Origin of the sequence: Microbacterium sp. UBA3394 (assembly GCF_002358725.1) — a bacterium.
Taxonomy (GTDB): Bacteria; Actinomycetota; Actinomycetes; order Actinomycetales; family Microbacteriaceae; genus Microbacterium; species Microbacterium luteum.
This window is the reverse complement of the sequence record NZ_DEPK01000116.1, coordinates 1-52,836: the sequence shown is the minus strand read 5'-3', so window position 1 is coordinate 52,836 and position 52,836 is coordinate 1. Positions and strand designations below refer to the sequence as shown.

Genomic DNA, 52,836 nt, shown 5'->3' with positions numbered 1-52,836 from the left:
GACGGCGATAGGATCGCTGCAGCGAATGGGTCGGCCGGACGGTCGCGTTGCGCGCGTCGCACCGAGGAACGTCCGGGCTCCACAGGGCAGGGCGGTGGGTAACACCCACCCGGAGCGATCCGCGAGACAGTGCCACAGAGAGCAGACCGCCGGGCGTGCCCGGTAAGGGTGAAAGGGCGGTGTAAGAGACCACCGGGGTCGTGGTGACACGACCCGCACGGCAAACCTCGCCCGGAGCAAGGCCAGACAGGGGATGATGACGCGGCCCGCCGAGTCCCCGGGTAGGCCGCTGGAGCGTCACGGCAACGTGACGCCGAGAGAGATGACCGTCGATGGGGCGCGAGCCCCGGAACAGAACCCGGCGTACAGGCCGGCCCATTCGCCTCAGCTCACCGCGAGCGACGCCGCACCGATGATGCCGGCGTTGTTGCGGTGCACAGCGGGAACGATCGGCGTCCTGATGTCCAGCAGCGGCAGGAACTGCTCGGAGTGCTTGGAGACGCCGCCGCCGACGACGAAGAGATCGGGGCTGAAGAGGAACTCGATGTGGCTGTAGTACCACTGCAGCCGCGCCGCCCACTTCTTCCACGACAGCTCGTCCCGTTCCATCGCCGAGTACGCCGCATAGGCCTCGGCGTCCTTGCCGTGCTTGGCGCGGTGCACGTGTCCGAGCTCGCTGTTGGGGATCAGCACGCCGTCGTAGATCATCGCCGACCCGATCCCGGTTCCGAGCGTGGTGAGGATGGTGAGTCCGTCGACGCCCTTCGCCGCTCCGTAGCGCACCTCGGCGATCCCGGCGACGTCGGCGTCGTTGGCGAAGTGGATGTCGCGCCCGAGCCCCTTCTCGAAGAACGCCTCGGCTTCGAACCCGATCCATTCGTCCGACACGTTCGCGGCCGACAGCGTGCGACCGGACTTCACGATGGCGGGGAAGGCGACACCGAGGGGGAGGGCCTCGTCCGAGACGCCGAGCTCGTCGAGGACGACGGTGACCGCATCGAGCACGTCTTGGGGTTTGGCGCCCTTGGGCGTGGACACCTTCACCCGATCGCTGAGGAGTTCGCCGCGCTCGAGGTCGACGATGCCGCCCTTGATGCCTGTGCCGCCGATGTCGACGCCGATCGCCCGGGTGCTGTTCGCTGCCATGTCTTCACCCTATCCAGGCCCGGACCCCGCTTCACTAGGATCGGGACAGGGGTGTCACCGAGGCGCTCGCGAACCGGAGGAGGCGGCCATGTCCGGCGGCGAAGAGAAGTTCTGGTACAACCTGACGACCGGGCAGGTCGAGCGGGGCCACGTCTCGCCGGCGGTCGACCGCGCCGGCCCGTTCGACACGGCCGAGGATGCCGCGCGGGCGCCGGAGCTGCTGAAGGAGCGCTCGCGCGCCTGGGCCGAGGACGAAGCCCGCGACGACGCCTGGGGCGCGACCGGAACCGGCGCCGACGACAAGTAGTCTGGCAGTCAGCCAACCGACGTCCAGCGGAGGGAAAGTCATGGACAAGCAGCGCGATTTCGTCCTGCGCACGATCGAGGAGCGGGGCGTCAAGTTCGTCCGGCTCTGGTTCACCGACGTGATCGGCACGCTCAAGTCGGTGGCGATCGCCCCCGCGGAGGTCGAGGGGGCCTTCAACGAGGGTCTCGGCTTCGACGGCTCCGCCATCGAGGGTCTCACGCGCACCTACGAATCGGATCTGCTGGCGCACCCCGATCCCACGACGTTCCAGACGCTTCCGTGGCGGGGCGAGATCGACCCGACCGGTCGGATGTTCTGCGACATCACCACCCCCGACGGTCAGCCCGCTGTGGCCGACCCGCGGTACGTGCTCAAGCGATCCCTGGCGAAGGCAGCCGATGCGGGCTTCACCTTCTACACGCATCCTGAGATCGAGTTCTACCTGCTGAAGTCATCGCGCTACGGGACGGAGGGCCCGGAACCGGTCGACTCGGCCGGCTACTTCGACAACGTGCCGGGCGGCACGGCGCACGATTTTCGTCGTCGTTCCGTGCGCATGCTGGAGGACCTCGGGATCTCCGTCGAGTTCAGCCACCACGAGGGCGGACCGGGCCAGAACGAGATCGACCTGCGGTACGCCGATGCCCTCACGACCGCCGACAACATCATGACCTTCCGCACGGTGATCAAGGAAGTCGCCATCGAGCAGGGCGTCTACGCGACGTTCATGCCCAAGCCGCTCGGCGGCAAGCCGGGAAGCGGGATGCACACCCACATGTCGCTCTTCGAGGGCGACACCAACGCGTTCTACGAAGAGGGCGGTCAGTATCAGCTCTCCAAGGTCGGGCGGCAGTTCATTGCCGGGCTGCTGCGCCACGCCAACGAGATCTCGGCGGTCACGAACCAGTTCGTCAACTCCTACAAGCGTCTGTGGGGCGGCGACGAGGCCCCGAGCTTCATCTGCTGGGGGCACAACAACCGGTCCGCCCTCGTGCGCGTGCCGATGTACAAGCCGAACAAGGGTCAGTCCTCGCGCGTGGAGTACCGCGGCATCGACTCGGCGGCCAATCCCTACCTGGCGTACGCCCTGATGCTTGCCGCGGGTCTGAAGGGCATCGAAGAAGGGTACGAGCTGCCCGCCGAGGCCGAGGACAACGTCTGGTCGCTCACCGATTCCGAGCGTCGCGCGCTCGGCTACGCGCCGTTGCCGACCAGCCTCGACCACGCCCTGGAATACATGGAGGAGTCGGAGCTGGTGGCCGAGACCCTCGGCGAACAGGTCTTCAACTACGTGCTGCTGAACAAGCGCCGTGAGTGGCAGGAGTACCGGTCGCAGGTCACCCCGTACGAGTTGAAGAGCAACCTCGAGATGCTCTGACGCCGGCGCCATGGCCAGCGATCGCTCCACGACCCTGACCGGTCTCGCGCGCGTCGGCTTCAGCCGCCTGACGGAGGCCGATGCGGACCTCTCCGAACTCGAGCAGCTCATCGACGTGCCCTGGGAGGCGCTCCGCGACGCCGCGTCGGACGCGGCCGATCCCGATGCCGCCGTCTCGGCGATACTCTTCATCGCGCGACGAGATCCCGCCGCCGTGCGGGAGCTTCGTGCGAGCGAGAACGGGTGGCGCGCCCTGTGGGCGCTCCTGGGCGCGTCGTCCGGATTCGGGGAGTTCTTCCTCCGCCATCCCGAGGAGCTCGCCGAGCTGGTGCATGCCGGCACGAGCCTTCCGACCGACATCGAGATGCGGGAGGAGCTGCTCGACGCCGTCGGCGAAGCCGACGGCTTCGCTCGCGACGGCAGCGAGAGCTCCTGGGTCGCGCTGCGGGTGCGGTATCGGCGCATGCTCGCCAAGATCGCCGCTTTCGATCTGCTGAGCCCCTCGCCCGTCGACCAGGTCCCGTTCGTCGCCGGGCGGCTGGCGGACGCAGCCGCGGCCGCACTCGAGGCGTCGCTGTGCGTCGCTCGCACACGCGTGTCGTCGACGGGGCCGTCGTTCCCGCGCGAACACGTTGCGGCGACCCAGCTCGCGGTCATCGGCATGGGCAAGACGGGGGCGCGCGAGCTGAACTACGTCAGCGACGTCGACGTCATCTTCGTCGGCGGCGCAGCGGACTGGCTCCGGGAGGAGGTGGGGGAGAGCCGCGTGATCGACATCGCGACCCGGCTGGCGGTACAGACCATGCGCGGTGTCTCCGAGATGGAGGTCGAGCCTCCCCTGTGGGAGGTCGACGCGAACCTCCGCCCGGAGGGGAAGCAGGGAGCGCTGGTGCGCACCCTGGCGTCGCACCTGTCGTACTACGACCGGTGGGCGGCGAGCTGGGAATTCCAGGCGCTGCTGAAGGCGCGCGCGATCGCGGGCGACGAGGCGCTCGGCGACGCGTACGTGAACGCGGTCGGGCCGAAGGTCTGGACGAGCGCCGCGCGCGAGAACTTCGTCGACGGCGTGCAGCGCATGCGCGAACGTGTGACCGACCACATCCCGAGCGACGAAGTCGCCCGCCAGATCAAACTCGGCCCCGGCGGGATCCGGGACATCGAGTTCACCGTGCAGCTGCTGCAGCTTGTCCACGGACTCTCCGACCACGGCATCCGGCAGCGGAGCACGCTCGCGGCGCTCGACGCACTCGTCGCGGAGGGGTACATCGGCCGCGCCGAAGCCGCCGCCTTCTCGCGTGACTACCGGATGCTCCGGCTGCTGGAGCATCGCGTGCAGCTGCGCCACCTGCGCCGCACCCACCTGATGCCCGAAGACGCCGAGGGACTGCGTTCCCTGGCTCGGGCGACCGGACTCGGGGACACCGGCGATTCGGTCCTGCGGATCTGGGAATCGGTCAAGCGGGAGGTTCGCGACATCCACGTGCGGCTGTTCTACCGTCCGCTGCTGTCGGCGGTGGCGGCTCTCCCCGAAGAGGAGCGCTCCCTCTCGCCGGAGCAGGCGAAGGACCGGCTGGCGGCCATCGGATTCCGCGACCCCGGGGGCGCGCTGCGTCACATCGGGGCGCTCACGACGGGACTCAGTCGCAAGTCGCAGATCCAGCGGCACCTCATGCCGGTCATGCTCCGCTGGTTCGCCGACGGCGTCGACCCCGACTACGGGCTGATCGCCTTCCGCCGTCTCAGCGAGAGGCTGGGGGACTCGCCCTGGTTCCTGCGCATGCTGCGCGACTCCGCGGGAGCTGCGGAAGACCTCACGCGTGTGCTCTCGGGCTCCCGCTATGTGGGTGAACTGATGGAATGGATCCCCGAGTCGGCCGCGTGGCTCGATGACGGCCAAGCCCTCCGTCCGCGGTCCGGGGTCGCTCTCCAGGAGGAAGCGCGCGCGATACAGACCCGTCACGACAACGTCGAAGACGCGATGCACTCCGTACGGGCGCTCCGCCGCCGCGAGATGCTGCGGACCGCCATGGGCGGAATCCTCGGCGTGCTCACGATCGAGGAGATCGCGGACACCCTCACCACGATCAGCGAGGTGAGCATCCAGGCCACCCTGCGCGCGGTGCGCCGGGAGGTCGTTCCACCGGAAGACGACGCCCTCGATTTCTCGATCATCGCGATGGGTCGCTTCGGGGGGCGGGAACTCGGCTTCGGGTCCGACGCCGACCTCATGTACGTCTACCGACCGAACGGGCTCGACCCTCAGCGCGCGCATCAGCTCGCGCAGGCGCTCGTCCAGGGACTTCGGCGGCACTCCGAGGATCATCGTCTCCCGCTCGACCTCGACGCCGACCTGCGCCCGGAGGGGCGCAACGGCCCGCTCGTACGATCCCTGGAATCGTATGCCGAGTACTATCGCCGATGGTCGCTGTCGTGGGAGGCGCAGGCGCTGCTGCGGGCACGGGGGATCGCGGGAAGCGTCAAGCTCATCCGCGCCTTCACCGAACTCGCCGACGAGGTGCGCTATCCCGCGCACGCGGACCAGCAGGGGCTTCGTGAGATCAAGCGGATCAAGGCGCGGGTCGAGAGTGAGCGGCTGCCCCAGGGGGTGGACCCGGCTCGTCACCTCAAGCTCGGCCCGGGCGGCCTGAGCGACGTGGAATGGCTGGTGCAGCTCCTGCAGCTGCAGCACGCGCACGCGGTACCCGCCATGCGCACCACCTCGACGCTCGACGCCCTGCATGCCGCACGCGAGGCCGGCCTCGTGTCGGCGGTGGCGACCGAGCGTCTGGCGGCGTCCTGGCGTCTGGCGAGCCGCCTGAGGTCCGCCAACACGCTGCTCTCGGGACAGACCAGCGACGTGCTGCCGACAGACAGATCCAAGCTCGACGGCATCGGGCGTCTGCTCGAGATGCCGCCCCACAGCGCGAGTCTCGTCGAGGAGCAGTGGGTGCGAACCGCCCGACGCGCCCGGCGCACGTTCGACACGCTCTTCTACGGTTGAGGACGGCTCACGTCGCGGCCCAGCGCAAAGACGGCCCCCGGGGTGCACACGGGGGCCGTCTTACGTCACGCGGTCTGCGTCACACGCCGAAGTAGAGCTCGGCTTGAGGATCTGAGAACCGGAGGGGGTTCCGCAGGCTCACACTTCCCTGCAAACACAGGGAAGTGCAATGGTGAGCATGGGTGGGGTCGCTGCTGCGGCTGTCCGAGAACCCGTCCGTTTACTCGATTCTTGGCCGTCCTACGGAGTTCGCTGGAGGTCTGCGGGTGGTGCCGCCTACCTCATTGGTATGAGCGACGACCGCCCCCGCCTCTGGACTCCGCAGGAACTTGCAGAGTACACGGGCATCCCGATCAGGACGCTCGCTGACTGGCGGACAGAGCGTGCGCGCAGCCGAGGTCTCGGGTTGCCGTTCGTCGCACTCTCGTCGCACAACGTCCGCTACCGCGATGAGGATGTCGAGGCGTTCATCGCGCGGCGGATTGTGGCCCCGACGGATAGGGCGGGCGACTGATGGCGCGGCCGAAGCGCGCGCTCGGCGAACTCGGCAAGGTGACCTATACCGTCGAGCCGAACGGCCTGGTCATCGCGCGAGCGCGGGTCTATGACGGCAACGGGCAAGAGCGTCGTCCCAGCGGCAGCGGAGCGACCGAGGCTGAGGCTCTGACCGCGTTGCAGGAAGCGGCCGATGTCGCGGTCGGTCGAGTCCTGGCGCGACGGACGCAGTTCATGACCGTCGCCGAGTTGGCAACGGCGTGGTTGAAGACTGCGTATCACGATGATGATCCGCGGGTGCTGCGTCAGCGCCGCGAGCAGACCGTCGACGGCTACGCATCGGTGGTCCGCGCGCATGTCATCCCGCGTGCAGGTGCCATCCCTATCGCTGACATCACCGCGGATCGTGCCGACGGGCTGCTCATGGACATCGCCCGTGAGAAGTCGGTGACGACCGCGAACAAGGTTCGGAACGTGATGTCGCTGATGTTCGATTGGGCGATCCAGCAGGGGCACTTCTCGGCTGCCGGGTCGATCCAGCAGACGCGGTACGGGGCGGTCGTCGTGGCGAACCCGATCCGTGCGACCCGGCGAGCGGACGAGCCGGACACGGTGTACTTCGAACTCGACGCGGTGCAGGTCAAGTACGTCCTCCACCTCATCCGCGATGTGTGGCCGGAGCGTCACCGAGCGCGCTATCCGGTGGGTCGACGGCCCAACTACAAGCTGCTCGCCGACTACATCCTCATCACGCTCGGCACCTCCGAGAGGACTGCGGAGCCGATTGCGATCCGGTTCCAGGACGTGCGGTTCGAGGCGGTGGAGCAGCCGGATGGGAGCCTCACGATGGAGGCCCTCGTCTGGGTCGGCGGGACGATGGTTCGCACCAAGTCGCGCGGGCTGTTCCGTCAGGACTCGCCCAAGGCGGAGCGGCAGAAGCGTTGGGTTCGCGTGCCGAAGTTCGCGGCCAAGGTGCTGAGCGAACTCGTGGCGAACCACGTTCCTGATCCCGACCGGAACCCAGACGACGTGTTGTTCACGACCGAGCGCGGCCGTCCGCGCGACCCCAGCGCGGTCGGCGAACTGCTGCGGATGTTCCGCCGCGAGTTCGAGCCCGAGCTGCTGGCTATCGGGGTCGACGCCGAGCACCTCACCTTCCGCAGCCTCCGCAAGGCCGTTGCCGCGGCGGTATCGGACACGGCTGGCGTCGAGGTCGCACGCGACCTGCTCGGGCACAGCAGTACCGACATCACGGAAGGGCACTACGCGAAGCGCCCCGACCTCATCGTCGAGGTCGCGGCTGACGCGCTCGACGAGGCGTTCGCGGGCATCGACGCATGAACTGTAAGGCTCAAGAAGGGGATGCCGCATGAACACTTGTATTGTCCAGAGTGTGCAGGTGGAGGTAGGATGGGGTCATGACCATGACGAGCTTGACGATCAACCCGGAGGATGTGCGCTCCAGCGCCGGGGCGCGCCCGGCTTGGCTGGAGCAGGTCGCCGCGTATGTGCAGCAGGCGGCAGCCGATGGGGAGACGGTGACGCTGACGGCGAAGCGCCGCATGATGACCCCCGAACAGGTCGCCGACGCGATGGGCGTGTCTCGTCCCACCATCTCGCGGAAGATCAAGGCGGGGGAGATTCGCGCTGTCAAGGTCGGCAATCGCAATCGCATCCCCTACGAGGAGTTCGAGCGGTACTGGCGCAAGACGATGGGCGACCTCGTGGAGCTGACGCGCGATGAACTCCGTGACGACCTCTTCGGTGATCAGTGAGCTGACGCGCGTTCTCCTGGACGCGAACATCATCGCTAAGCCCGTCACTCGGACTCTGCTGGTCGTCGGCGGGGTGCCGAGCGGCTTCCGCGCCTTCTGGAGCCGGGCTGCCGAGCGGGAGGCCCAGGTGCACATGCGCCCGAAGGCGTTGCCGCCGTCGAGCGTCCGGGAGCGATTCGGCATCGTCCTCGGGCCGACCGGCACGGGTGCGGAACGCTTCGGCGGGACGAAGGGCGCGGATCGGCAGATCCTCGCCGACGCCGCGGCCGCGGGCGCGCGGTTCCTGGTCACTGAGGACGTGGACGACTACGGGCTGGACGACCTCGCCAGCGTCGGTATCTCGGCGGTGAATCCCGACCTGTTCCTCGCCACGCGGCTCACCCGTGATGCCTATTCGACGGTGATCGACCTGTTCGTCGAGCGCCAGCTCAACCCGCCGACCACGGCTGCGCAGTTCCATGCCGCCATCGCCAAGAACCACCCGCGCCTGTTCGCCGCGCACGCGGACCTGTACGACATCGAGCCTGAGCGCGGCATCCACGGCGAGCCTGAAGTGATCTTCCGCGGCACGCGCTGCCTGCGCTGCGAGCAGATCGTCGCCGCACCCGCCGCGATCATCGACGGGCTCGGCCCGGAGTGCCGCTGAGCTACAGCCTCGGCGCGTTGGTCGGCGGCGCGGCAGGGGGCGTCGCGGGGACGAACGGGGCCGCGGGCTCACGACCCGCACTCTCTCGTGACCCGAGGTTCGGTTCGTAGGCGCGCACGGCTTCGATGGTCAGCTCGACGCGCTCGGATTCCGGCGCGGCGGGCTCGGGGGCGGGTTCGTCCTGCATTGCGGCGAGCTGGGACTCGACGCGGGCGAGGTCTTCCTCGGCGTCGGCGAGGGTCTGGGCGTGGCGGAAGGGCTGGCTGAGGCGCTGGTTGGTGTCGGCGACGGTCTGTTCGGCTTCTTCCAGGTCTTCGCGGGCCTGGTCGAGGAGCGCGGGGATGCCGCTGACACGGTTCTCGATGCGCTGCACCAGCCCGAGCCCGGCTTCCAGGAACGACTCCTTCGGCAGCGTGAATCCCGAGCGGGGAACCTCGGGTAGGGAGACGGTCACATCGAGGGCGGCGAGCCCGGAGCGGGCCTCGACGTGGATGTCGAAGCCGGAGATGCGGCCGATGATCCCGAAGTCCTTGTGCCCGTACCGCGGCAGCCACTTCAGTCCCGAGTCGCCCATCCACGCCGCGAGCGCGTGCGCGGCCTCCGAACGGGAGTCGTAGTCGCGCGTGCCGAGCGTGATGCGAAACCTGTCGCCGCTCGTGTCGATCATCTGTGGGGCAGCGGCTTCGAGCCCGCGAATGTCCGCGGCGGCGCGCTCTGCGGCCGACCGGGCGCGGTTTCCGGTGTGCACCAGCATGTCCTCGTTGCGCTCATGCGCGCGCTGCAAGCGGCGCAGCCGATTGACCTCGTTGAGGATGACGGAGTGCTCCAGCAGGAGCGGGTTGCCGGAGGCGATGGCCTTGGCTTCTGCGGCGGACAGCGCGGAGGTGTCGATCTCCTCGATCTCGCGGGCGTTGATCTTGCCGCGCAGGAGTTGCGCGAACGACGCGGCCTTCCGCTCGACGGTCTGCCACATGTAGGAGTCGAAGGAACGCTCGGTGAAATAGCGGACGATCGCCACTTCCTCGTTCTGGTTGCCCTGCCGCATGATGCGCCCGTCGCGCTGGGCGATGTCGGATGGCCGCCACGGGCAGTCCAGATGGTGCAGCGCGATGGCGCGGGCCTGGACGTTCGTTCCGACGCCCATCTTCTCCGTCGATCCGAGGAGCACGGCGACGTGGCCGGCGCGGGCCGCGGCGAAGAGGCGGGCCTTCTCCACGTCGGTCTTCGACTCGTGCATGTACCTGACCTGCTCGGCGGGGATGCCGCGCTGCACGAGCTGCTGCCGCAACTCGTCGTAGGCGTTCCACCTGTCCTGGTTCGGGGTGCCGATGTCGCTGAACACGAGCTGGAGCGCCCCGCGCACCGCGGAGGGCTGCCCAGTCAGCGTGTCGAGGTACTCGTTGTCTCGGGTGCGTTCCCAGATGCGGTGGATCGCGTCGGCGGCGACGTCGACTTTGCTCGGCCCGGACGGGTCGCGGGGGACGACCATGCGGATGTCGAGCGCGGCCTTGCGCCCGTCGGTGGCGATCAGGAGCATGTTGTCCTCGTCGGGCCGCACCTGGCGAGTGGCGACCTTCTCGGCGCGCTCGGCGAGGGAGGCGACGTACTGCTCCAGCTCGACGGTCGGCTGCACCGGCACGGTGGAGGGCGCGCGGCTGCCGTCGTCGCGTTGCACGAGCGCGGGCACGGGCAGGTCGAGGTCGTCGGCGGTCTTCACATCGGCGAACACCGACCACATCCGAAGCAGCTCCTGCCCATTCTGGAACCGGGCGAAGCGGGTCTTCATTCGGAAGGTGCTGCCGGTCGGCGAGATCTCCATCTGCGTGACCAACTCGCCGAACGTCGCCGCCCACGCATCGAACGCGCCGACACCCGCCGACTCCAGCACGTCGGGCCGCAGGTATCGCTGCATGACATAGGTTTCGGTGATCGAGTTCGAGATGGGCGTCGCGGTCGCCGCGGTCACGACCCGCTCGCGTCCTGCCGAGCGAAGGTATTCGAGCTTCATGTGCAGGTCGCTCGCGCGATCCGAACCCTCGATGGCGGCGTCGCGGATGTTCGACTCCGTGGCGAGGTTCTTGTACATGTGCATCTCGTCGACGATGACGTAGTCGATGCCCGTGTCCTCGAAGCAGACCCCGCGGTCGCGGTCGGTATCGGTGCGCTCCTTCAGCTTGTTCTCCATCGCCAGGAGCTTGCGCTGGATGCGCTTGACGCTCATCCGCTGCTCGCCGGTAGCCTCGCCCAGCACTTGCCGCACGTCCTCGACCTGCCCGCGGATGTACTGTGCCTGCGTCTCGGCGCGCAGCGGAATCTTGGCGAACGCGCCCTGGGTGACGATGATCGCGTCCCACTCGTTCGCGGCGGCGCGGGCGACGAACAGCCGCCGCTTGTCTGCCGTGAGATCGAGGCTCGACGCCGCGAGCACACGGGCGCGCGGGTAGATCTGGAGCCACTCGCGCCCGAACTGCTCCAGCATGTGATTCGGCACGACCACGACGGGCTTGCTGATGAGCCCCATCCGGCGCATCTCCATTGCGCCCATAATCATTTCCGCGGTCTTGCCCGCGCCGACCTCGTGGAACAGACCCGCGGCGGGCTCGGACACCATGCGCGCGACCGCGGCCCGCTGGTGCGTGCGCGGCTCGAAGTTCGACGCCAGGCCGGGCAACGACAAATACGCCCCGGCATCCGTGTAGTCGCGGAGCACGATGGAGTTGAAGCGCCGGTTGTACTCGTCCACGAGTGCCTGCGCGCGGGCCGGGTCTTCCCACACCCACTCGCTGAACCGCTCCTGGAGGGCGTCGGCCTTCTCCTGCGCTGCGGCGGTCTCGACGGGGTTGAGCACGCGACGCACCTTGCCGTCGATGTCCTTCTCCTCGTCGTAAACGAGCATCGTCCGCTGCTCCATGACGGCCTGGGCGATGTCCGGCGCGGGGCGGCGAGGCGTGCCCCACTCCGAGGTGGAGGGCAGCCCCTGCCGACCGCCGCGAATCTCCCACATGCCTGGCAGCGGGTTCTCCACGCGAACGTCGGGCGCGCGCAGGGTGCTCCGCAGGAACTGCTCGTGCACGTCGGCGCTGATCCAGACCGCGCCGAGCTTCGCGTGGATGTCCTGGATGCCCAGCGGCGCGGGCAACACCTCAGCGAGCGCATCGACGTTGACCTGGAACTCCGGCTCGTCCTCGGCGCGGAGCCGTGCCGCTTCGAGCTTGACCCGCACGTCGCCCGACAGATACTCCGGCGCGTGGATGAGCTGGTTCGTGACCGGATCGGCGAACACGAGCGTTCCCAGCGCCTCGCGCGCCTCGCGGTCGTTCATGCCGAGCAGGTCGGCGACGAGAGTGATGTCGATGCGGCCAGTGCGGTCGAGGCTGACCGCGATGGCATCGGCCGGGCTGTCGACACCCTGCACCTCGGCGCGCGGTACCACCACGCGGTGACTCATGATCGCGGCAGGCGACGCGGACTGATCCTCGTCGTCGAACTGTTCCAGCGCGAGCACCAGGGGACCGAACGGGTCGGAGCGCAGAAGCCGGATCGGGGTCGGCACGATGCGCGCGAAGGTCTCCTCGCCGTCCTCGTTCGTGCGCCCGGTGGGGCGCAGCGTGTAGCGGTTCAGCGCCCCGTAGGTGCCGACATACTTCAGGTAGTCACGGCGCAGCGTCGTGCGGGTGAGCACGATGTCAGGCGTATCGTCCACGCTCGCAGCTTCCGCGGTCAGCAGGCGAGATGCCCCGTCGCGCAGACGCAGCAGGGCGCGTAGCTCGCGCTCGGCGGACTTCGGCACCGCAAGCGGCTCCAGCGAGCCGGAGACAACGGTGCGGAAGCCGCCGCTTTCGCCCGCCACGATGCTGCCGTCCCACAGCTCTGGCGCCGACGGGGTGAACGCCGCCCGGCGCGCCTGCTGCTCGGCGGTGCGCTCGGTCATCGTCAGCCCGGCCCGGCGCGCGGAGAACACGATCTGGTCGACGGCGACCGCGAGTTCCGCCTCCAAGTCGGCCAGATCGGTCGTGATGGTGAGCGTGGCCGCGTCGTACATCCCGTGGCCGACGCCGACCTCCCCGAGCATCTGCTCCGGGTGCTCATCGAAGTAGCGGTTGATCCGCATCGGCACGCCGTCGATGGGCACCTGCGCAACCGTCTCCCAGGCGTCGTCGCGCATCTGCTCGCCGTCCGGTCGCCGCCGGAACACGAGCAGGTCGGTCACCACCTCCGTCCCCGCGGCTCGGCGGTGCGCCCCGGTGGGCAGGCGGATTGCGCCCACGAGGTCGGCCAGCTCGTTCATCTCCCGCCGCGCGCCGGGGTTCTGCGCGTCCATCGTGAAGTGCGAGGTGAGAACCGCGACGAGTCGGCCGGGCCGGGTCAGGCGCAGCGATTTGATGATGAAGTGGTTGTGCATCGACTGCCGGGTCGCGTTGTGCAGCGGGTCGTGCAGGGTGACGCTGCTGAACGGCACGTTGCCGATGGCGGCGTCGAAGTGTCCTTCAGGCAGCCGGGTGTCGGCGAAGGACTCGGCGCGGACGGTCGCGTGCGGGTACAGCTCGGCGCAGATCGCCGCCGTCAGCGGATCAAGTTCCACTCCGGTCATCTGTGCCGACTCCGGCGCGAGGCCGATGAACGTGCCCGCCCCGGAGCCGGGCTCCAGGACCGCGCCTCCGCTGAACCCCAGGCCGTCCAGCAGTCGCCACACCTGCCGGGCGATGGTCGGGTCGGTGTAATGCGCGTTGATGGTCGTCCGCTCCGCGGCCTCCCACTCGTCGTCGCTCAGAAGCTCGCGCAGCTCGGCGCGCTCGGCATCCCAATCGGGCTTCAGGTCATCGAACACCTCGGGGATCGCGCCCCAGCTCGACCAGCGGGCGAGCACGCGCTGACCCTCCGGGGACGCGGGGCGACCCGTCGAGTTCAGATCGTGGATGAGCTGGATCGCCTCCACGTTCGCCCGATAGCGCGCTTTCGCGCCTGACGGCCCGAGGTCGTCCTGCGAGGCGGGGACGAAACGGGGCGCTACCGCAGCTCGCGGAAGAAGCGGATCGTCGCCGCCTCGGCGAGCGTCGCCTGGTTTGCCCGCATGTACTCCCGCGGGGGCTCCGTCGCCACGAGTTCCAGCAGGAACTCGACGCTGAGCGCCCACTTCTTCGCCAGTTCCTCCAGTTCCACGGAGGAGGGCATCGAATCCGGGCAGTCCTGCATCCGCTCCGCCCAGAGGATCAGGTTCTCGTCGGAGGGCCGGGTCTGCTCCCATTCCTCCCGCGCTTGATCCAGCGGCAGGCTCGGGTCGGTGATCCACGCCAGTTGTGACATCACGACCTCCTCCGCCTGCTTCCGGGCTGCTGTCAGCCGGGCGACCTTCTGCAAGAAAGTCTCCCCCTGCCGGTCGCTCCCCGCCAGCATTGACGCGAGGTTCGTCACCTGCGTCTGCATTTCCAGGCCCATCGCCTCGAAGAATGCCGCCGGATCGCTCAGCTCCGCCACCCGGCTCGGGACCGTCGCCTGCCAATGCGACAGCGCCATCTGCCCGTACTTGTTCATCGCCTGCCCCAGCCTCCCGAGCTGCGGTGAGCGCGGCGTCGGCCGCGGGCTCGTCGAGCCCCCACAGATCGAACTCCAGTTGCCCCGGCCAGGGCTTCCGGGATCGCTGCCGCGCCATTTGCAGTCACCGCCCGCGCCCTACTGCTCCGCCGCGAGGCGGGCGTAGAACTCGTCCTCGATGGCCTGCCTGCGCGCCACGTCCTCCTTGACGAACTGCGTGAAGTCGGCGTCCCGGTTGGGGATGATCGTCTCCGTGACCGGGGGCAGGTCGTCTTCGCCCGGCCAGACGGCCTGCCGCGTCGGGCGATCCGTGTTGAGCTTCGTCCCGCACGCCGTCACCGCGTCCCGGAGCTGCGGGATGAAAGCCCAGAAGTCTCGCCACCAGCCGAACGGTGCGGAGCCGTGCTGCTTCTTGTCGTAGGCATTCAGGTAGTGCTGGCGCAGCGCCGACAGCGGCCACACCAGCTCCGGGTGCCGGTGCCAGTACGGCGGCACGACATTCACGCTCAGCCCGAACTCGTGGCGCAGCCAGTTCACCCAGGCGTTCAGCTCCAGCCACTCCACCTGCGCCTCGGCCGCGGTCAGGATGTTCCAGTTCACGGGGCGCGGCGGTTCGGGCGCGTCCCCCGTATCGGGGTCCGCCTCCTTGGCCGGCCTCGGCGAAGGTGCCACCGGCTCCGGCTCCGGTTCTTCGGGCGGGGGCACGTCGAAGTCGGGATCGTCCGGCGGGAACAGCGTCGTCTCGGTGGTCATGACGCGGCCTCACAGCGTCATCGGACGGGGCGACGGCTGCTGCGGAAGGGTCGGGTCGGGCGCTTCGATGGGCGCGCTCTCGACCTGCTGCGACCGCGAGCGGCCACGGTCGACGGCGTAGCTCGTGCGGGCGGCGTCGGGGCCGATGTGCGTGGCGATGAACTCCTCGCCGCTGACAGTCTCACCATTCTTCTCATAGCTGAACTTCTGGACGTGGCCGCTGGCGACGAAGTTGTCGCCGCGCGCGAACTTCTCGTAGGCGTGCTCCGCGCTGCGCCGGAACATCTTGAACGGGTAGAACTTCGTCTCGCCCTGGGTGAACGAGCCGTCCGGGTTGCGCTCGAACTGCTCCTGACCGATCCAGGCGAACAGCCGCGCCTCACCGTCCTCGTTGAAGGACAACTGCGGGTCGCTGGCGAAGAAGCCCCACAGGGATTCCTTGGTTCGCATCGGGTGCTCCTTACTTACTTCTCCTGCCGAGAGAGGATTGCTACCCGATAGGTGCGCAGGCTCGACCGTCCGCGCCCCGGCTACTGTGATGACATGGCTGAGAGGCGAGCGTCGCCTGGGCAGAGAACGCGAGAGGTAGGTCGTCCAGTGTCGTTCGTGAACAACTCGACCGGCGAAGAATTCGAGGATGAAGACGAGTACCTGCGTTCGATGAAGCAGGATGACTCCTACCAGTTCTCATACGACTATGAGTACGTCGCCGACAGATTCGGCGACGGTGATGACGACGTGAAACTGGAGAACGCGAGGCTCAACGTCTCGCTGACTTGGGACGACTCCTCGGCTCCGGGGTACGTCGTCTCGTACACCGTCGATTCGCCGACCCCGATTCCAAACGACTGGACGGGCGACGCCGACCAGGTCTTCAATGACTTGTGGCTTGCCGTTACCGCGGACCTGAGTTCCCTTGGTATCGGCTCGGAGCTGCACAAAGACTGGCCGATCTAGCGTCCGCGGTGGGCGCCGATCTGGCGGTCACGCGAAGGTGGGTCAGTCGCCGACGACTGTTGCCTCACCCATCCCAGCGGTGCCCGGCTGCATGACCGCCTCGACCTCGGCGCGCTGGGCGAGTAGCGTCTCGGCATCCGGCCGATGGAGCCAGTAGCGCATGGTCGTGATGATCGGCGGCGCAGAGCGCAGCAGCACGAGTGAAGTGCCCTGGGGCAGGGTGCGGATGTCTTCGACCTTCATGATCGGGACGCGCCGGATCGAGCGTTGATTCGAGCGCAAGCCGCGCTCGCCGATGGTCACGGAGTCAGTCGTCTCGTCGCGTTCGCCGATCAGTGTGGAGATGTCCTGGAGGTGCCGTGTGTCCGTCCCGCCGCCGAGCACGATCTTGGTGATGCTCGCATCCCACATCGCGGTCGCGGCGTCGTCGCCCCAACGACCTCGCGCCTGGGCGAGCGACTGGAACACGGGCATCACCGTGAGCCCGGTGCCGCCGCCCTCTGCCATGAGGACCGGGAGCGAAGGCAGAGGCGCGAGGTTCCCGATCTCGTCGAGTGCGAGCAGCACGGGCGGGTCGAGCCGCGCGCCCGGCGAGCGCGCCGCGATGCGCCGGGCCGTCTCCACGAGGTCTTCGATGAACGCCGCGACGAGCGACGAGGACGCCCCGGCTCCGGCTCCTGTCGCAAGCAGGTAAAGCGTGCCGGAGTCGCGCAGGAACGCCTCGGGGTCGAACTGCTCGTCCTCGCTGGGACTGACCGCTTCCAGCACCCGCGGGTCGGCGAGGGAGGCGAGAGAGAACGAGACGCCCTGCCAGATGGAGTCTCGCGTGCGCGGGTCGGATTGCAGCATCCCGTCGAGCGACTCGGCCCATCCGGTCGCAGCCTGGGGGTGCGAGGCGAGAATGGAGACGGCATCCGCCGCAGCCGCGGGGTCGAGCGTCCAGCGGAACAGCTCGGCGGGCTGTCGATGGTCGAGGGCTGCGGCGTGCAGAAGCGCCTGAAGCGCAGTGCGCGTCTTGCCCTCCCAGAATCCGCCGTTCTCGACGGAGGGGCCGGAGAGACCGGTTCCCGCGGCGAGACCTGTGCCGCGGATCATCGCAGTCAAGGGCACCTCGCACCCGCGAATCGGCGACCATCGCAGACCCGCAGGCACGCCCTCGGCGAGATGCTGGGGATCGAACACGGAGACCGGGCCGCGGCGCGCCTGGCGAGCGCGGAGCGTCGCCGTGAGGTTGTCCGGCCGGGTCGAGGTCGTGATGACCGCACCGGGCGCGTCGAGGATGGAGTTGATGACGATGTTCGCGCCCTTCCCGGATCTCGGCGGGCCGATGAGCAGGATCGAGTCCTCCACGGATGTCCACACGCCCTTGCCGCGTGAGGTGCCAAGGAGGTAGCCGACCTGCTCGGGCTTCGGGTCCGTGAGCGAGGGGCGCAGCGTCTTCGCGCGACGCAGAAGGTCGCGTTCGGACGCGGCGCGCTGCACGTCGCGCGCATCGGCGATTCCCTCGATCCGGTTTGGGTCTGCCTTGGTCCGCTTGCCCAGCTCGCGCACCCATCGCCAGATGAACCACCCCGCGGTGCCGATGGCGGCGAGCAGGAGTGCGACGGTGATCCAGTAGGCGACGGGGCTGAGCGACGCGGAGCCGAGTGCCGAGCCGGGGTCGTCGGCGCGGAAGACCACTCCGACTCCCGCTTCGAGACCCGCCGCGGGCTGGGGCGCGCCCGTAACGAACGCAGCGATGCTCCCGGCCAAGCGCAGCGCACCGGCCAGCAGCATCGCACCGATGAGCGCGCCGAGGGCGAGGTTCGTCAGCTCGTCGCCGAACGCCCCGGCTCGCGGTGACGAACTGGTCATGTCGGGTGCCCGACGATGCAGGTGCCGGACACGCGGCCGAGCAGGATGACCTCGTGCCTGGGGCTGAGGTCGAGCAGTCCCGGCTCAATCAACGCCCGAGCGGCACCTTCGCGGCCTGCTCCGGTGTGCCGCACGATGACCGCGACGGCAACATCCTCGCCTGGCACGAAGCCCTCGGCGTTCTGGAGTGCGAGCGGGTGCAGCGGCGCGGCATCGTCAGGTGCAAGGTCGTCATGCTCGACGGAAGCCGGCGGCAGCTCAGCGGGGGACTGGTCGAGGGGTGCAGGGTGCAGTGGAGCGGTCACGATGTCCGTGTAGACGGTGCCGTCGAGTTCGTGCACCACGACGCGGACGGGGGAGCGGCGCTGCTCGATCACTTCGCCGATGATCTGCGCGAACGAGTGCCGCTGCCACGGCGGAGCGAACGTCGGCGGGCCGAACGGCTCCCCGTCGACCACGACGCGCAGCGTCGCGTTCGCCTGCACGGTCATCGTCACGACCGGCAGCACGGGCGGCACGTTGGCTGAGTCCTCCTGCTCGGCGCTCGCTGAGCGAGCGCGTCGTCGCCGCGAAAGGGTGATGGACATTTCACGCTGTCCCAACCGCCGTGAGTTTGATCGCGGTGGAGGTGGGTCGAAATCTCATACCTAGCAGGTACGCGGGCAGCTACGGCAAGAGGTCCGTGACTAGTGACAACTGACGTACGAGATGCTCGCGATTCGTGAAGTCCGCACAGGAATCGTAAATCTGTAGCTCTGTCCGAGCTATCCGACGTTGAGTGCGGCGAGTTGTTCCGGGGTTCCAGTCACCACGAGCCGCAGGTCCGAGTGCCCTTCCTCGATGCCCCAGTCCACGAAGGCGCAGCAGGTGCTTTCGGCCGCGACGAGTTCGCGTAGACGGGTGATGGAGTCCTCGACCTTGGCGTAGTGGATCGTCAGCCGCGTGTCCGTGTGTTCGATGTCGAGGGCGTAGTCCGCATCGAATGCCCGCCAGCGTTCGATCTGCTCCTTGCCTGCGGACGGGGTGAGCGTGCAGGCGATCGGCAGGCTGTTCAGGGGGCCGATGTGCGTCATGGGGTGGCCTCCTCCTGGTCGTCGTGGTCGAGGTCTTCGAGTACCTCGAAGGGGGATTCGAGGTCGCCGCGCCAGGCTTCGATGCCTTCCCGGATCGCGAGGACGGCGACGACGAGCGCGGCCACCGAGTCGGCCCACGCCCACCCGAACAGCGAGTTCAGGATCAGGCCGATGAGCACGGTGCCGGAGAGGTAGATGCACAGCAGGAGCTGCTTGGCGTCGGCCTGGACGCTCTTGGAGCGCAGCTCCCGCCCGGTGCGGAACTCGAACCAGGCCAGCGCGGGCATCACGATCAGGCTGGCGACGGCGATGCCGATCCCGACCGGGCTGTGCTCGGGGTCGCGGACGCCGGTGAGAGCGAGGATCGCGTCGACGGTGACGTAGGCGGCCAGGGCGAAGAACGCGATCCCGATCACCCGGACGGTGGCCTTCTCCCAGCGTTCGGGGTCTTTGCGGGTGAACTGCCAGGCGATCGCCGTGGCCGAGGCGACCTCGATCACCGAGTCCAGCCCGAAGCCGATCAGCGCCGCCGAGGACGCGATGGTGCCGGCGGCGAGGGCGATGACGGCCTCGATGACGTTCCAGGTGATCGTGAAGAACACGATGAACCGCACCCGCCGGTGCAGCACGGCCCGCCGCTCATCGGTGAGCGCGGGGGTCGTCACGACGCGGCCTCGACCGGCTCGCAGCAGCCCAGCACGGTGCAGGCCGGGTCTATGCACGGCACGGACTCGTCTACAGCGAGGGTCACGTCCACCAGCGCGGTCAGGGCTGCGGCCAGGTGCGGGTCGGCGATCTCGTAGCGGGTCTGGCGGCCCTCGGGCTCGGCGACCACGATGCCGCAGCCGCGCAGGCAGGCCAGGTGGTTGGAGACGTTCGTGCGGGTGAGGTCCAGGTCGCGGGCGAGCTTCGCCGGATAGCCCGGCGCGGTCAGCAGCGAGAGGAGGATGCGGGAGCGGGTGGGGTCGGCCATCGCCCGGCCTAGCCGGTTCATCACGTCCACCCGAGGAGCAAGAGTCAGCATACACTGACCATACAGCGACTAGTGACCTATTGGAAGGCTGGAAGGCTGGAAGGCTGGGAGGATGGGGAGCATGCGCGCGACGGCGGATTGGATGGAGCGGTGGCAGGTGCCGCTGTACCTCGCCGCGCTCATCGTCGGCGCTGTGGTCGGCCTGCTGGCTCCTGCCGTCGCGCATCCGGCGGAGCTGGCGATCAACCCCGTGCTCGGGCTGCTGCTCTACGCCACTTTCCTCGGCGTACCGTTCGCCAAGATCGGGCAGGCGTTCCGCGACTGGCGATTCCTCGTCACGGTCCTCACGGTGAACTTCGTCGCCGTGCCGATCGTGGTGTTCCTACTCTCGCGGATCGTCGCGCACGATCAAGTGCTGCTCGTCGGGGTGCTGTTCGTGCTGCTCACGCCCTGCGTGGACTACGTCATCGTGTTCACCGGGATCGCCGGCGGTGCGAGGGACCGCCTGCTCGCCGCCGCGCCGATCCTCATGCTCGGCCAGATGCTCCTGCTGCCGCTCTACCTGCTGCTGTTCGTCGGCCCCGAGTTCGTCGACGCCATCGACCTCGCCCCGTTCATCGAGGCGTTCCTGCTGCTCATCGTTCTCCCGCTCATCGCGGCCGGACTCACCCAGCTCGCCGCGACCCGCACCCGCTGGGGAGCGATCGTGCAGGAGATCGTGCTGGGCGCGATGGTGCCGCTGATGATGCTGACCCTTGCCGTGGTTGTCGCCTCACAGATCGCTGGCGTCGGGCGACAGCTCGGCGCGCTCCTGCTCGCACTTCCGGTCTACATCCTGTTCGCGGCGGTCATGGTCCCCATCGGCGCTCTCGCCGGGCGCGCCGCAGGGCTCGACACGCCCGGCCGCCGCGCGATTGTGTTCAGCGGCGCGACCCGCAACTCCCTCGTCGTCCTCCCGCTCGTCCTCGCCCTGCCCGCAACGTTCGACCTCGCCCCGCTCGTCGTCGTGACACAGACCCTCGTGGAACTCATCGTCATGGTCATCTTCGTCCGGCTCATCCCACGCCTCCTCCCCGCTCACGTCGACACTGAGGACTCACTGCCTCACACAGCCTGAAATAGCCTCTCGATCCGTGAGCTTCCGGTTCAACGAGGTTCAGGATTCGTGAACTCGCGGGAGTCACCTCTGGCCTTCTGACCTGTCTCGTACATCGCAAGCTCGGCAGGGTGGAGCTGGTGCTGGACGACGAACGAGCGGTTCTTGATCCTCCAGAGCCCCTGCCCGGTGCCGAGACCGGGGAGCAGCCCTTGCTCGGTTCCGGTGAGCCCGAGGGCCTGGGCGGTCGCGCCGAGCTGATCGCTCTCCTGCCGGTAGATCACCCTCGTCTCCGCGTTGGCGAGCAGCGACGAGGCGAGTGCGCGCATCGCCGAGCCCTGGTCGCCTACGTTGTCGAGGTCGCTGAGCTTGTGGAAAATGAGCAGGTTGGCGATGCCGTAGTGCCGCGCGAGCCGCCACTGTGCATCCATCCGGCGCAGCAGCGCCGGATGCGACATGAGCCGCCACGCCTCGTCGTACACGACCCACCTCGGGCCGCCCGCCGGGTCGAGCAGCGCCGATTCCATCCACGCCGACGAACACGTCATGAGCACGGAGATGAGCGTCGAGTTCTCCGCAACCCGCGACAGGTCTAGCGACACCATCGGCAGTGACGGGTCGAAGCGCACGGTGCTCGGGCCGTCGAACAGTCCCGCCAAGTCACCGGCCACGAGTCTACGAAGCGCGTGTCCGACGAGTCGGCCGTCCTCGGCGAGCCTGCCGTCGTCGTTCTCGGCGTTCGGAGCGAGGATGCGGTCGACCACCATCGGAAGGATCGGCACCTCGGCCGAGCGCACCGCATCGGCGAGCGCGATGTCGACGGCTGTGTGCTCCAGTGGGGTGAGGCCGCGGTCGAGGACGGTCTCGGCGAGTGCTCCGATCAGGTCACGTCGTCGGGAGGTGACCTGGCTCTGCCACTCGGCATCGCTGAGGCCCGAGGGTCGATGCCCCTCGTCGAGCGGGTTCAGTCGCGTGGACATCCCGTGCCCGAGCATGATCGCCCGCCCGCCCACCGCTTCGGCGACCGCCGTGTGCTCGCCCTTCGGATCGCCGGGGACGTACACCCGGCGACCGAACGGGATGGATCGCGTGTAGAGGCTCTTGGCGAGCGAGGACTTGCCGGAGCCGACGATCCCCGCGAGCACGATGTTCGGCGCGGTGATGATGCCCTGCGCGTAGAGCACCCAGGGGTCGTAGACGAACGAAGCCCCGCTGTAGAGATCCTGGCCGACGAACACGCCAGCAGAGCCGAGCCCGCCCTCGGCGAGGAACGGATATGCCCCTGCCAGCGTCGCGCTTGTGTCCTGGTGGCGCGGAAGCCGGAAACGGCCAGGCGTGCGGAGTGCTGCGGGCCTCGTCTCGCCGGACGGTGGCAGGTAGGTCGTCGCCCGACTTGCCTCGCGTTCCGCCTCCCATGTCGCCCGCGCCCGCTCCTGTTGGGCCTTGCGGTCGGCGGTCTCGATCTTGCTCGCCGCTCGCCGTCGCGCCTTCCGCGCGGCGCGGCGCTCGCCCGCCGGGTCGAGCAGGACCGCGGTGTGCAGGAGCTCGCGGTCGCCGGGGCTCATAGCGATAGTCCTCGCCGGGAGCTGACCGGGGGTGCCTCGAACGGGTCGCGGGAGAACGGGTCCAACTCAGGTCGACTGGCGACAGGTGCCGGGTGCCACGCGATGTAGCTCGAATGCTGCGACGCCTGATCGACGGCGTTCTCGGCTGACTGGACGAGTTCTGCGGCCCTGCGCAGTGCGTTGGCGGCGGCCCAAGCCTCGTCAACCCCGGCCTCGTGGTCGCCGTTGTCGAGGAACGCCTTGTCCTGGTGCAGAACATGCGCCGCCGCGACCTGCTCCAGCACTTGCTCCAGGGAGCGCAGCGTCCCCAGCAGCTCGCCGACCACCTGATAGGTGTCCTCGGGGTCGGCGAAGGCCCGGCTCGCATGAGCGAGCGCCCGCACCGCCTGGCGGGTCTCCGTGGCGTCCTGCACGGGGTTGCTGAAGGTTGGCATGGCTACTCCTTCCGGGGTCGAGGGCTGGGTGCGTCACACGTCCCGACAGAGCGGGATCGCGGCGACGGCAAATGCGGTGGCCTGCTGGCCGACGAGTCTGCGCGTCTCGCAGGACGCCTGGACCGCGGCTTGCTCGATGGCGGCGACGGCGGCATCCAGCTCATCGACCGTGGGCGCGGAGACGGAGATGAGGCCGGTGTAGCGGAGCACGCCGTGCCCCGCGGTGAGGTCGGACTCCTGCTGGAGCACGTCCTGGTACTCAGCCGTGCGCGAGGCGTCCTCGACCTGCCCGATCTTCGCACGTTGGGTCGCGTCGGAGAGCAGGCCGACCTTCTTCTTCCGCAGGTCGCGGGCCGCGATGTCGGCGCGAACTGGCGTGCAGATGAGCGAGAACGACCGCTGCACGCCGGAGGTGAGCAGCAGCGGGGCGAGGAATCCGGGGAACACCTGCGAGCGCGGCCACTCGGAGAGCCAAAGCACGGTGTGGTGCGCGGAGTCGGTGCGCACGCGGTCCCAGCTCTCGGTCACCGCGATCGGCCCCGCGGTGGCGAGGGAACGCCCGATGTCGGCGTGCCGCTCCAGCGCGGGCGCGGCAGCCGGGTCGTAGGCGGAGCGCAGGATGACAGCGACCTCGCCGGGCGCGAGCCAGCCGGTTGTGGCGAGGTCCGCAGCTCGCAGCGCCGTGACGAGCGTGGTCATCTCCTGACGCAGCACGGCGGCAGCCCCACGGATGCCGCCGCCCGCTGAGCGGATCTGTCGTCCCGAGGCATTCATATCGAGCGCAATCGAGATAGTCGTCGCATGGCGCTCGCCGGTCGGCCCAGCACGCTCGATCAGCTCCCGGTAGGTGGTCGCAGGCCAGGATTCATCGTCGGTGCCGTGCCTGGCCCACCATTCGGCGAGCCCCGTGCCTGAGTCCGGCAGCGTCCGCTCGCAGACCTGGAGCCGGGCGATCCGGCCTGAGCGGCACGCGGTAGCGAGCACCCGACCCCAGCCGTTGATCCGCCGCTCCTGCTCGCCCGGATCGAGCAGCACGAACGCCGGGTGCGTCACCCCCAGCACCGCGGTCAGGGTCTGAGCGTGGGGGTCGTGCACCATCGCCGCGCCCGTCTCGGGATCGACCCATTCGCGCAGCGCGGTCGCATCGCCGGGGAGCGCGAGCGTGCCGACGGGACGCGGCTTGATGACGCGGCGGCGGAAGATCAACTGCGCAGCGGTGCTCCGCCACATCCAGCGCGACACGATGGGCAGCCAGTCCACGAGCTTGCGCCCGCCCACGGGGACGACCGCGAGCAGCAGACAGCTGAGCCAGATCGGGGATGTCCAGGCCAGCCCCATGCCGCCGCCCGTGTAGATGGTGGCGACGACCGTGACCACGCCGATGCCCAGCACGATCAACTGCGAGATCGACAGTCCGAGCAGGATGCCACGGTGCGCGAGTCGGGAGAACTGCACGGGGGAGAGCTGCTGCTCGGGAGCCGGAGGGTGCCGGGTGGCCATGTTCTACCCCTTCCTCGGCGCCACGGGTATCGGCGGCGTTGATGTCTCTGCGTGCCCGGCTGCTGCGCCGCCGACTGCGGCACCGACTTTCGGCCCAGTCGTCGCTGCGGCTTTGACAACCTGCGCCCCCACGACGGCTGCGGCCGCAGGCCCGGCCGCTGCTGCCCCGGCACCTGCCGCGCCTCCCGAGGCCGCAGCCCCGCCACCAGAAGCGGCCGCCCCGCCACCTGCGCCCGCAGCGCCGCCTGCTGCGCCACTTGCAGCGGGAGCTGTGCTCGGCGCGGGAGGAGTCCCGCCTCTCGCGCCACTTTGCCCTCCGAGAACGGACTTTGCCGCGTTCGGCTGAGCCTTGACCGGCAGCGGGACGGGTCGGTTGAGCGCCGACTTCGCTTCCTGCTCGCTCGACATCGCGTGGTACATGTCGAAGCCCACGAACGAGATGAACTTGTACGTCAGGTACGGCGCGAACGCGGCGATGCGGGAGCACTCGGAAATCTGGTCTCAAGCGGCGTCGTGACGCTCCTCGGGCTGATCCCGTAGCCGAAGGGACAGAGGCATGGCTCAGGGACTGACCAGCAACCAAGAGATCGTGGAGGTGCGCCTCGACAACTTCATGCGCGGTTCGATCAAGGACGCGCTCACGCAGGATCTCGCCGCCCGGCCGGAGCACCGCATCGTCGCCCTGTCCACCGTGGCAGGCGGCGACGAGTTCAACGGCGTCATCCGCGTAGTGGCCGTCATCGAGTACCTGTAGGCATCGTGGGCAAGCGCGCCGACAGTGATGAGCACTACGTTCTGGACCTCTGCGACGAGGTGATCGGGGTCCGCGGGGAGCGACAGGCGACGTTCCTGTGGCTTGTCGGGGACGTGTCGCCGACGACCGGACGGGCTCGCAGGCTCCCCGTCGACGGGTATTGGCCTGCGCTGGGGCTCGTCGTCGAGTTCCAGGAGAAGCAGCACACTGTGGCCGTCCCGCTGTTCGACCGTCGCGAGACCGTCTCCGGTGTGCCTCGTGGCGAGCAGCGGCGGCTCTATGACCCGCGAAAGGCGGAGATCCTGCCGCAGCAGGGTATCCGGCTCGTCGTGATCCACAAGTCGGAGTTCACGACCAAGGCCGACAGGATCGTGCGCGATCATGAGCGCGACATCGCTGTTGTCCGCGCCCGCCTCGTCTGACCTCGGAAGCTCCCCGGAGACCAGTACACGTCTGGCACATCGAGGCTGACCCCGCCTGACGGCGGGTTCAGTAGCTCACCTCTTTGACGACAGAGGCGGTGCGGAGTGTCGGTTTCGATGCGGGTCATGGGTGCGGGGGACGGCTACAAGTACCTGCTGCGCACCGTGGCATCCGCCGACGGCGAGCGGGCGCTCTCGACTCCGTTGACCCGCTACTACGCAGAGCAGGGCACTCCACCCGGCTGCTGGATGGGCGGCGGCCTTGCCGCGCTCGGGAACGGCGAGATCCACGAAGGTGCGCAGGTGTCCGAGGCGCAGCTCCAGCTCCTGCTGGGTTTGGGCCTCGACCCGGTGACTGGCGATCCGCTGGGGAAGGCGTACCCGGTGTTCCCGGCCGTCGAGGATCGGATCGCCACGCGGCTCGCCCGGCTCGATCCGGCGCTGGGCGCGGCGGAGCGCGCCGAGGCAGTCGCGGTGATCGAGGCGGAGGAATCGGCGCGTAGGTCGCGGCGGGCGGTGGCGGGGTTTGACTTCACCTTCTCGCTGCCGAAGTCCGCGTCGGTGCTTTGGGGTCTTGCGGACGCGGCGACTCAGGCGCGGATCGCAGAGGCGCACCATGCGGCCGTTGAAGAGGTCGTTGCGTTCATGGAGCGGGATGTTGCGGCGACGCGCTCGGGCGCAACGTCCCGCGATGGCGCGGTTGCGCAGGTCGAGGTGACGGGGCTGATCGCCACGGCGTTCGATCATTTCGATTCGCGGGCGGGTGATCCGCAGTTGCACACGCATGTGGTGGTGAGCAACAAGGTGCGCACCGTGTTCGACGGCAAGTGGCGGTCGCTGGACAGCCGGCCGCTGCACGCGGCGACCGTGGCGCTGAGCGAGCTGCACAACGCGGTCTTCGCCGACCACCTCAGCCGCGCGCTCGGCGTCGGCTGGGAGCAGCGCGAGCGGGGAGCCGACCGCAACCCGGTGTGGGCGGTCGCCACGGTGCAGGAGGAACTGGTTGCGGAGTTCTCGTCCCGGTCCCGGCATATCGACATCGAGAAGGACCGACTGATCGCCGAGTACGAGATGGCGCACGGGCACGCGCCGTCGCGGGAGACGATCATCCGGCTGCGGCAGCAGGCGACGCTGGCAACCCGGCCCGACAAGGAAGTCCGCCCCCTCGCCGACCTCGCCCAGGAGTGGCGCACCCGCGCGAGCCGACTGCTGGGCCGGGACGCAACCGAATGGGCGCGAGAAGCCGTCGCGGTCGAGCCCGCGAAGCTCCTGCGCGCGGAGGATGTGCCGCTGGAGCGGATCGCCAGGCTCGGCGCGTCGGTGGTCGCCGCGGTTGCCGAGAAGCGCACGACGTGGAGCCTCTGGAACCTGTACGCCGAGGCCGCGCGGCAGACGATGGGATGGCGCTTCACCGGCACCGAGGACCGTGAGGCGATCACTGGCATGATCGTCGATGCCGCAGAGCAGGCGTCCATCCGGCTCACCCCGCCTGAGCTGGCCTCCAGTCCCGTCTCGTTCCGGCGCGCCGACGGAACGAGCGTGTTCCGGCCTCGCAACGCCGCCCGCTACAGCGGTGCCGCGGTGCTCGCTGCTGAGGATCGGCTGCTCGCACGCTCCCGCGAGCAGATTGCACCGCGCCTGGCCGACGCAACCATCGCGCACGCGCTGCAACCCCACCGTGGACGCGGGCTCGGCGACGACCAGCGCGCCGCACTCGCAGCGATTGCGTCGTCAGGTCGGATGCTCGACCTGCTCGTCGGCCCTGCGGGGGCGGGCAAGACCACCGCGCTGCGCGCGTTGCGGCGTGCATGGGAGGCCGAGCACGGGCAGGGCTCGGTCGTCGGCCTGGCACCGTCCGCGGTCGCGGCCGAAGTGCTGGCCGGTGACCTCGGCATCCCCACGGAGAACACCGCGAAGTGGTGGCAGACCTACCGCGACCACGGCACCGGGTTCACCGCCGGGCAGCTCGTGATCGTGGACGAGGCATCACTCGCCGGGACGCTCGCGCTCGACCGCCTCGTGCGCGTCGCAGCCGACGCCGGAGCCAAGGTGCTGCTCGTCGGCGACCCCGCGCAACTCCAGTCCGTCGACGCCGGGGGAGCGTTCGGGATGCTCGTCGCCCACCGCGTCGATGTGCCCGAGCTGACGGACGTGCGCCGCATCGCCGCAGCCTGGGAGAAGGAAGCCACCCTCGACCTGCGCCACGGGCGCATCGAAGCCATCGACACCTACCAGGCCCACGGCCGCATCCACGCGGGCGAGGCCGAACGCATGGCCGACGCCGCCTACGCCGCGTGGCAGCTCGACCGCGCCACAGGACTGGCGAGCATCCTCATCGCCGAGTCCAGCGCGATGGTCACCACCCTGAACCAGCGCGCCCGCGCCGACCTCATCCTCGCCGGGCAGGTCGACGCGCGCGCCGAGGTGCGGCTGCATGACCATACCGAGGCATCCGTCGGGGACGCGATCATCACCCGCCGCAACGACCGCGAGCTGCGCATCGGCCGCGGCTGGGTACGCAACGGCAGTCGATGGACGATCACCGCCATCGGCGCCGACGGATCGCTGCGGGTGCGTCCCGCCGGACGGCGCTGGGGCGCGACCATGCGGCTTCCCGCCGAGTACGTCGCCGAGCACGTCGAACTCGGCTACGCCGTCACCGCGTACCGGGCGCAAGGCGTCACGGTCGACACCGGACACACGCTCATCGAGCCCGGCGCGACGCGCGAGAACTTCTACGTCGCCATGACCCGCGGAAGGCTCGGGAACACCGCCTACGTCTCGATCAACCGTCCCGACGACGACCACATCCATCCGCCTACCCAGGACACCAAGGCAGTCGCGGCGCGCAAGGTGCTCGCCGGGGTGCTCCAGCACGTCGGCGCAGAACTCTCCGCCCGCCAGACGATCGCCGCCGAGCAGGACGCCTGGCGGGCGGTCGGCCAGCTCGCCGCCGAGTACGAGACCATCGCTGCCGCCGCACAGCAGCCGAGATGGGAAGCCCTCGTGCGCGCCACCCGACTCACCGAGGCCGAAGCCGACGCCGCCATTGGATCGACCGCGTTCGGTGTGCTCGGTGTCGAGCTGCGCCGCGCCGAGGCGGACGGGTACGACACGGAGCGCCTGCTTCGCGCGCTCGTCGCTTCGCGCCCGCTCGACGACGCGAGCGACGTGGCTGCGGTGCTCCACGAACGGGTGATCCGAGCCCTCGGCCGAGCGGACGGTGCCGGGCGCGTGCGCCAGGCCGCCATACCTATCGCCGGACTCATCACCCCGGCTCTCGGCACGATGGACGACGACATGCGCGCCGCGCTCCGCGAACGCGCCGTACTCATCGAGCAGCGCGCCGATGCACTCGTCGCCGAAGCTGTTGGGGCGTCCGAGGCATGGGCCGCGGAACTCGGCCCAGAGCCCGCCGATCCGCAGCTTGCCGCGATTTGGGGACGGGAGGCGCGCACCATCGCGGCCTACCGCGACACCTACGGCATCACCGAGACCAGCGCGGTCGGAGTCATCGGCGACGACGTGCGGCAGCGCACAGACGCCGCGCGAGCACGCGCCGCGATCCTGCGCGCACAACAGCTCGCGGCACGCGCAGCCGAACCGGAGTCCACGGTCAGTGCAGTCGGGGTGTCCGCGCCGCGCCTGTAGCTGCCCTTCCGTGTGTCCGAGGTCAGGCGTACCCTGGGTGTCGAGGTAGTAGCCACGATTTCTAGGTCGCTTGCGACGGTCCTCTCGGGACGCTCACCACATGATCTACCTCCTCGGCGGAGCTACGCACCCTCTCAGGAGGCGGACATCATGCTCCGACTGCTCTGGAATCTCAGCATCCGAGTTCGGCTGTTCCTGCGGACGTACATGCCGACGAACATCCTGCTCAACGCACTGCGGACGCGGCGCGGACTGAAGTGGGGCGTGCCCGCCATGCTCATCGCCGCGCCGTACCTGCTCGGCGCGTGGCTCCTGACCGTCTGGATCGCTGACGGCGGGCCGGGCTGGCTGAACTTGCTCGTGCTGCTCTTCATCTGGAACGCGCTGAAGTTCCTCGTCAACGGGCCGATCACGCTCGTCGTCCTGATCCGGGCTCGCCTCGCCGAGCGGCGCGACCGCCGACTCGTTGAGCGCGAGTCGGCGGGGCATCCGATCCACATCGACTTCTCCGCGCTCACCGCGTCGCTCCGCTGACCCGGAACAGCTTTGGACCCTTGGCGGCTCGCTCGCTAGAGACCGGCCGCTACGAGTGCCTTCAAAAGAGCAGCCCCCCTTGCGACCCGGTCCTCAGTGTCGACAAGTTCGCCTTCGAGGTCGATCTGCGCGACCGGGAGGTGCGTGTCCGACGTTGCACCGTGTTGGGTACAGATGTCTCGGAACCGTCGCGACAGAGCCGCATCGGCGGGCGGAGCCAGCTCGAATCCATCGGGAACGACGCGAATACCAGCGCCGCTGGCCGAGAGAACGAGCCACCGGGGCTGGAACTCGTACCCCGAGAACCACAGAGTCTCGACACCGGACGAGAGTCCGCTGACTCGATACATCGCCCAGAGATAGGGGTCTCGGTATCGTCCGCTCCCGCTGAGGTCAGGGGTGCGCAGCATGCACATGGAGTGTCTCCACTGCCCAGTCTGCTGCAGGTACTCGCCGTAGTAGACGCCCGTTTCGCCCTCGCGCATCTCCGGGTAGGTGACGAGATACGCGCGCCAGGTGAAGCGTCGCGTTGACCGGGCCTGCACGACGAACTCATCAGTGATTCGCTGCAACGACTGGCCGACATCTTCACCACCGTCCGCAGCAACGTCGTCGAGCAACGATGCGAGTGCGGCTCGGAGTGCCTGGTTCCGACCGCGTCCTCGATTGGAGAACACGCCACGCCATCGCGCGCTCTGCTTCGGGTCTCCGGTTCCCAGTTGAACCGCTCTGCCCGCCGTGCGGGGATATCCGTAGTCGCCCTTCGCCAAAAGCGCGCCGGTCAAGATCGGCCAGTGCTCGGGCGCGACGACATCGGGAAACGCAGTCGCGCGGCTCTGGAGCGACTCTGGGTCGAGGTCGAACGCGAAAATCCTGCCGCGAAGGAGCGGATGGTCTTCGAGGGAATGCACTGCGCGCTCGAGCTCTGGATAGGTTTCGATCAGCGCGATCTTGTCGAGTTCGTCCTGCACGCGGTCGGGGTTGAAGCCGCGGATCGTGGTGAGGTCGCCGTCGCGAATCAGTTGCTCGACGCTCGGGATGAGGTCACCCATCCGTTCGAGGCGCACTTCGTCGTCGGCGCCATCGACGAGATTGCGGAGGATTCGGAGTCGAACCGCGATTTCGCGGGTCGCATACTGCCGATGTATTAGCACGGCGAAGAGCATGAGCGTCTCCGCCAGAGAGAAAAGCCGCCGGTTTCCAGTTCGCTTTCCGTACAGCTCGAGACAGCCTGCGAACAGGTTGAGATTCGTGGTGTCGAGCGGCACCCGCCCGGTCTGTGATGCGGCGCTGCTGCCGGCGAGGTCGACGAAGTGCTCCTCAAATGCTGCGCGCACGTCGTCGACACCTACCCAGGTGTCGAAGGCATGAGTCAAGAAGGCGACGTGACTCGCTGCGTTCGGGTTGCCGACGTCGAAGGCGCGTTCCGCCCGCTCCAGCAGGGTACCTTCAGGGATCACGTTGTCGCGCCACTCGCTGATCTCGATGATGAACTCGAGGTACCGGAGGAACTCGTCGTCGATGAGGTGGTCTCCGCCGTGGAAGCTCCAGAGCACGTCGCTCCACACACCGTCGAGTTTGTGGATGATTGCGTCAAAGTCGTCCTTGGGCAGAGTCTCGTGAAAGAGCTTCTCCAGTCTCGCCTTGAAGTTCTCGAAGTCCGTGAGCGGCTTTCCTCGCGAATTCATCTTGATGTACAGCTCTTCGCCGGAAGGCATGTCGTCGATGGGAAGAAGGTAGAAGGATACCGCTGGTGTCGACTCGTCCACGAGTCGCTCCCATGCGGAGTCGAGATCGATTTTCTCCGCGGTGATTCGCTCGTGGACCGCGTCGAGCATGTTCAACATCGATTGGATTGTCGGGTCATGCCGCCAGGCATGGAGATACCACGCTTGATCCGTGATCCACCTCTTCGGCGTGGAGAAGTCCTCGCCGGGGGAGTGCTCGGGCTTCACGAGTTCGCGGCAGAAGAGTTCGGCGCTGGCACGAGTCGCGTACTCGAACCGGAGGACCGCCGCGGCGTCGTGGAGTCGATCCGTTCGCGCGGCGATATACCAGTGAATGAGGAACAGGGTAGTGAGGCGCTGCTGTCCGTCGAGGGGTCGCAGAGTCCCGTCGCCAATCTCCCCGTACACAAAATCGAGGTCGACAGCCTCGTCTCTTACGAGCGCTTCGATGAGGACGCCGAGGAAGTCTGCGCGGATAGTGTTGACATCGCGTTCGTCTCGGCCCTGCGCGTAGTCCCGCTGGATGAGCGGGATCTCGACACGCTTGATGCTGTACGCGCCGGTCTCACCCGGCTGGAACATGCGGGCGAATGAGGTCTTGGTGCCTCGCATCTCGGTCACGCTGCAACCTCAGACGTCTGCAGGTACGGGGCGACGGCTTCGAGGATCGCCTTCAGATAGCTCTCGCGGTCGGCGGCTCCCCAGAAGTGAATCTGCTGGTCGTCGGCATCGGTGTAGTACTTGAGAAACACGTTGCGGGTGCACGGCGGAATGTAGGAGCCTGCTTTGTCCCGAGCAAGAATCTCCCGGCGTTTGACCTCGAACGTCGAGTTACTCAGAGCACTGTTGTCACCGCTTGCCAGCAAGGCGAGGTTCGCCAGCGAGTGCACGTTCTCTCCCCGGCGAGTCGATTCGTCCGTGAGGGCTTCCTCGACTGCGGCCTTCACCGCGTCGAAGCGGACGCCGACTCCATGCACCTGCTGCTCCGCGATCATCCCGAGCACGTCGTCGATCTCGGAAAGGAGTTCGGCGCGGACGGCGCTCTCGAGCGTCGGCAGGTCCTCAACGACATCGCGCTGTAGCAGGAGCCATTCGCGCCAGATCTTCTCGTCGCGCCGGAGTTCCTTGGCGTTCTGCGCGTGGATGTGCTCCAGAGACCAGGAGCCGCGTGAGTGGGCGTTGAACGAGTACCGGGCAGTGTCGTCCTTACGGGCGCGAACTGTCTCCACATTCATCAGCAGCAACACCTCGTTACATTTCGCGCTCCTCGTGTCGTAATCCAGTGCGCCGAGGTCCTCCTCCGTCAGGTCGAGCACATCACGGATGCGACCGTCGAGTGCCGCATGTAACTGCGGCTTGGTGAGGCCGTCGGCCAAATTCACGAGCTGCCCGAAGGTGTCGCTTCCGACCTGAATCAGGAATCCGACTTTGTGGAAGACTTGGCGGTCGTCGTACCAGCCGAGGATCAGCGAATGCAGCTTCACGACTCGGTCCCAGAATGCCTGCGCACCTGCGGTGATCTCGTTCCTCAGCGTTTCGAACGTGTAGTAGCGAGGGCGGTGCCGACCGGAAGGCCTCCCGCCGATCTGATCGGCGAGAGTGTCGAGGACGAGCCCGATGTGAGTTGCCTCGCTCTCGTGTCGGCCCGTGATGAACGACCAGACCTCCGGCGCGCGAAGTTCCCGCTCGAACTGATCCCACTGCGCGGCGATCTGCTCGCTCTTGTCGGAGTATCCAGGACGCGCGCGGCTGTTTGCCAACACGAGCGCCTTGACGAGTTCGGCGTCAGTCAACGGGATCCGCCCGACGTTCAGCCGGGTGAACAGGGTGATGGAGTCGAGATCTTGCGATGCCTCATACCAGATCACCTTGACCGAGTCGAAGAGGTAGCCGTAGAACTTGTTGGCGACGTGCTGAGTGCGATGCTCCCACGCCTCGAACCATGAGCGGATCCGTTCGTACGCTCCGAAGATGTGGTGGAAGTCGATGTTCTCGTCCTTGTGGTCGGCCATCGGCGACCGTAGGAACTCTTGGCTACCGGGGCGTGTCTCGTACTCGATCGAGTAGCCAGCGCCGGCGCTTTGCAGCCCCTGATCCCGCATGTACTGGAAGATCAGGTACAGAGTGGTGAACCGCTGCTGGCCGTCGATGAGTTCCCATCGACCGTCGGCCATCTGCTTTACGACCACGGGCTGAAGGTAGTACGGGGCGCCGTTGCTCTCCCAGATGTCTGCGAGGAGACGGTCCACCTCGTCAGGACCCCAACGGTAACCCCGCTGATAGCCGGGAACGAAGAAGGCTCCTGTGACGTCACCGACTGCTCGCGGTTCAAGAATCGCATCCACTTGTCCACGCTAGTGGAGCCCCCCGACGCTCGGTCGACGAGCTCACCGACGAGAGAGGAGGCACCTGTGCGCGCTACCCGACCTTTGACCACCTGGATCTACGAAGGGTGGACGGGTTTCGCTCAAGCAGCTCGTGCGCCGCTGTCCGAAATCCTGTCCGTTTACTCCCCGTAGCCGTCCGTAAACGTCCGGAGATAGACTGAGCCCCAGACGGCATCTGCCGCCTGGGGCTCAGTAAATTGCTGGGCTCAGAGACCGGAAGTGTGGCTCTGAGGGCCTCCCGGAATCAGACCCCGAAGTACAGCTCGTAGATCTGATGGGTTTCGGTGGAGTGACGGCCGGCGTTGTCGATCGCGGAATCACGCGGATCTGACCATGTGGCGTCGAGGTCAGGCATGAACGGTGCTGGGACTTCTGCGGACTTTTTGCGGACTCCTGTGGTGCGAACCACAGGCACCACGCGTGGTGCGGGGAGAGAGAAAAACGGAAGGGAGCGCGGTCTTCCGTGGTCGCGGGCGATCGGAAAAACCGGGGCGTCGAGGTGGCCAACTCTGGCCACCTCGTGTCAGATTCCTGACACCTGGGGTGGTGATCCGCCACCCCAGGTGAGGAATTGTCCTCAGGTCGGAATGTCACCCCGCGAATGTCACACCAACGGATGTCATACGCACACGCAAGTTTGGAAGGGAGCGCGGTCTTCCGGCCGGCGGTGCGCGATCAAAACTGGTCGGCTCTATGCTCGGTGCCGTGCTGGCAATCCTCGCTGCGGTGGTGCCGATCCTCGCGTCTTGCTACGTCGCCGGGTCGGTGCTGGCAGAGCATGCGCACCAGTCGCATGTGGCGCGTGTCTATGAGCGAGTGTGGGGTTGGTATCAGGCTGAGCGTGAGCGTCTTGATCGTGAGGTGTCCGTCCACGACAGTCGCTTCCAGCGGCTGTCGAAGGAGCTCACCGCGAGACGGATGATGCTGCTTGAGATGAACGGTGTGGACCCGTGGACTGGCACGGCGAAGGCTCTCGGTGAGTCTGGGTTCCCGAAGCCGCCGCCTGCAGCGGAGCGGCGTCGTCAGTGGGTTTTGTTGTGGGGCTCGCTGGTGGGGGTGTTCTTCCTCGCTATGTCGTTGCTGTGACGTGCGTTGAGGGAGTGCCAGGGGTACGCAGATGGTGCGTACCCCTGGCAGGGGTCTCGCGCTGGGGGTCGGGTGAAGAGTCCCGAGTCCGCCCATCCATTCCGTGCTCGGCGGAGAAAGGGGGTCCTGTAAAGGCCGCCGCGGTGAGGTTGACGCGAGGTCTGTTAGGCGGTCACCCAGTCGGGGACGGCCTCGCCCGGGACGAACACGACGTCGAGGCCGGTGTCCGGGTGGGTGGTGTGGATGTAGTCCGTCGCGAGCCGTGTGCCGGTCGTGTCGGGCGGGGTGGTCTTGCGGACCGACTCGATGAGATCGCGCTCCTCAGCGCGCTCCTGCGCCCGCTCAGCGCGCGCTTGGTTCGAGGTGGTCACGCTGCACCCTCGATCGCCTTGAAGACCGAGAACGCGGACGAGCGGGCCGGCTGGACGTCCCCTCGCCAGTGGGCGACGATCCCGATCTTGCCCTCTTCGGCGTACCGCTCGGTGAGCACCTGGACGGTGAGCTCGAGGCGCTGTCCGATGAGGAGCTGCGAGAAGTCGCCGGCGAACACGTCGGTTGCGACATCAGCCATGGTGCCCTGCGTGTAGCTGGGAACCTGGTTGGACACGAACCGCTGCATGGCCTCGACGTCGGCCGGCATCCGGAGGGGCTGACCGGTGGTGTCGTAGGCCTTCGCTTGCTTGCGCGCGAGCTTGGTGTTCCAGATCAGCGCGTTGGGCTCCTCGTTGCCGTCGCGGACCTTGTAGATCACGTCAAGGATCTCGTCCCAGTACGACGTCGAGGTCTGCGAGGTGCCATTGGTCTCGCCGCCGAGCACGTTCGCCGGGAGAGTGGCGTTCAGCGCGGCGAGGATGCCCCGCGGGTTCGGCGGGGTGGCCAGGTTGATCGAGCCCGCGCCGGCGGTGATGCCGCCGTAGAGCGCGACGAGGTCGATCTGGTGGGCCATTGCCTGCGCGATCGCGTTGGTGACGATGTCGTCGGCGTTGTCCGCGTCCTGGAACCACTCCATGGTGCCCACGACCATCGCGGAGAGGGTCTTGGAGCTGAGGGTGACGTTGTCGAACGTGGGGTCGCTTGCCGCGATCGCGGACCCTTCGGCGCGGAAGGTCGCGGTCGGGTCGCCGGTGAGGCGGCCGATGTTGACGGTCTTGGCGGCCATGGGCACGATCGTCGCGCCGGCGCGCATCACCGCGGAGGCGTTGCGGGCTCGGTCGATGAGATCGCCGAGCCACACGGTGGGGACGACGGCGCTGCCGCCGGTGGTGGTGAGAGCGCGGAGCATCTGACCGAGGCCGTCGTAGCTGTCGAGGGCCTGATCGTTGCGGGCCCGGACATTCTGCACGACCGGGTGAGCCCGGAACGACTCTCCGCGGGTCAGCGCCGCGCGCTCACCGCTGTCGGTGTTGATCCACTGGCCACGCTCGAGATGCGCGTCGTCGCCGCGAGGCGTGGTGCTCACGGAAGTCGGATGCGACTGCGCAGCGGCGCGCGTGATTCGTTCTTCGTCGGCCTCCACAGCGGCGACCTCGTCGAGGCTGCGGCGGACCTGCTTGCGCTCGGAGACGATCTCGAGAGCACGGCGGTTCTCAGCCTCAGTGAGGCCGCGTTCCCCGTCGGCCTTCGCGCCCTCGAGGATCCGGTGTCCCTCGGCGTTGAGCTGATCGAGCTTGAGTTCCAGCGCTGCACGGCGCTGATCGATGGTCTGAGTCACGGGGCTCTCCGTTCGGATTCGGAGGTGCGGACCTACTCTTCGGCGCGCACCAGATAGTGGCGTCCCGTTTCTTCGGTCTTCTGCCTGTCCCCGCTGTCATCTGCGTTGGGAACCCGCGACAGGTCAATTATCTCAGGTTTCACCGACATCGATCGAAGAGACACGCCGGGGGTCAGGTTCGTTCGCGTGTGCGCTTGCCTCGATTGCGTCTGACGGTGCGGTCTACGTCGATGACATCAGCGATTCGGACGAATCGTCGTGTGTAGGTCTTTCCTGTGTCCCGCTCGATCTCCTCGGCGCGTGCGGTCAGTTGTCCGTCGCGGAGCCATCGTCGGATGGTGGGTTGTGAGAGGCCGACTCGGCGGCCCGCGTCGGTGAGCTCGAGTTCGTCCTGGGATTCCTCCACGGTGAAGTCGAGTGGGTGGAAGATGCGTCCCCACTGGCCGTCGTTGTCGCGGTCGTTTCGCTCCCAGTCGCATTCGGTGCAGGCGTACCAGGTGGGGCTGTCGGGGTGTGACGGTGGTGTGACTGTGACGGTCTTGGTGTCGCACTCGGGGCAAGGGGCGTTCGCGTATCGGCGTCGGTCCTGTATCGGCCAGCGCGCGGCGGCGCGGCTGATGGTCCAGAACTGCTCGTCGTGGGGGAGCCTGTGTGCCATCACGGCTGCCCACCATTGGGTGACGGCGTCGAGGTCGTTCACGATGTCGTCGTAGGCGCTCAGGATGGCGGCGACGCCGGCTGTGACCTGGTGGCGGGCTTTGGTGCTGTCGGTGTAGGCGGAGAGGTCACCGAGGCAGACGGTGGTCATGATGTCCCGGATTGCGTCGAGCTTCTCAGCGCTGACTGGTGCGATGGTGCTGCGGTCTCGACCGCCGGGGATGCTGTCGTAGCGTTTCGCGCTGACGGTGTGGGTGAGTTCGCGCAGGTGGGCGATGATCTCGGGTGCTTGCTCGATCGTGCGGCGGAGTCGTCCGTAGCAGCGGTGGCAGATCAGCGCGCCTTCGCGAGCCTCGGCGGGGACGCACCCCTGGCATCCGTCGTCGCGGCTGTAGTCGGCGCAGGCGGCGTAGTGTCGGCCGCGTCGGGTGCAGCCAAGGATGCAGGTGCGGTCGGTCAACGGTTGGTCTCCTCGCTGTAGTCGTGGCCGGCCCAGTAGCCGGTTGTCATGTCGGCGGCATCGGCGTAGGCGTGGCACGCGGTGCGAGCCGGACACCGCGTGCAGAGGGCGCTCATCTCGGCGGCGTCGTCGGCGCTGACCCGATCCCTGGTGAATCTCGGGTCGTTGGCGCACTTCGGGGGGTGATTCCGAATCACGTCGGCGAGCGCAGCGAACTCTTGAGGCCGATCGAGGACGGCTCGCGCGGGTCCGGAGGTGGTGATCTCGGCGACGAGCGCTCGGGTGTCGCCGAGACGGGCGATCACTGCGGGGGGAGGGAGCAAGGTCATGCGCGGAGGGCCTGCCGATCCGCACGCCATGCGGGCGAGCCCGGGGCGAGAGCGCCGTCGTCGCGACGTCCGCACCCGCAGTACCCCGATGTCTGGTCGAAGCGGTGTCGATGCCTGTTGGCTGGCGATGGGTTCGTGGCGGCCGAAGCCACCCCTCCGCCGAGATCTGCGTAGGCTTCGCTGACCGTCATGCTGTCCTCCCGATCGGGTGAAGGGTGCTCAGTTTCTGAGTGCCCTCGGCGCTGTGTCCGTCGTCTCGTTTGCCGCATCCGTCCTCGCAGTACCCGGAGACGGGATCGAAGCGGCAGATGTGGGGGCCTCGCGCGTGCGTGCGCGGGCGCGCGCGAGAGTCTTTTCTTGTATTCCTGTAGGGGGGTGCGCTGGTGGTACCCATTCCGTGAGCTGGTGGTACCCATTCCGTTCGCTGGTGGTACCCATTCCCTCCGGATTGGGGGTGCTCTCGCGGTACGCTTTCGGGCTCACCTGTCCCGTTTGGGACACCTGCCGGAATAGGTACCACCAGGTCACCCCCTTGATAGATGAGGCTGTAGCGGGCCGTGGAGCCCCGATGCCCCTTCCCGACCCTCTCGATCGCTCCCGCCTTCACGAGCGCGCTGGTGGCGCGCATGACGCGCCTCCGGGCGGGTTCTGACCGTTCGAGGCCGAGCGCGTCGCAGGTGGCGTCGCGGCCGGCGAAGTAGGTAGGGCGGTCGCCGTCGCGCGCACTGTGCGCCATGAGCGTCAGGAGCGCGATTTCGAGTGGCTCGAGCTGCCGCGTGCCTTCGGCGCGTGCCTTCTCGTTGTACGCGCCCACGAAGGTGAACGCGACGGCGACCAGTCTGTGACCCACGATCCGGGCGCCTCAGAGGCCGATCGGTCGGCGGATCTCGCGGGGCAGGGACTTCTCCCACCGGTCCGCAGCGTCGTAGAACGCGAGGGCGATCTCACGTAGCTGCGCCGGAGCTGTGATCCAGTCCTCGCTCTTGGAAAACTCCGCCTGGTTGCCGCCGATATAGATGGTGGCGCGAGTGACACCTTCGGCGACCTCCCCCGAGTCAGGGTCATAGGTGTCATCCCGCTGCAGTGAAACTTCGGCTTGGATCGACTCGGCTGCGGCGAGATCCCGCCACCACGTTATGACGGGGTACTCTCCTCCGTCGACAGACTCAACGTGACGTTGATCCGCCCATGACGGCCCCGCGGTCTCGGGCGGTTCCGGGTACTCCACCTCGCGATGGGCGACTTCGCGATAGTCCCTATTGCCAACCACGTGGATCTCGTACCAGGCGGCGCGTTCGCTGGGCATCATGTCGCCGATCTCGATCTTCTGTCCAACTGCATCGATGAGCTGCTGCCATCGAGCGTCGGTCGGGCCGTAGATCGGGCGAAGTGTGGGGCGGTTGGGGTGTACGGTGGACATGATTTCTCCTTTGTTGTGGGGATCGTTGCCCTCGGTGCTCTGCCAAGCGCCGGGGGCGTTCTTTCGCTCGTCGAGGATTGAGCGGATGCATCCGCACGGCTCGTCGGCGTCGTGGTGGTGACCGATGCAACGGTCATCGGGGCATCCGCAGGTATCGCCATGCCAACGACCATCGGCAAACCAGCTGCGGGCGTAGTCGGCGCGGGAGATGCCGGCGCTTTGGAGCACCTGGCGCGCATCGAGACTGAGGCTCACCACAGCTTCAGCCCCTCCGTCGCGGTCTCCGCAAGCGCCCAGACGGTCGCCGGGCGGCCATACGGAGATCGGCCGGGGAGAGTCGTCGCGCGGACAATCCCGCGACGACCTAGCTCGGCGCGACGCGACCGCACCGACGACGGCGACGCCTTCGGGACCGACGTGTCGGTGGCAGAGCGCCGCTGATACGCGGCATAGATCTGCGTGTCCGTCGCCGGCCCCTCCTCGCGCAGGATGCCAGCGACAATCGCCTGGACAGCGCTGACTCGCCCCGAAGTTTGGCTCGCTCCGGCCTCGAAGCTATGGCCCTCGAGCGCGAGCGGGCGGGTGCGGGTGCTCACGACGTTTCCGCGAACGCGTCGTCAATGAATCGCTGGACTTCGCTTTCCTTGAACACGATGCGTCCCGCGATCTTCGCGTGCTTTGGGGCGTTGCCCACCTGCATCATCCATCTGAGTTGCGCCGGCGAGCGCCGGAGCATCTCGGCGGCCTCGTCAACGAATAGGAGCTGGTCTCGCATGAGGGTTACCTTCTTTCAGTCACCTACACAGAATCACCGTATCTGTGTCTGGCTGGACAGTAACACAGATTCGCGCATACTGTGTAGTACATGACTGAGTCGGCTTCACCAACGATGGGTGAGCGAATCGCAGCCCACCGTCGCCGCGCGCGGATTAGTGGCGAGGAGCTCGCCGCGAGAGCGGGAGAGGGGCTCACGCGGTCGATGGTTGCCAACCTCGAGAATGGTCGGAAGCTTGACCTCTCGGTGCGTCAACTTGTCGCTGTCGCTGCAGTCCTCGGAGTCAGTCCAGCGGACCTTGTTTTCGATCTCCGTGATCCATATGCTCCGGTGGAACTCACGAGCGGCACAGAGCCGCGCGTGTCGACAGCGCACTGGCTCGCGTACGGCTGGTTTGGCGGATCGAGGACGCTGCGGGAGGTGGCTGACACGTCAGAGGCCGCTGCGCACAACCAGGTCGCCGCCCTCGACAGCTGGCTAATTCACGACTTGCTGCGCGAGCGCGACGCGACACACTACGCACTCGCAGCGCACGAGAGGTTTCTTGACGAGTACAAACGCGACCCGGAGTCCGTGACGAGCTCACTGCGTGGCACGGATCCCGAGGAGGCCCGACGCAAAGTGCGTGACTGGCGAGCAGAACTCTACGACGTCGAGCGCAAGCTACGTGCCTACGGGGTGAACATAGACCGGCCGATCGTCTACCCCTCGATCTGAACTGATGGCGAGCGTCAAGCAGAGGCCTGACGGCACCTGGCGGGCCCGCTACCGGGGGCCGGACGGCCGTGAGTACGCCAAGCACGCGAAGCTAAAGCGGGACGCGCAGGCGTGGCTCGACGACGCCACGGCCGCCATGCGCGCCGGCACCTGGGTCGATCCGTCGACGTCGAAGATCACCATGGGGGAGTGGCTCGACCGGTGGCTCGCCGGGTACGCCGGGAAGAAACCCCGAACGGTCGCTCAGGCGCGAGTTCATGGGGCGATCATCCGGGAGGAGTTCGGGTCACGGCAGGTGCGGACGATCCGCCCGTCTGATGTGAAGTCGTGGACCGCAAGGTTGCAGGGGAAGTACTCGACTAGCTACGTCTACGCGCTCCACTCCCGCCTGTCGCAGGTGCTCGCTGACGCCGTGCATGACGGGATCCTGACCCGGAACCCCTGCAGTCGCCGCACGAGCCCGCCGGCAGCGCCTCAGCGCCCCTACGTCGCGACCACCGCGCAGGTGTGGGCGCTCCACGACGCCCTCCCGCCCGGGTACAAAAACCTGCTGCTGCTCGGCGCTTTCGCTGGCCTCCGCATCGGTGAGATCGCCGCGCTCGAGGTCGACGACGTCGACTGGGACAAAGGCATCATCACGCCCGAGCATCAGCACGACGAGGAGGCCCTGAAGTCAGAGGAGTCGGGCAAACCGATCCCCATCCCGCTCGAGCTCGCTCAGATGCTCCGCGAGGATGCGGGGGAGCAGATGGTAGTGCCTGGGGTGTTCGGCCGCGGCGTCAGCGCCTACCAACTGAACCGAGTGTGGATCGAAGCGCGCGGGAAGGTGCCGGAGCTTCCCGAGGGCTTCCGCACGCACGACCTGCGGCACTACTTCGCGTCGATGCTCATCGCCGCCGGCCTGGACGTGAAGGTCGTGCAGGCTCGGATGCGGCATGCGTCGGCGACGGTCACGCTCAACACGTACGGGCACCTCTGGCCGGACACGGACGACTCGTCGCGCGCCGCGGTGGCCGCGGTGTTGCGTAGCCGCTAATCAGGCTGCGACGAGCTGGTGACTCGAGACTTCGAACCCGGCCGCGTTGAGCTCTTCGTCAACAACGGTCGGGAGCAGCTCAGCCACGCCTTCGTTTGAGAGGTTCATCCATTCCTGGATCGTGTCGATGCCGCCTGCAGGGCGGCCGCCCGTCTTGAGCATGGCGACGAGCACCGCTGCCCGGCCGGCCAGATCGGCCGCTTCGGGAGTTTCACCCTCGGCGGTGACTTCGATCTCGAGGCTACGTGCGCCGAGATCGACGGACACGGCGTGGTCGAGGATCTCGGATCGTGTGTCCTCGAGCTCGGTGAAGACTTCGCCCATGCCGTGGAACACTGCGGTGAGGTCTTCTCTGTCGATCTCCGCGATTGTGATTCGTGCGGAGACGCCAACGAGAACCGTCATTGCTCGTCCTCCTCATTTGCGTAACACGGCTGGCGGTATAGCCAACCGAGCGCGTCTTTAGCGTAGTTGGGATTGCTGGGGGTCAGGTGGATCTGTCGCATGTGATCCCCGCATGGACACTTCACTGTGTAGTACGTGGGTGGGTCTTCGATCCTCCAGCCTGCTTCGTGAAACTCACCCAGAACAGGCTCGAGATCTTTCCTAGGGTGCTTCTTCCAGTATCGCCCCACGCATGCTCCCCCGTCTACTGGCCGTTACGCCAACGTATCGAACACTCCACCGGGTATGAATGAGCCCCTCAGGCCGGACCTGAGGGGCTCATTCGAGGATTTTGCGGACTAGATGCGGACCAGATGCCCGATAGGCCGCGGAATCCCGCGTGAAATGGTCAGACGCCGAAGTAGAGCTCGAACTCGAACGGGTGCGGTCGCTGTGCGATCGGCTGGATCTCGTTCTCGATCTTGTACTCGATCCACGTCTCGATCAGCTCGGGGGTGAACACGCCACCGGCGAGCAGGAACTCGTGGTCGTTGCGCAGTGCCTCGAGCGAGTCCAGCAGGGAGTTGGGGACCTGCGGGATGTTCTTGGCCTCCTCGGGCGGCAGCTCATAGAGGTCCTTGTCGACCGGCTCGTGCGGCTCGATGCGGTTCTTGATGCCGTCGATGCCGGCCATCAGCTGCGCCGCGAACGCGAGGTACGGGTTGCCCGACGCGTCGGGGGCGCGGAACTCAATGCGCTTGGCCTTCGGGTTGGATCCGGTGATCGGGATGCGGATGGCCGCCGAGCGGTTTCCGGCCGAGTAGACCAGGTTGACCGGCGCCTCGAAGCCCTTCACCAGACGGTGGTAGCTGTTGAGCGTCGGGTTGGTGAAGGCGAGAACGGCAGGAGCGTGGGCGAGGATGCCGCCGATGTACCAGCGGGCGATGTCCGACAGTCCGCCATAGCCCTTCTCGTCGTAGAACAGCGGCTGGCCGCCGTTCCAGAGCGACTGGTGGGTGTGCATGCCCGAACCGTTGTCGCCGAAGAGCGGCTTCGGCATGAACGTGGCGGTCTTGCCCCACTGGTCGGCCGTGTTCTTGACGATGTACTTGAACTTCAGGATGTCGTCCGCCGCGTGGACCATCGTGTCGAACTTGTAGTTGATCTCCTGCTGGCCGGCGGTGCCCACCTCGTGGTGAGCGCGCTCGAGCTCGAGTCCGCTGGCGATCAGGCGCAGGCTGATGTCGTCACGCAGGTCGGCCGTCTTGTCGACCGGGGACACGGGGAAGTAGCCGCCCTTGTACGGGGTCTTGTTGGCGAGGTTCCCGCCCTCTTCGGCGCGGGCGGTGTTCCACGCGCCTTCGACGGAGTCCACGGCGTAGAAGCTCGTGTTCTGCTTCACCTCGTAGCGCACATCGTCGAAGATGTAGAACTCCGCCTCCGGGGCGAAGAAGGCGGTGTCGGCGATGCCGGTCGAGGCGAGGTACTTCTCCGCCTTCTTGGCGACCTGGCGCGGGTCCTTGCCGTAGATCTCGCCATTGCGCGGGTTGTAGATGTCGAAGACCATGATGAGGGTCTTCTCGTCGCGGAACGGATCGAGGTAGGCGGTCGACACGTCCGGGATGAGCTGCATGTCGGACTCGTGGATGTTCGCGAAACCGCGGATCGACGAGCCGTCGAAGAGCTGTCCGACGGTGAAGAACTCCTCGTCGACGGTCGAGGCGGGGATGTTGAAGTGCTGCTGCACACCAGGGAGATCCGTGAACCGGATGTCGAGGAACTTGACGTCCTCGTCCTTGATGAACTTCAGCACCTCGGATGAATCACTGAACATGGAGTCTCCAGAGGTAGGGCGTTCGGGAACTGCCAACCCGCGAGGGGCATGGCTTGCACGGTACCGACAGGGCGTTGCCCGGTCGTGACACCAATGTTTCGGCCAGGTTACAGGGGTCTGGGTACGCTTGTGCGGTGACAGACCAGCGATATCCCGGTGAACGCCTGGGACTGCCCGGGTCCGGGCGGGGTTCGATCGGCCGGCTCGGCCGGCGTGTCGGAGCCCTGTTCATCGACTACGGGGCGGCCTACATCCTCGCCGGACTGTTCGTCACCGACCCCGATGGTCTGCCCGCCGTCTTCTCCGGCGATCCGCTCGTGATCGCGGCGATCTTCATGGCGATCCAGGTGGTGTTCGCGCCCATGCTGCAGGGCAGCCCGGGTCATCGCATCCTCGGGTTGCGTCTCACCCGGATCGACGGTGCCTGGGTCGGACTGTGGCGCCCGATCGTGCGGACGGTGCTCCTTGTTCTGGTGATCCCTGCGGTGATCTGGGACGCCGATCAGCGAGGACTGCACGACAAGGCGGCCGGCACGGTCCTCGTGCGTTCCTGACTGCGCTCAGCGCGGCCGCGGTGCACGGACGCGATTGGGGTCCATGCCCTTGGGGATCGGGAGCGAGGCGAGTGACTGCGAGACCGAGTCGACGCGCTTGATGACCGCGGCCATGGTCGCGCGGTCGATCGCCTTCGGGAGCTTCTTGATCGTCGGGGCGAGCTTTGCGATCGGCACCTCGTCGTCGCCGTGTCCGACATAGAGCACCGTGATGGGCACGCCCGATGCCACGCGCTTGATCTTGGATCGTTCGTCGCCCACGAGGCGGGTCAGGCGCCCGCGCGCGCCCTCGCCGACGATGACCACCCCACCGCGTCCGATCGCGCGATAGACCGCCTCCTGGGTCTTGGGGTTGATCCCCACCGGCATCTCGCTCGCCTGCCACCTGCGGCCAAGCGACGTCGAGATCACGTGGCCGGTCGCACCCGGCATGCCGTCGATCTGGCGGTACATCGCCTTGGTCGACAGACGTGTCATGGTCATCATGGCGGCGAGAATGCCCGCCATCAGGCCGGTGATCGCCCACAGGAGCACGCTCCACCACGCGACCGGCTGCACCAGGAAGCCGATCCCCACTCCGATGGCCGCGCCGACGACCAGGATGCCGATGAGGACATACGGCAACCAGGGGAACGCCTTGCGCGTGAAGGTGAACAGGGTACGGAGCTGGGAGAAGAAGCCGGGTCGCTTCTCCGGGGTGGTGCTGCGGGCCATGGGACCAGGATACCTTTCGGGCGCAGCCTGGTTCGGACACGTCCTCTCCTCCACACGTCGCGGCAGCGCTGCGTGTTTCCACAGGTGCGACGCGCGCGGCGCGTCGGACGGGCGGGAACGGAACGGTGGGGGACGTGGCCCCGACATCCGATATCCCGCCGTCTTCCGTCCTCGCGCCCCACCTGCGCGCGGGAGCGCGGGTCGTGCGCCGCATCGACGGCGACGACACGCCGTGGCCCGGTGTGGTGGCGCGGCTGGACGACGGGGCGCCGGCGCTCGTGGTCCCGGTCGCCGCGCTGGGGCGGACGTGGCCCGGCTGGGCGCTGTCGGACCCTGCGCACGTGGTCGTACCCACGGACATCAGGCGCTCGGTCGAGGGACATGACGCGGTCTTTCCGCTCTTCGTCGAGAGGCTGATGACCTTCCTGACGCGGCGTGGGCCGCTGCTCTCCGACGGCGAGCGCGTGACGATCGCCGTCAGTGTGCTGCGCGGTCTGCGGGAACTCGACGACGCAGGGGTGACGTCACCAAGCAGTGGTTCGTGGTGGCTGACCGACGACGGCCGACCCGGTTTCGCCCTCACCGGCGACCCGGGAACGTCAGCGGAGCGTGCCTCGGCGGACGTGCTCACCGAGCTCGGGAAAGGGGAGGGGGGACTCTCGTCGTTGGTCGAACGGACCGTGACTGCCGTGGCCGGAGGCGTCGATGAGCGCACCGCGAGACGGCTCGAGGACGAGTGGTTCGATGCCGCGTCGCCGGAGGCCCTGGTCACGGTGGGGTTCGGTCCCCGTCCGGCTGGTGCGGCGATCGCGCCGGCTCGCGTGGATGTCGCCGCCGAGGTCCCTGCTTCGGAGGAGGCCGGCGGTACCGGTGTGCTGGTGAACCTCGGTCGATACGTCGACGGCGGCCTCGCGGAGACGATCGGAGCGACGGTGGAGCGCGTGCGCCGAACGATGATCGGAGCGCGCTCTCGCCGTTCGACGCTCCTCTTCGCCGGAGCTGCAGCAGGTGCCGTCGTGGCGATCGGACTGCTGTGGCCGGTCGGTGCGGAGGAGCCTGCCACCGCACCGGTCGATCAGGGGGCCATCCCCGCGTCGACCGCGACCACGTCGCCCGTTCCGGCCGCCGCCGTGGGCGTGGCCGCAGACGACGACCTCGCCGTCGTGACGGCGGCGCTGCTGGATGCGCGCATCCGCTGTGACGACGATCCCGAATGTCTCGCAGGGGTTCTCTGGTCACCGATCACGTCGGTTCCGCCCGGCGCCGTCGACCTCGATGCGAGCGTGCGCGATGTCGAGGTGCTGGATGATTTCGGCGGCGTCGCCGTGCTTCGCGTGTCTGGACCTGAGACACCGGATCAGGTAGTCGTCATCGCGCGCAGAGACGACTCATGGCTGCTGCGTGACGTCCATGACGTCGCACAGCAGCCATGAGGCTCGAGCGATCAGGCGCCGAGGTTGGCCTCGAACGAGGCGTCCTCGAGGCGCTTCTTGACCGCCGCGAGGAAGCGGGCCGCGTCCGCTCCGTCGATCGTGCGGTGATCGTACGACAGGGCGAGGTACACGTACGACCGCACCGAGATGGCTTCCGCTCCGTCGACCGTCACCACGCCGGGGCGCTTGACGACGGTGCCCGTTCCGAGGATCGCCGACTGCGGCAGGAACACCACCGGTGTGTCGAACAGGGCGCCGCGGGAGCCAGTGTTCGTGAGCGTGAAGGTGCCCCCTGCCAGCTCGTCGGGCTTGAGCTTGTTGTCGCGCGTGCGCGCGGCGAGGTCGGCGATCTCGTGCGCGATCTCAGCGAGGTTCTTGCTCGCCGCATCGCGCAGCACGGGCGTCAGCAGGCCACGCTCCGTGTCCACCGCGATCGACACGTTCTCGGTGGCGGGGTAGACGATCTTGTCGCCGTCGACCGTGGAGTTGATGATCGGATACGTCTGCAGCGCCTCGGCCGCGGCGAGGGCGAAGAACGGCAGGAAGGACAGCTTGTCCCCGGTCTTCGCCTGGAAATCCTTCTTCACCCGGTCGCGGTACTGCGACAGCTTGGTCACGTCGACTTCCACGACCGTCGTCAGTTGCGCCGTCGACTGCATCGACGCCACGGCACGCTCGGCGAGCACCTTGCGAAGGCGCGACATCGGCTGCGTGGTGCCGCGAAGGGGCGACACCTCCACCTCGACGGGCGCCGCCTCGGCGGCAGACGTCGGGGCCGCCGGGGCCTCGGCCGCCTTCAGAACGTCCTCCTTGCGGATGCGTCCGCCCACGCCGGTTCCGGTGACGCTCGCGAGATCGACGCCCTGCTGCTGCGCGAGACGGCGCACCAGAGGCGTGACGTAGATGTCGTCGGAGGCGGACGGTGCGGCGGGTGCGGCGGGCGCCTTCTCGGGAGCGGGCTCCGGCTTGGAGGTCTGCTCTTCGGCGGCCGGCGCGGGAGCCGGCTCCTCCTCAGGCTCGGGGGCCGACGTCTCCTGTGCGGACGCGGGCTCCTCGGGCGCCGACTCCTCGGACGGCGCCTCAGCGGGTGCGGGGGAGCCCGAGCCGATCTTGGCCAGCGGCGAACCCACGGCCACGGTCTCGTCCTCCTGCACCAGGATCTGCTGCAGCGTGCCCGCGAACGGCGACGGGATCTCGGTGTCGACCTTGTCGGTGGAGATCTCGAGCAGCGGCTCGTCGACCTCCACGTCGTCGCCGACGCTCTTCAGCCAGCGGGTCACGGTGCCTTCGGTGACGCTCTCGCCGAGTTCGGGCAGAACGACGTCCTTGCCGTCCGCGTCGGACGCGGTGCTCGTGGCGGGAGCAGCCTGCTCGGGAGCGGAATCCTCGGCTGCGGGCTCTTTCGCAGGCTCCGCCTCCGGCTGTGCGGGGGCCTCCGCCTGCGCGGAGTCGTCCGACGTGTCCTCGGAGGGGGCTCCGTCGCCGTCGCCGATCTTGGCGAGCACGGCGCCCACCTCGACGGTTTCGTCCTCCTGGACGAGGATCTCTTCGATGACGCCGCTGACCGGCGAGGGGATTTCGGTGTCGACCTTGTCCGTGGAGATCTCGAGAAGACCCTCGTCCTCCTGGATCGTGTCGCCGACCTGCTTGAGCCAGCGGGTCACCGTCCCCTCGGTGACGCTCTCGCCGAGCGCGGGGAGGACGACGGATGTGCTCATGTGCTTGTCTCCTTCGGAATGCCGATTGCTTCTAGCTTAGTGATGACCTCGACGCGCCGGCGTCGGATGGCTGGGGGTGTCGTGCGCAACGCTCAGAGTGTGTGCAGGGGCGAACCCGCGAGGGCGAGGAGGGCCTCGCCCAGCGCCTCGCTCTGCGTGGGATGCGCGTGCAGGAACGGGGTCACATCCTCGGGGTGCGCTTCCCACCCGACGATGAGCTGACCTTCTGCGATGAGTTCCCCGACGCGATCTCCCACCATGTGGATGCCCACGACGGGGCCGTCGACATGCCGGACGACCTTCACGATCCCCGCCGTTCCGAGGATCTCGCTCTTGGCGTTGCCGGCGAGGTTGTACTCGTAGGTGGTGATCGCGTCACCGTGCAGCGCACGCGCTGCGGCCTCGGTGAGTCCGACCGACGCCGCCTCCGGCGATGAATACGTCACGCGGGGGATGTGAGCGTCCGGGACGCGGACGGGTCGTCGACCCGCGATCCGCTCGGCGACCTGGATGCCCTGCTGGAATCCCCGGTGTGCCAGCTGCGGCCCGGCGACGATGTCGCCCACCGCCCAGACGTGGTCGGCGGCGGTGCGGAGATCGTCGTCGACGACGACGAACCCGCGATCCAGGCCCACGCCGGCCGCTTCGAGCGCGAGACCGTCCGTCGCGGGTGCGCGGCCCACCGCCACCAGCAGGGCGTCCGCCGCGATCTCCGCGTCATCCGCGAGCCGCACGACGACGCGATCCTCGTCCGCGGTGACGGCGGAGACGGGCGTTCCGAGGACAGTGCGGATGCCGCGGCGCCGGAAGGCGCGCTCCATGGTCTTGCCGATGACCTCGTCGTCGGCGGGCAGGAGCGTTGGGAGCGCCTCGATGACCGTCACGTCGGCGCCGAGAGAACGCCAGAGACTGGCGAACTCGACCCCGATGACCCCGCCCCCGAGGACGGCGACGTGCGCGGGGACCTCGGGGAGTTCGAGCGCCTGCTCGCTCCCGAGGATTCGCCCGCCGATGTCGATGCCGGGGAGCGTGCGCGTGTACGAGCCGGTAGCGACGACGACATCGCGACCGCGGTAGAGGTCGTCGCCCACCCGCACCGCCGGCCCCTGCTCGAGGGTGCCGGCGCCGGGGACGACGGTGATTCCGCGGGCGGCGATCAGGCCCTGCAGACCCTTGTGCTTCTTCGCGACGATCGCCTCGCGATATGCCGTGAGAGCGGGGACGTCCACGCCCTCCCACGTCGCTCGCACCCCGACTGCCGCTGCGTCTCTGGTGTTGTCGGCGACCTCCCCGGCGTGCAGGAGCGCCTTGGTCGGCACGCAGCCGCGGTGCAGGCAGGTCCCGCCGAGCTTGTCCTTCTCGACGATGACGACGGAAGATCCCAGTTCCGCGGCGCGAAGGGCGGCGGCGTAGCCGCCGGACCCGCCGCCCAGCACGACGAGGTCGGCCTCGTGCACGGCCATCAGCGCGTCGTTCCGGCCACGAAGCGGATCAGCGCGCGCACCGTCGCACCGGTCGCGCCCTTGTCGGTGAATCCGTACCCACCGCCCTTGTGCCAGCCGCTGCCGGCGATGTCCAGGTGGACCCACGGAATGCGCGGAGCGTCCTCGGCATCGGCCGCGCGGCCCACGAAGCGACGCAGGAACAGGCCGGCGAAGAGCGAACCGCCCGCCGGGTCGCCGATCTTCGCGTTCTGCATGTCGGCGACGGGAGAGTCGAGCTCTTCCTCCATGTGCTCGGGAAGCGGAAGCTGCCACGCGTCCTCGCCGGTCGCCGCCGCATCCGCGAGGAAGCGGGCCACGGCGGTGTCATCGCCCATCACCCCGGTGTGCCGGTTCCCCAGAGCGACGGATATCGCGCCCGTCAGCGTCGCGACATCGACGATGAGGTCGGGGCTCTCGGCACTCGCGGCGGCGAGGCCGTCGGCCAGGACCAGGCGTCCCTCGGCGTCGGTGTTCAGCACCTCGACGGTCGAGCCGTTCCGCATCGTCAGGACGTCGCCGGGTCGCGTGGCCGAGCCCGACGGCATGTTATCGGCGAGGCAGAGCCACGCCGTCGCGCGTACCGGCGCCCCGACGCGAGCAAGGGCCCGCACGACGGCGAGCGCGGTGGCCGCGCCGCACATGTCGTACTTCATCCCCACCATCGAAGCGGGTGGTTTGAGGGAGAGTCCACCGGTGTCGAACGTGATGCCCTTGCCGACCACCGCGACGTGGGCCGCCGCATCCGCCGGCGAGTAGTCCACACGCACGAGTCGCGGCGGCCTCGAAGAACCGCGTCCGACGCCGAGGATGCCGCCGAATCCGCCCTCTTCGAGGTCGGTCTCGTCGAACACGTCGACAGAGACCGGCAGGCCCGCGACGTACTCGCGCGTCCGGTCGGCGAAGTCCGCCGGACCGAGGCGATCGGCGGGCATCGTGGACAGATCCTTCACCAGCGCCATCGCCTCGGCATCGGCGCGTACGGCCTCGAGTTCTCCACCGTCGGGACGGGTCTCGCCGTGCACGACGACGGTCGCGGCGCGTGCCGGCGGCGGAGTGCTCTTGTAGGAGTCGAAGCGATAGCCGCCGAGCGTGGCGCCTTCGGCCACGGCACGCCATCCCTCGAACGCGGGAGCCGCGACAGCGACCGTGTCGAAGCCGGTGAGGGAGCGGACGCCCGCGCCGACGGCGGTACGCACATCCTGTTCCCCGGGGGACGTACCGGTGCCGACGACGGCGAGCGGGAGCCGGGTCGCCTCTGGCGCGGCGACGCGCAGATAGGACGATCGCGCACCGGTGAACCCGACCGCCTCCAGCGCGTCGTGCAGGCCGGGCCATTCGGCCAGAGCGTCGGCGGCATCATCGAGCGGGGGGAGCGCCAGAAGGATCGCTTCGGCGTCGGACTCTCGGATCGGACTGGTTCGGAACTCGAGGTCGGGGAACGACATGGTCCCATCCTAGGGATGCGCGTGTTCGCTGTGAGCGGGACGGGGTACGCCGACGGTCGGCGCTCGCCTCGTAGCATGGAGAGATGCCCTTGTCCTCGTCGCTGTTCGAGCGTTCGGCCTCTGCGCCTCCCATCCCCCGGGGACTGCCGCTGGTCATCGCCCTCACCGGCTTCACCGACGCCGGCAGTGCGTTGTCACGCACGATCGAGTACCTGCGGGATGAGATCGACCCGACTCCGGTCGCGGTCTTCACCAACGACGTCCTGCTGGACTACCGCGCACGGCGACCCGTCGTCGCGTTCGATCAGGATCACCTCGCCGACTACCGACCTCCGCGGCTGGAGTTGTCACTCGGACACGACGCGCTGGGTTCGCCGTTCCTGATGCTGGCCGGCTATGAGCCGGACTTCGCGTGGGAGGCCTTCGCCTCCGCGATCCTGGCGCTGGCCGAGGAGTTCGCCGTGTCCACGGTCACGTGGGTGCACGCCATCCCGATGCCCGTCCCGCACACGCGACCCATCGGAACGACGGTGAGCGGCACGCGGCGCGAGCTGACGGAGGCGCATTCGGTCTGGAAGCCGACCACGCAGGTGCCGGCGACGGTCGGACACCTGCTCGAGTACCGCTTCGCCGAAGGCGGCGCCGCCGTCGCGGGTTTCGTGCTGCTCGTTCCCCACTATCTCGGCGACACGGAGTATCCGGCCTCCGCTCTGGCCGCCCTTGATGCGATCACCGTCGCGACCGGCCTCGTCTTCTCCGGCGACTCGCTCCGCGACGAGAACCGCGAGTATCTCGAGAAGGTCGAGGAGCAGGTCGCCGGTAGCGAGGACCTGTCTCGCATGGTCGAGAACCTGGAAGAGCGGTATGACGCCTACATGGCCGGCTCAACGCAGGCGACGCCGATCATCCACACCGGGGACCTACCCAGCGCCGACGAGCTGGCGGCGGAGCTCGAGCGCTTCCTCGCCAACCGACCCTCGGGCGACGACGACCGATTCGGCGCGTGAGGGAATAGCCGCGTCGGCCGGCACGTTTCCATACAGGTGTCGCCCGCTGCGGGTCAAGTGCCGCTGCGGAATGTGAGACAATGGATGAAGCGACCCGTTGTCACGTCGACTG

Annotated in this window: 46 protein-coding genes and 1 other RNA gene; 20 read left to right on the top strand and 27 right to left on the bottom strand. The window is 68.0% G+C overall.

The window, feature by feature from the left end; translation table 11 throughout:
• The first annotated feature begins 26 nt into the window (after positions 1 to 26).
• Positions 27 to 382: RNase P RNA component class A (rnpB, locus tag B4E30_RS07205), an RNA gene on the top strand.
• 2 nt (positions 383 to 384) lie between these two features.
• Here rnpB and ppgK read toward each other — a convergent pair.
• Positions 385 to 1,146: a polyphosphate--glucose phosphotransferase gene (gene ppgK / locus B4E30_RS07200; RefSeq protein ID WP_071043430.1), complete on the bottom strand. Its 762-nt coding sequence runs from the start codon at positions 1,144 to 1,146 to the stop codon at positions 385 to 387.
• An 88-nt stretch (positions 1,147 to 1,234) separates the two neighbouring features.
• Here ppgK and B4E30_RS07195 point away from each other — a divergent pair, with 88 nt between their 5' ends.
• The 7 genes from B4E30_RS07195 to B4E30_RS07165 all read left to right on the top strand — a co-directional run bounded on the left by B4E30_RS07195 (position 1,235) and on the right by B4E30_RS07165 (position 8,748).
• Positions 1,235 to 1,453 carry a hypothetical protein gene (locus B4E30_RS07195; RefSeq protein ID WP_071043431.1) on the top strand — a complete coding sequence of 73 codons (219 nt, stop codon included), beginning with the start codon at positions 1,235 to 1,237 and terminating at the stop codon, positions 1,451 to 1,453.
• A 40-nt stretch (positions 1,454 to 1,493) separates the two neighbouring features.
• A complete protein-coding gene (gene glnA / locus B4E30_RS07190) occupies positions 1,494 to 2,831 on the top strand; it encodes a type I glutamate--ammonia ligase (RefSeq protein ID WP_071043432.1) in 1,338 nt (445 codons plus the stop codon).
• A 10-nt stretch (positions 2,832 to 2,841) separates the two neighbouring features.
• The gene (locus B4E30_RS07185; RefSeq protein WP_286794324.1) at positions 2,842 to 5,832 is read left to right on the top strand and encodes a bifunctional [glutamine synthetase] adenylyltransferase/[glutamine synthetase]-adenylyl-L-tyrosine phosphorylase; all 2,991 of its coding nucleotides are present in this window, start codon (positions 2,842 to 2,844) and stop codon (positions 5,830 to 5,832) included.
• A 289-nt stretch (positions 5,833 to 6,121) separates the two neighbouring features.
• Positions 6,122 to 6,346: a helix-turn-helix transcriptional regulator gene (locus B4E30_RS07180; RefSeq protein ID WP_128216360.1), complete on the top strand. Its 225-nt coding sequence runs from the start codon at positions 6,122 to 6,124 to the stop codon at positions 6,344 to 6,346.
• Positions 6,346 to 7,668: a site-specific integrase gene (locus tag B4E30_RS07175; RefSeq protein ID WP_286794320.1), complete on the top strand. Its 1,323-nt coding sequence runs from the start codon at positions 6,346 to 6,348 to the stop codon at positions 7,666 to 7,668. The genes B4E30_RS07180 and B4E30_RS07175 overlap by 1 nt, the downstream gene beginning before the upstream one ends.
• Before the next feature lie 77 nt (positions 7,669 to 7,745).
• Positions 7,746 to 8,102: a helix-turn-helix domain-containing protein gene (locus B4E30_RS07170; protein WP_100810625.1), complete on the top strand. Its 357-nt coding sequence runs from the start codon at positions 7,746 to 7,748 to the stop codon at positions 8,100 to 8,102.
• A 73-nt stretch (positions 8,103 to 8,175) separates the two neighbouring features.
• Positions 8,176 to 8,748, top strand: coding sequence for a hypothetical protein (locus tag B4E30_RS07165; protein ID WP_286794317.1), 573 nt, complete (start codon positions 8,176 to 8,178; stop codon positions 8,746 to 8,748).
• A gap of 1 nt (position 8,749) precedes the next feature.
• Here B4E30_RS07165 and B4E30_RS07160 read toward each other — a convergent pair whose 3' ends face one another.
• From B4E30_RS07160 to B4E30_RS07145, 4 genes are all read right to left on the bottom strand, one after another.
• Positions 8,750 to 13,684 carry a helicase-related protein gene (locus tag B4E30_RS07160; RefSeq protein WP_286794315.1) on the bottom strand — a complete coding sequence of 1,645 codons (4,935 nt, stop codon included), beginning with the start codon at positions 13,682 to 13,684 and terminating at the stop codon, positions 8,750 to 8,752.
• 71 nt (positions 13,685 to 13,755) lie between these two features.
• Entirely contained in the window at positions 13,756 to 14,280 is a 525-nt protein-coding gene (locus B4E30_RS07155; RefSeq protein WP_286794313.1) for a hypothetical protein, read from the bottom strand.
• Between the two features lie 138 nt (positions 14,281 to 14,418).
• The gene (locus B4E30_RS07150; RefSeq protein ID WP_286794311.1) at positions 14,419 to 15,033 is read right to left on the bottom strand and encodes a hypothetical protein; all 615 of its coding nucleotides are present in this window, start codon (positions 15,031 to 15,033) and stop codon (positions 14,419 to 14,421) included.
• A gap of 9 nt (positions 15,034 to 15,042) precedes the next feature.
• Positions 15,043 to 15,483 (bottom strand): single-stranded DNA-binding protein, encoded by a 441-nt coding sequence (locus B4E30_RS07145; protein WP_286794309.1) that lies wholly within the window; start codon positions 15,481 to 15,483, stop codon positions 15,043 to 15,045.
• 156 nt (positions 15,484 to 15,639) lie between these two features.
• Here B4E30_RS07145 and B4E30_RS07140 point away from each other — a divergent pair, with 156 nt between their 5' ends.
• A complete protein-coding gene (locus B4E30_RS07140) occupies positions 15,640 to 15,990 on the top strand; it encodes a hypothetical protein (protein ID WP_286794307.1) in 351 nt (116 codons plus the stop codon).
• A 42-nt stretch (positions 15,991 to 16,032) separates the two neighbouring features.
• On the opposite strand, the gene B4E30_RS07135 is transcribed toward B4E30_RS07140, so the two are convergent.
• From B4E30_RS07135 to cmtR, 5 genes are all read right to left on the bottom strand, one after another.
• Entirely contained in the window at positions 16,033 to 17,844 is a 1,812-nt protein-coding gene (locus B4E30_RS07135; protein ID WP_286794304.1) for a type IV secretory system conjugative DNA transfer family protein, read from the bottom strand.
• Entirely contained in the window at positions 17,841 to 18,431 is a 591-nt protein-coding gene (locus B4E30_RS07130) for a hypothetical protein (protein WP_286794302.1), read from the bottom strand. The genes B4E30_RS07135 and B4E30_RS07130 overlap by 4 nt, the downstream gene beginning before the upstream one ends.
• 177 nt (positions 18,432 to 18,608) lie before the next feature.
• Positions 18,609 to 18,917: a hypothetical protein gene (locus tag B4E30_RS07125; protein WP_286794300.1), complete on the bottom strand. Its 309-nt coding sequence runs from the start codon at positions 18,915 to 18,917 to the stop codon at positions 18,609 to 18,611.
• Positions 18,914 to 19,582 carry a cation transporter gene (locus B4E30_RS07120; RefSeq protein WP_286794298.1) on the bottom strand — a complete coding sequence of 223 codons (669 nt, stop codon included), beginning with the start codon at positions 19,580 to 19,582 and terminating at the stop codon, positions 18,914 to 18,916. The genes B4E30_RS07125 and B4E30_RS07120 overlap by 4 nt, the downstream gene beginning before the upstream one ends.
• Entirely contained in the window at positions 19,579 to 19,941 is a 363-nt protein-coding gene (gene cmtR, locus B4E30_RS07115) for a Cd(II)/Pb(II)-sensing metalloregulatory transcriptional regulator CmtR (RefSeq protein ID WP_286794296.1), read from the bottom strand. Before cmtR ends, B4E30_RS07120 begins: the two co-directional genes overlap by 4 nt.
• Positions 19,942 to 20,011: 70 nt before the next feature.
• Here cmtR and B4E30_RS07110 point away from each other — a divergent pair, with 70 nt between their 5' ends.
• Positions 20,012 to 21,007 (top strand): arsenic resistance protein, encoded by a 996-nt coding sequence (locus tag B4E30_RS07110; RefSeq protein WP_286794294.1) that lies wholly within the window; start codon positions 20,012 to 20,014, stop codon positions 21,005 to 21,007.
• A gap of 29 nt (positions 21,008 to 21,036) precedes the next feature.
• On the opposite strand, the gene B4E30_RS07105 is transcribed toward B4E30_RS07110, so the two are convergent.
• Genes B4E30_RS07105 through B4E30_RS07095 form a run of 3 tightly spaced genes read right to left on the bottom strand, consistent with a single transcriptional unit; the run spans position 21,037 to position 24,485 of the window.
• Entirely contained in the window at positions 21,037 to 22,551 is a 1,515-nt protein-coding gene (locus B4E30_RS07105; RefSeq protein ID WP_286794292.1) for an ATP-binding protein, read from the bottom strand.
• Entirely contained in the window at positions 22,548 to 22,985 is a 438-nt protein-coding gene (locus tag B4E30_RS07100) for a hypothetical protein (protein WP_286794290.1), read from the bottom strand. Before B4E30_RS07100 ends, B4E30_RS07105 begins: the two co-directional genes overlap by 4 nt.
• A gap of 33 nt (positions 22,986 to 23,018) precedes the next feature.
• On the bottom strand, positions 23,019 to 24,485 hold the full coding sequence (locus tag B4E30_RS07095) for an SCO6880 family protein (protein ID WP_286794287.1): 1,467 nt from the start codon (positions 24,483 to 24,485) through the stop codon (positions 23,019 to 23,021).
• Between the two features lie 556 nt (positions 24,486 to 25,041).
• Here B4E30_RS07095 and B4E30_RS07085 point away from each other — a divergent pair.
• The 4 genes from B4E30_RS07085 (at position 25,042) to B4E30_RS07070 (ending at position 29,846) form a co-directional block, all read left to right on the top strand.
• Entirely contained in the window at positions 25,042 to 25,239 is a 198-nt protein-coding gene (locus B4E30_RS07085; protein WP_286794285.1) for a hypothetical protein, read from the top strand.
• 5 nt (positions 25,240 to 25,244) lie between these two features.
• Positions 25,245 to 25,661: a hypothetical protein gene (locus B4E30_RS07080; protein ID WP_286794283.1), complete on the top strand. Its 417-nt coding sequence runs from the start codon at positions 25,245 to 25,247 to the stop codon at positions 25,659 to 25,661.
• 126 nt (positions 25,662 to 25,787) lie between these two features.
• A complete protein-coding gene (gene mobF / locus B4E30_RS07075) occupies positions 25,788 to 29,312 on the top strand; it encodes a MobF family relaxase (protein ID WP_286794281.1) in 3,525 nt (1,174 codons plus the stop codon).
• Positions 29,313 to 29,462: 150 nt separating this feature from the next.
• Positions 29,463 to 29,846 (top strand): sulfate permease, encoded by a 384-nt coding sequence (locus tag B4E30_RS07070; RefSeq protein WP_286794279.1) that lies wholly within the window; start codon positions 29,463 to 29,465, stop codon positions 29,844 to 29,846.
• Between the two features lie 35 nt (positions 29,847 to 29,881).
• On the opposite strand, the gene B4E30_RS07065 is transcribed toward B4E30_RS07070, so the two are convergent.
• Entirely contained in the window at positions 29,882 to 32,185 is a 2,304-nt protein-coding gene (locus tag B4E30_RS07065; RefSeq protein WP_286794354.1) for a DUF262 domain-containing protein, read from the bottom strand.
• Positions 32,186 to 32,190: 5 nt separating this feature from the next.
• Positions 32,191 to 33,918: a DUF262 domain-containing protein gene (locus B4E30_RS07060; protein WP_286794277.1), complete on the bottom strand. Its 1,728-nt coding sequence runs from the start codon at positions 33,916 to 33,918 to the stop codon at positions 32,191 to 32,193.
• Between the two features lie 747 nt (positions 33,919 to 34,665).
• On the opposite strand from B4E30_RS07060, the gene B4E30_RS07055 reads away from it, so the two are divergent.
• Positions 34,666 to 35,046: a hypothetical protein gene (locus B4E30_RS07055; protein WP_286794275.1), complete on the top strand. Its 381-nt coding sequence runs from the start codon at positions 34,666 to 34,668 to the stop codon at positions 35,044 to 35,046.
• 164 nt (positions 35,047 to 35,210) lie between these two features.
• Here the strand turns inward: B4E30_RS07055 and B4E30_RS07050 are convergent, their stop codons facing one another.
• The 6 genes from B4E30_RS07050 to B4E30_RS07025 all read right to left on the bottom strand — a co-directional run bounded on the left by B4E30_RS07050 (position 35,211) and on the right by B4E30_RS07025 (position 40,398).
• A complete protein-coding gene (locus B4E30_RS07050) occupies positions 35,211 to 35,417 on the bottom strand; it encodes a hypothetical protein (RefSeq protein WP_286794273.1) in 207 nt (68 codons plus the stop codon).
• Positions 35,414 to 36,757 carry a phage major capsid protein gene (locus tag B4E30_RS07045; protein ID WP_286794271.1) on the bottom strand — a complete coding sequence of 448 codons (1,344 nt, stop codon included), beginning with the start codon at positions 36,755 to 36,757 and terminating at the stop codon, positions 35,414 to 35,416. The genes B4E30_RS07050 and B4E30_RS07045 overlap by 4 nt, the downstream gene beginning before the upstream one ends.
• 172 nt (positions 36,758 to 36,929) lie before the next feature.
• The gene (locus B4E30_RS07040; RefSeq protein ID WP_286794269.1) at positions 36,930 to 37,874 is read right to left on the bottom strand and encodes a hypothetical protein; all 945 of its coding nucleotides are present in this window, start codon (positions 37,872 to 37,874) and stop codon (positions 36,930 to 36,932) included.
• Positions 37,871 to 38,203: a WhiB family transcriptional regulator gene (locus B4E30_RS07035; protein WP_286794267.1), complete on the bottom strand. Its 333-nt coding sequence runs from the start codon at positions 38,201 to 38,203 to the stop codon at positions 37,871 to 37,873. Before B4E30_RS07035 ends, B4E30_RS07040 begins: the two co-directional genes overlap by 4 nt.
• An 862-nt stretch (positions 38,204 to 39,065) precedes the next feature.
• Positions 39,066 to 39,878, bottom strand: coding sequence for a hypothetical protein (locus B4E30_RS07030; protein ID WP_286794264.1), 813 nt, complete (start codon positions 39,876 to 39,878; stop codon positions 39,066 to 39,068).
• Positions 39,879 to 40,215: 337 nt separating this feature from the next.
• Entirely contained in the window at positions 40,216 to 40,398 is a 183-nt protein-coding gene (locus B4E30_RS07025; RefSeq protein WP_286794262.1) for a helix-turn-helix transcriptional regulator, read from the bottom strand.
• Between the two features lie 90 nt (positions 40,399 to 40,488).
• Between B4E30_RS07025 and B4E30_RS07020 the strand changes: the two genes are divergently transcribed.
• Complete coding sequence (locus tag B4E30_RS07020; protein ID WP_286794260.1) at positions 40,489 to 41,115, top strand: helix-turn-helix domain-containing protein; 627 nt, start codon at positions 40,489 to 40,491, stop codon at positions 41,113 to 41,115.
• Between the two features lie 4 nt (positions 41,116 to 41,119).
• Complete coding sequence (locus B4E30_RS07015) at positions 41,120 to 42,151, top strand: tyrosine-type recombinase/integrase (RefSeq protein WP_286794258.1); 1,032 nt, start codon at positions 41,120 to 41,122, stop codon at positions 42,149 to 42,151.
• Here the strand turns inward: B4E30_RS07015 and B4E30_RS07010 are convergent, their stop codons facing one another.
• The gene (locus B4E30_RS07010; RefSeq protein ID WP_286794256.1) at positions 42,152 to 42,418 is read right to left on the bottom strand and encodes a hypothetical protein; all 267 of its coding nucleotides are present in this window, start codon (positions 42,416 to 42,418) and stop codon (positions 42,152 to 42,154) included.
• Between the two features lie 526 nt (positions 42,419 to 42,944).
• A complete protein-coding gene (glnA, locus tag B4E30_RS07005) occupies positions 42,945 to 44,369 on the bottom strand; it encodes a type I glutamate--ammonia ligase (protein ID WP_071043434.1) in 1,425 nt (474 codons plus the stop codon).
• A 134-nt stretch (positions 44,370 to 44,503) separates the two neighbouring features.
• Between glnA (B4E30_RS07005) and B4E30_RS07000 the strand changes: the two genes are divergently transcribed.
• Entirely contained in the window at positions 44,504 to 44,923 is a 420-nt protein-coding gene (locus B4E30_RS07000; protein WP_071043435.1) for an RDD family protein, read from the top strand.
• 6 nt (positions 44,924 to 44,929) lie between these two features.
• Here B4E30_RS07000 and B4E30_RS06995 read toward each other — a convergent pair whose 3' ends face one another.
• On the bottom strand, positions 44,930 to 45,637 hold the full coding sequence (locus B4E30_RS06995; RefSeq protein WP_071043436.1) for a DUF4191 domain-containing protein: 708 nt from the start codon (positions 45,635 to 45,637) through the stop codon (positions 44,930 to 44,932).
• Between the two features lie 134 nt (positions 45,638 to 45,771).
• Here B4E30_RS06995 and B4E30_RS06990 point away from each other — a divergent pair, with 134 nt between their 5' ends.
• A complete protein-coding gene (locus B4E30_RS06990; RefSeq protein ID WP_286794252.1) occupies positions 45,772 to 47,070 on the top strand; it encodes a hypothetical protein in 1,299 nt (432 codons plus the stop codon).
• A gap of 11 nt (positions 47,071 to 47,081) precedes the next feature.
• Here B4E30_RS06990 and sucB read toward each other — a convergent pair whose 3' ends face one another.
• The 3 genes from sucB to B4E30_RS06975 all read right to left on the bottom strand — a co-directional run bounded on the left by sucB (position 47,082) and on the right by B4E30_RS06975 (position 51,717).
• The gene (gene sucB, locus B4E30_RS06985) at positions 47,082 to 48,788 is read right to left on the bottom strand and encodes a 2-oxoglutarate dehydrogenase, E2 component, dihydrolipoamide succinyltransferase (RefSeq protein WP_286794250.1); all 1,707 of its coding nucleotides are present in this window, start codon (positions 48,786 to 48,788) and stop codon (positions 47,082 to 47,084) included.
• Positions 48,789 to 48,880: 92 nt separating this feature from the next.
• A complete protein-coding gene (gene lpdA, locus B4E30_RS06980; RefSeq protein ID WP_286794248.1) occupies positions 48,881 to 50,251 on the bottom strand; it encodes a dihydrolipoyl dehydrogenase in 1,371 nt (456 codons plus the stop codon).
• Positions 50,251 to 51,717, bottom strand: a complete 1,467-nt coding sequence (locus B4E30_RS06975; RefSeq protein ID WP_071043440.1) for a leucyl aminopeptidase — start codon at positions 51,715 to 51,717, stop codon at positions 50,251 to 50,253. The genes lpdA and B4E30_RS06975 overlap by 1 nt, the downstream gene beginning before the upstream one ends.
• Positions 51,718 to 51,800: 83 nt before the next feature.
• Here B4E30_RS06975 and B4E30_RS06970 point away from each other — a divergent pair, with 83 nt between their 5' ends.
• Entirely contained in the window at positions 51,801 to 52,724 is a 924-nt protein-coding gene (locus B4E30_RS06970) for a proteasome assembly chaperone family protein (protein ID WP_071043441.1), read from the top strand.
• Positions 52,725 to 52,836 lie beyond the last annotated feature (112 nt).

Coding starts and splice junctions, on each gene's coding strand:
- B4E30_RS07170 (WP_100810625.1), top strand. CDS start 7,746: ATGACCATGACGAGCTTGACGATCAACCCGGAGGATGTGCGCTCCAGC.
- B4E30_RS07020 (WP_286794260.1), top strand. CDS start 40,489: ATGACTGAGTCGGCTTCACCAACGATGGGTGAGCGAATCGCAGCCCAC.
- B4E30_RS07035 (WP_286794267.1), bottom strand. CDS start 38,203: ATGACCTTGCTCCCTCCCCCCGCAGTGATCGCCCGTCTCGGCGACACC.
- B4E30_RS07085 (WP_286794285.1), top strand. CDS start 25,042: ATGGCTCAGGGACTGACCAGCAACCAAGAGATCGTGGAGGTGCGCCTC.
- B4E30_RS07110 (WP_286794294.1), top strand. CDS start 20,012: ATGCGCGCGACGGCGGATTGGATGGAGCGGTGGCAGGTGCCGCTGTAC.
- B4E30_RS07125 (WP_286794300.1), bottom strand. CDS start 18,917: ATGACGCACATCGGCCCCCTGAACAGCCTGCCGATCGCCTGCACGCTC.
- sucB (WP_286794250.1), bottom strand. CDS start 48,788: ATGAGCACATCCGTCGTCCTCCCCGCGCTCGGCGAGAGCGTCACCGAG.
- B4E30_RS07175 (WP_286794320.1), top strand. CDS start 6,346: ATGGCGCGGCCGAAGCGCGCGCTCGGCGAACTCGGCAAGGTGACCTAT.
- B4E30_RS07185 (WP_286794324.1), top strand. CDS start 2,842: ATGGCCAGCGATCGCTCCACGACCCTGACCGGTCTCGCGCGCGTCGGC.
- B4E30_RS07065 (WP_286794354.1), bottom strand. CDS start 32,185: ATGCGAGGCACCAAGACCTCATTCGCCCGCATGTTCCAGCCGGGTGAG.
- B4E30_RS06970 (WP_071043441.1), top strand. CDS start 51,801: ATGCCCTTGTCCTCGTCGCTGTTCGAGCGTTCGGCCTCTGCGCCTCCC.
- B4E30_RS07145 (WP_286794309.1), bottom strand. CDS start 15,483: ATGCGAACCAAGGAATCCCTGTGGGGCTTCTTCGCCAGCGACCCGCAG.
- ppgK (WP_071043430.1), bottom strand. CDS start 1,146: ATGGCAGCGAACAGCACCCGGGCGATCGGCGTCGACATCGGCGGCACA.
- B4E30_RS07015 (WP_286794258.1), top strand. CDS start 41,120: ATGGCGAGCGTCAAGCAGAGGCCTGACGGCACCTGGCGGGCCCGCTAC.
- B4E30_RS07100 (WP_286794290.1), bottom strand. CDS start 22,985: ATGCCAACCTTCAGCAACCCCGTGCAGGACGCCACGGAGACCCGCCAG.
- mobF (WP_286794281.1), top strand. CDS start 25,788: ATGGGTGCGGGGGACGGCTACAAGTACCTGCTGCGCACCGTGGCATCC.
- B4E30_RS06995 (WP_071043436.1), bottom strand. CDS start 45,637: ATGGCCCGCAGCACCACCCCGGAGAAGCGACCCGGCTTCTTCTCCCAG.
- B4E30_RS07135 (WP_286794304.1), bottom strand. CDS start 17,844: ATGACCAGTTCGTCACCGCGAGCCGGGGCGTTCGGCGACGAGCTGACG.
- B4E30_RS07155 (WP_286794313.1), bottom strand. CDS start 14,280: ATGAACAAGTACGGGCAGATGGCGCTGTCGCATTGGCAGGCGACGGTC.
- cmtR (WP_286794296.1), bottom strand. CDS start 19,941: ATGCTGACTCTTGCTCCTCGGGTGGACGTGATGAACCGGCTAGGCCGG.
- glnA (WP_071043432.1), top strand. CDS start 1,494: ATGGACAAGCAGCGCGATTTCGTCCTGCGCACGATCGAGGAGCGGGGC.
- B4E30_RS07180 (WP_128216360.1), top strand. CDS start 6,122: ATGAGCGACGACCGCCCCCGCCTCTGGACTCCGCAGGAACTTGCAGAG.
- B4E30_RS07150 (WP_286794311.1), bottom strand. CDS start 15,033: ATGACCACCGAGACGACGCTGTTCCCGCCGGACGATCCCGACTTCGAC.
- B4E30_RS07095 (WP_286794287.1), bottom strand. CDS start 24,485: ATGGCCACCCGGCACCCTCCGGCTCCCGAGCAGCAGCTCTCCCCCGTG.
- B4E30_RS07130 (WP_286794302.1), bottom strand. CDS start 18,431: ATGTCCATCACCCTTTCGCGGCGACGACGCGCTCGCTCAGCGAGCGCC.
- B4E30_RS07105 (WP_286794292.1), bottom strand. CDS start 22,551: ATGAGCCCCGGCGACCGCGAGCTCCTGCACACCGCGGTCCTGCTCGAC.
- lpdA (WP_286794248.1), bottom strand. CDS start 50,251: ATGGCCGTGCACGAGGCCGACCTCGTCGTGCTGGGCGGCGGGTCCGGC.
- B4E30_RS07025 (WP_286794262.1), bottom strand. CDS start 40,398: ATGCGAGACCAGCTCCTATTCGTTGACGAGGCCGCCGAGATGCTCCGG.
- B4E30_RS07195 (WP_071043431.1), top strand. CDS start 1,235: ATGTCCGGCGGCGAAGAGAAGTTCTGGTACAACCTGACGACCGGGCAG.
- glnA (WP_071043434.1), bottom strand. CDS start 44,369: ATGTTCAGTGATTCATCCGAGGTGCTGAAGTTCATCAAGGACGAGGAC.
- B4E30_RS06975 (WP_071043440.1), bottom strand. CDS start 51,717: ATGTCGTTCCCCGACCTCGAGTTCCGAACCAGTCCGATCCGAGAGTCC.
- B4E30_RS07070 (WP_286794279.1), top strand. CDS start 29,463: ATGCTCCGACTGCTCTGGAATCTCAGCATCCGAGTTCGGCTGTTCCTG.